The organism is Corynebacterium sp. UBA4397 (genome assembly GCF_002390965.1).
GTDB classification, from domain to species: Bacteria; Actinomycetota; Actinomycetes; order Mycobacteriales; family Mycobacteriaceae; genus Corynebacterium; species Corynebacterium flavescens.
In genome coordinates, this window is sequence record NZ_DGRD01000014.1 from 1 (window position 1) to 51,591 (window position 51,591).

General features: G+C 59.8%; 47 protein-coding genes, 1 tRNA gene and 2 pseudogenes. 22 read left to right on the forward strand and 28 right to left on the reverse strand.

What is annotated here, in order from left to right:
- A partial coding sequence (locus tag B2696_RS03065) for a hypothetical protein (protein WP_286953883.1) occupies window positions 1-202 on the forward strand: 202 nt, incomplete at its 5' end.
- A gap of 144 nt (window positions 203-346) precedes the next feature.
- Here B2696_RS03065 and rplT read toward each other — a convergent pair.
- From rplT to uvrA, 5 genes are all read right to left on the reverse strand, one after another.
- Window positions 347-730 (reverse strand): 50S ribosomal protein L20, encoded by a 384-nt coding sequence (rplT, locus tag B2696_RS03070; protein ID WP_075729742.1) that lies wholly within the window; start codon window positions 728-730, stop codon window positions 347-349.
- 59 nt (window positions 731-789) lie between these two features.
- Window positions 790-984, reverse strand: coding sequence for a 50S ribosomal protein L35 (rpmI, locus tag B2696_RS03075; RefSeq protein WP_075729741.1), 195 nt, complete (start codon window positions 982-984; stop codon window positions 790-792).
- Between the two features lie 38 nt (window positions 985-1,022).
- A complete protein-coding gene (gene infC / locus B2696_RS03080) occupies window positions 1,023-1,544 on the reverse strand; it encodes a translation initiation factor IF-3 (RefSeq protein WP_075729740.1) in 522 nt (173 codons plus the stop codon).
- A gap of 270 nt (window positions 1,545-1,814) precedes the next feature.
- On the reverse strand, window positions 1,815-2,780 hold the full coding sequence (locus B2696_RS03085) for an S-adenosylmethionine synthetase (RefSeq protein WP_286953836.1): 966 nt from the start codon (window positions 2,778-2,780) through the stop codon (window positions 1,815-1,817).
- 22 nt (window positions 2,781-2,802) lie between these two features.
- Window positions 2,803-5,640, reverse strand: a complete 2,838-nt coding sequence (uvrA, locus tag B2696_RS03090; RefSeq protein WP_075729738.1) for an excinuclease ABC subunit UvrA — start codon at window positions 5,638-5,640, stop codon at window positions 2,803-2,805.
- Between the two features lie 62 nt (window positions 5,641-5,702).
- Here uvrA and B2696_RS03095 point away from each other — a divergent pair, with 62 nt between their 5' ends.
- The 4 genes from B2696_RS03095 to B2696_RS03110 all read left to right on the forward strand — a co-directional run bounded on the left by B2696_RS03095 (window position 5,703) and on the right by B2696_RS03110 (window position 10,831).
- Window positions 5,703-6,305: an MBL fold metallo-hydrolase gene (locus B2696_RS03095; protein WP_286953838.1), complete on the forward strand. Its 603-nt coding sequence runs from the start codon at window positions 5,703-5,705 to the stop codon at window positions 6,303-6,305.
- Between the two features lie 94 nt (window positions 6,306-6,399).
- A complete protein-coding gene (locus B2696_RS03100; RefSeq protein ID WP_276622642.1) occupies window positions 6,400-7,314 on the forward strand; it encodes a DoxX family protein in 915 nt (304 codons plus the stop codon).
- A gap of 167 nt (window positions 7,315-7,481) precedes the next feature.
- Window positions 7,482-9,755, forward strand: a complete 2,274-nt coding sequence (locus B2696_RS03105) for a HelD family protein (RefSeq protein WP_286953840.1) — start codon at window positions 7,482-7,484, stop codon at window positions 9,753-9,755.
- A 14-nt stretch (window positions 9,756-9,769) separates the two neighbouring features.
- The gene (locus B2696_RS03110; protein ID WP_286953841.1) at window positions 9,770-10,831 is read left to right on the forward strand and encodes an App1 family protein; all 1,062 of its coding nucleotides are present in this window, start codon (window positions 9,770-9,772) and stop codon (window positions 10,829-10,831) included.
- 21 nt (window positions 10,832-10,852) lie between these two features.
- Here the strand turns inward: B2696_RS03110 and B2696_RS03115 are convergent, their stop codons facing one another.
- The 5 genes from B2696_RS03115 to rpsA all read right to left on the reverse strand — a co-directional run bounded on the left by B2696_RS03115 (window position 10,853) and on the right by rpsA (window position 16,396).
- Window positions 10,853-11,293: a universal stress protein gene (locus B2696_RS03115; RefSeq protein WP_286953842.1), complete on the reverse strand. Its 441-nt coding sequence runs from the start codon at window positions 11,291-11,293 to the stop codon at window positions 10,853-10,855.
- Between the two features lie 82 nt (window positions 11,294-11,375).
- Window positions 11,376-11,828 carry a universal stress protein gene (locus tag B2696_RS03120; RefSeq protein ID WP_286953844.1) on the reverse strand — a complete coding sequence of 151 codons (453 nt, stop codon included), beginning with the start codon at window positions 11,826-11,828 and terminating at the stop codon, window positions 11,376-11,378.
- A gap of 157 nt (window positions 11,829-11,985) precedes the next feature.
- Entirely contained in the window at window positions 11,986-14,079 is a 2,094-nt protein-coding gene (uvrB, locus tag B2696_RS03125) for an excinuclease ABC subunit UvrB (RefSeq protein WP_286953845.1), read from the reverse strand.
- Window positions 14,080-14,149: 70 nt separating this feature from the next.
- Window positions 14,150-14,752, reverse strand: coding sequence for a dephospho-CoA kinase (coaE, locus tag B2696_RS03130; protein WP_075729730.1), 603 nt, complete (start codon window positions 14,750-14,752; stop codon window positions 14,150-14,152).
- A gap of 183 nt (window positions 14,753-14,935) precedes the next feature.
- Window positions 14,936-16,396: a 30S ribosomal protein S1 gene (gene rpsA, locus B2696_RS03135; RefSeq protein ID WP_075729729.1), complete on the reverse strand. Its 1,461-nt coding sequence runs from the start codon at window positions 16,394-16,396 to the stop codon at window positions 14,936-14,938.
- A gap of 263 nt (window positions 16,397-16,659) precedes the next feature.
- On the opposite strand from rpsA, the gene B2696_RS03140 reads away from it, so the two are divergent.
- Window positions 16,660-17,406 (forward strand): class I SAM-dependent methyltransferase, encoded by a 747-nt coding sequence (locus B2696_RS03140; protein WP_075729728.1) that lies wholly within the window; start codon window positions 16,660-16,662, stop codon window positions 17,404-17,406.
- A 44-nt stretch (window positions 17,407-17,450) separates the two neighbouring features.
- Entirely contained in the window at window positions 17,451-17,903 is a 453-nt protein-coding gene (locus tag B2696_RS03145) for an RDD family protein (protein ID WP_276622649.1), read from the forward strand.
- Between the two features lie 11 nt (window positions 17,904-17,914).
- Here B2696_RS03145 and polA read toward each other — a convergent pair whose 3' ends face one another.
- Window positions 17,915-20,503: a DNA polymerase I gene (gene polA, locus B2696_RS03150; RefSeq protein WP_376778875.1), complete on the reverse strand. Its 2,589-nt coding sequence runs from the start codon at window positions 20,501-20,503 to the stop codon at window positions 17,915-17,917.
- Window positions 20,504-20,758: 255 nt separating this feature from the next.
- Here polA and B2696_RS03155 point away from each other — a divergent pair.
- Window positions 20,759-20,835, forward strand: a tRNA-Leu gene (locus B2696_RS03155).
- A gap of 124 nt (window positions 20,836-20,959) precedes the next feature.
- On the opposite strand, the pseudogene B2696_RS03160 reads toward B2696_RS03155, so the two are convergent.
- Window positions 20,960-21,640: pseudogene (locus tag B2696_RS03160) on the reverse strand (IS256 family transposase); the annotation flags it as partial.
- Between the two features lie 101 nt (window positions 21,641-21,741).
- On the opposite strand from B2696_RS03160, the gene B2696_RS03165 reads away from it, so the two are divergent.
- The 5 genes from B2696_RS03165 to B2696_RS03185 all read left to right on the forward strand — a co-directional run bounded on the left by B2696_RS03165 (window position 21,742) and on the right by B2696_RS03185 (window position 26,221).
- Complete coding sequence (locus B2696_RS03165) at window positions 21,742-22,500, forward strand: hypothetical protein (protein WP_286953848.1); 759 nt, start codon at window positions 21,742-21,744, stop codon at window positions 22,498-22,500.
- Window positions 22,501-22,754: 254 nt separating this feature from the next.
- Complete coding sequence (locus B2696_RS03170) at window positions 22,755-23,585, forward strand: DUF368 domain-containing protein (protein WP_075729724.1); 831 nt, start codon at window positions 22,755-22,757, stop codon at window positions 23,583-23,585.
- Window positions 23,586-23,589: 4 nt separating this feature from the next.
- A complete protein-coding gene (locus B2696_RS03175; protein ID WP_286953849.1) occupies window positions 23,590-24,486 on the forward strand; it encodes an ABC transporter substrate-binding protein in 897 nt (298 codons plus the stop codon).
- The gene (locus B2696_RS03180; RefSeq protein WP_286953850.1) at window positions 24,476-25,456 is read left to right on the forward strand and encodes an amino acid ABC transporter permease; all 981 of its coding nucleotides are present in this window, start codon (window positions 24,476-24,478) and stop codon (window positions 25,454-25,456) included. The genes B2696_RS03175 and B2696_RS03180 overlap by 11 nt, the downstream gene beginning before the upstream one ends.
- The gene (locus B2696_RS03185; protein ID WP_276622371.1) at window positions 25,457-26,221 is read left to right on the forward strand and encodes an amino acid ABC transporter ATP-binding protein; all 765 of its coding nucleotides are present in this window, start codon (window positions 25,457-25,459) and stop codon (window positions 26,219-26,221) included.
- Between the two features lie 63 nt (window positions 26,222-26,284).
- Here the strand turns inward: B2696_RS03185 and B2696_RS03190 are convergent, their stop codons facing one another.
- The 8 genes from B2696_RS03190 to B2696_RS03225 all read right to left on the reverse strand — a co-directional run bounded on the left by B2696_RS03190 (window position 26,285) and on the right by B2696_RS03225 (window position 33,622).
- A complete protein-coding gene (locus tag B2696_RS03190; RefSeq protein WP_075729720.1) occupies window positions 26,285-27,025 on the reverse strand; it encodes a sulfite exporter TauE/SafE family protein in 741 nt (246 codons plus the stop codon).
- Window positions 27,022-27,510: a pantetheine-phosphate adenylyltransferase gene (gene coaD / locus B2696_RS03195; protein ID WP_075729719.1), complete on the reverse strand. Its 489-nt coding sequence runs from the start codon at window positions 27,508-27,510 to the stop codon at window positions 27,022-27,024. The genes B2696_RS03190 and coaD overlap by 4 nt, the downstream gene beginning before the upstream one ends.
- Window positions 27,511-27,627: 117 nt before the next feature.
- Window positions 27,628-28,203, reverse strand: a complete 576-nt coding sequence (gene rsmD, locus B2696_RS03200; protein ID WP_286953851.1) for a 16S rRNA (guanine(966)-N(2))-methyltransferase RsmD — start codon at window positions 28,201-28,203, stop codon at window positions 27,628-27,630.
- Window positions 28,204-28,205: 2 nt separating this feature from the next.
- Complete coding sequence (locus B2696_RS03205) at window positions 28,206-28,418, reverse strand: acetyl-CoA carboxylase biotin carboxyl carrier protein subunit (protein WP_286953852.1); 213 nt, start codon at window positions 28,416-28,418, stop codon at window positions 28,206-28,208.
- Between the two features lie 97 nt (window positions 28,419-28,515).
- On the reverse strand, window positions 28,516-30,663 hold the full coding sequence (locus B2696_RS03210; protein ID WP_286953854.1) for an ATP-dependent DNA helicase RecG: 2,148 nt from the start codon (window positions 30,661-30,663) through the stop codon (window positions 28,516-28,518).
- Window positions 30,664-30,666: 3 nt separating this feature from the next.
- Entirely contained in the window at window positions 30,667-32,016 is a 1,350-nt protein-coding gene (locus B2696_RS03215; protein ID WP_286953855.1) for a DAK2 domain-containing protein, read from the reverse strand.
- Between the two features lie 10 nt (window positions 32,017-32,026).
- On the reverse strand, window positions 32,027-32,665 hold the full coding sequence (locus tag B2696_RS03220) for a uracil-DNA glycosylase (protein WP_075729714.1): 639 nt from the start codon (window positions 32,663-32,665) through the stop codon (window positions 32,027-32,029).
- Window positions 32,666-33,622 (reverse strand): thiamine-phosphate kinase, encoded by a 957-nt coding sequence (locus B2696_RS03225; RefSeq protein WP_286953857.1) that lies wholly within the window; start codon window positions 33,620-33,622, stop codon window positions 32,666-32,668.
- A 28-nt stretch (window positions 33,623-33,650) separates the two neighbouring features.
- Here B2696_RS03225 and B2696_RS03230 point away from each other — a divergent pair, with 28 nt between their 5' ends.
- Window positions 33,651-34,559: a DUF3515 domain-containing protein gene (locus tag B2696_RS03230; protein ID WP_286953858.1), complete on the forward strand. Its 909-nt coding sequence runs from the start codon at window positions 33,651-33,653 to the stop codon at window positions 34,557-34,559.
- Here B2696_RS03230 and B2696_RS03235 read toward each other — a convergent pair.
- Complete coding sequence (locus B2696_RS03235; RefSeq protein ID WP_075729712.1) at window positions 34,556-35,623, reverse strand: D-alanine--D-alanine ligase family protein; 1,068 nt, start codon at window positions 35,621-35,623, stop codon at window positions 34,556-34,558. The genes B2696_RS03230 and B2696_RS03235 overlap by 4 nt on opposite strands.
- 22 nt (window positions 35,624-35,645) lie before the next feature.
- Entirely contained in the window at window positions 35,646-36,644 is a 999-nt protein-coding gene (locus tag B2696_RS03240; protein WP_286953859.1) for an NAD(P)H-dependent glycerol-3-phosphate dehydrogenase, read from the reverse strand.
- A 200-nt stretch (window positions 36,645-36,844) separates the two neighbouring features.
- Between B2696_RS03240 and B2696_RS03245 the strand changes: the two genes are divergently transcribed.
- Window positions 36,845-37,852, forward strand: coding sequence for an NUDIX hydrolase (locus B2696_RS03245; protein WP_286953860.1), 1,008 nt, complete (start codon window positions 36,845-36,847; stop codon window positions 37,850-37,852).
- On the opposite strand, the gene leuD is transcribed toward B2696_RS03245, so the two are convergent.
- Complete coding sequence (leuD, locus tag B2696_RS03250; protein ID WP_286953863.1) at window positions 37,849-38,439, reverse strand: 3-isopropylmalate dehydratase small subunit; 591 nt, start codon at window positions 38,437-38,439, stop codon at window positions 37,849-37,851. The two genes, B2696_RS03245 and leuD, sit on opposite strands and share 4 nt — an antisense overlap.
- Window positions 38,440-38,465: 26 nt before the next feature.
- On the reverse strand, window positions 38,466-39,884 hold the full coding sequence (gene leuC / locus B2696_RS03255; RefSeq protein WP_286953865.1) for a 3-isopropylmalate dehydratase large subunit: 1,419 nt from the start codon (window positions 39,882-39,884) through the stop codon (window positions 38,466-38,468).
- A 51-nt stretch (window positions 39,885-39,935) separates the two neighbouring features.
- On the opposite strand from leuC, the gene B2696_RS03260 reads away from it, so the two are divergent.
- The gene (locus B2696_RS03260; protein ID WP_075729708.1) at window positions 39,936-40,625 is read left to right on the forward strand and encodes an IclR family transcriptional regulator; all 690 of its coding nucleotides are present in this window, start codon (window positions 39,936-39,938) and stop codon (window positions 40,623-40,625) included.
- Here B2696_RS03260 and B2696_RS03265 read toward each other — a convergent pair.
- Window positions 40,622-41,233: an HD domain-containing protein gene (locus tag B2696_RS03265; protein ID WP_286953868.1), complete on the reverse strand. Its 612-nt coding sequence runs from the start codon at window positions 41,231-41,233 to the stop codon at window positions 40,622-40,624. The two genes, B2696_RS03260 and B2696_RS03265, sit on opposite strands and share 4 nt — an antisense overlap.
- 3 nt (window positions 41,234-41,236) lie before the next feature.
- Window positions 41,237-42,079 (reverse strand): hypothetical protein, encoded by an 843-nt coding sequence (locus B2696_RS03270; protein ID WP_286953870.1) that lies wholly within the window; start codon window positions 42,077-42,079, stop codon window positions 41,237-41,239.
- 251 nt (window positions 42,080-42,330) lie between these two features.
- On the opposite strand from B2696_RS03270, the gene B2696_RS03275 reads away from it, so the two are divergent.
- The 4 genes from B2696_RS03275 (at window position 42,331) to B2696_RS03290 (ending at window position 48,314) form a co-directional block, all read left to right on the forward strand.
- A complete protein-coding gene (locus B2696_RS03275) occupies window positions 42,331-42,627 on the forward strand; it encodes a hypothetical protein (protein WP_286953872.1) in 297 nt (98 codons plus the stop codon).
- A gap of 48 nt (window positions 42,628-42,675) precedes the next feature.
- Window positions 42,676-43,404, forward strand: coding sequence for a hypothetical protein (locus tag B2696_RS03280; RefSeq protein ID WP_286953874.1), 729 nt, complete (start codon window positions 42,676-42,678; stop codon window positions 43,402-43,404).
- An 87-nt stretch (window positions 43,405-43,491) separates the two neighbouring features.
- Window positions 43,492-46,137 carry a YhgE/Pip domain-containing protein gene (locus B2696_RS03285; protein ID WP_286953875.1) on the forward strand — a complete coding sequence of 882 codons (2,646 nt, stop codon included), beginning with the start codon at window positions 43,492-43,494 and terminating at the stop codon, window positions 46,135-46,137.
- On the forward strand, window positions 46,134-48,314 hold the full coding sequence (locus B2696_RS03290; RefSeq protein WP_286953876.1) for a YhgE/Pip domain-containing protein: 2,181 nt from the start codon (window positions 46,134-46,136) through the stop codon (window positions 48,312-48,314). The genes B2696_RS03285 and B2696_RS03290 overlap by 4 nt, the downstream gene beginning before the upstream one ends.
- Before the next feature lie 32 nt (window positions 48,315-48,346).
- On the opposite strand, the gene B2696_RS03295 is transcribed toward B2696_RS03290, so the two are convergent.
- Window positions 48,347-49,120, reverse strand: a complete 774-nt coding sequence (locus B2696_RS03295; protein WP_286953877.1) for an SDR family NAD(P)-dependent oxidoreductase — start codon at window positions 49,118-49,120, stop codon at window positions 48,347-48,349.
- Window positions 49,121-49,325: 205 nt separating this feature from the next.
- Here B2696_RS03295 and B2696_RS03300 point away from each other — a divergent pair, with 205 nt between their 5' ends.
- Both B2696_RS03300 and B2696_RS03305 read left to right on the forward strand, forming a co-directional pair.
- Window positions 49,326-49,511: a hypothetical protein gene (locus B2696_RS03300; protein ID WP_286953878.1), complete on the forward strand. Its 186-nt coding sequence runs from the start codon at window positions 49,326-49,328 to the stop codon at window positions 49,509-49,511.
- 126 nt (window positions 49,512-49,637) lie between these two features.
- Window positions 49,638-50,852 carry an alpha/beta hydrolase gene (locus tag B2696_RS03305; protein WP_286953881.1) on the forward strand — a complete coding sequence of 405 codons (1,215 nt, stop codon included), beginning with the start codon at window positions 49,638-49,640 and terminating at the stop codon, window positions 50,850-50,852.
- 364 nt (window positions 50,853-51,216) lie between these two features.
- Here the strand turns inward: B2696_RS03305 and B2696_RS03310 are convergent.
- Window positions 51,217-51,384, reverse strand: a pseudogene (locus B2696_RS03310) (transposase); the annotation flags it as partial.
- Between the last annotated feature and the right edge of the window lie 207 nt (window positions 51,385-51,591).

Genomic DNA, 51,591 nt, shown 5'->3' on the forward strand with positions numbered 1-51,591 from the left:
GGCGACTTCCCGCACCCCAAAACAAACCCAGCCGAGCCCGCGTGCTCATGCGGTCGATAAAGATCCAGCGGGCAGGCCCGGTGGGGAAACCAACAATGAGCAGGACTATGACTGTGCGGTGGTCATGATCCCGGAAAACACCTACATCCTCGCAGTTAAGACACCGATCCGTGTAGGCTACGGCGTCAGCTTCGATACCTAAACCATTACCGATCAGATTTCTAGCTGCCACTCCCACCACGCACTCTAAACCTCGGAAGAGCCACAAAACCCCAAAACCGAACCCCCAAAAACGCCGAAACCCCGCCGAAGCGGGGTGTGGCTTACTCGTTGCGAGTAAGTGAGACTAGGCAGCTGCCGGAGCGTTAACGTCAGTAGGCAGTGCAGCCTTCGCGGCCTCACAGAGGGCGGAGAAGGTCTCGAAGTCATTGACGGCCAGCTCAGCGAGCATCTTACGGTCAACCTCAATCTCGGCCAGGCGCAGGCCGTGGATGAGGCGGTTGTAGGTGATGTCATTCATGCGAGCAGCGGCGTTGATGCGCTGGATCCACAGCTTACGGAACTCCGACTTACGGGCGCGACGATCGCGGTAAGCGTAAGTCATGGAGTGCAGCCACTGTTCCTTGGCCTTACGGTAGAGGCGGGAACGCTGTCCGCGGTAGCCCTTAGCGGACTTCAAAATCGCGCGGCGCTTCTTCTTTGCGTTAACTGAGCGCTTGACACGTGCCACAGTAATACTTCCTTAAAACTAGATACGGGGTATGGAGATGTGAATACGGCGCGGCGCTACTAGGCGCGACCGAGGAGGCGCTTGACGCGCTTGGTGTCAGCAGGAGCAACATCGGTAGTGCCCTTGAGACGACGGGTCTGCTTGGAGGGCTTGCCTTCCAGCAGGTGGCGGCGGCCGGCCTGCTCGCGGCGAAGCTTGCCGGAACCGGTTACCTTGATCCGCTTAGCGGTGCCCTTGTGGGTCTTCTGCTTCATGAGATTTAAGTCCTTAAAATACTAAAGTGGAACTTGGTCTACTTCTTGCCCTTGCGGACTGGTCCCAAAACCATGGTCATGTTGCGGCCATCCTGCTTGGGGCGAGCCTCAACGTTGCCGTACTCAGCAACATCGTTGGCCAGACGCTCCAACAGGCGGAAGCCCAGTTCCGGCCGAGATTGCTCGCGGCCGCGGAACATGATGGTGACCTTAACCTTGGAACCTTTCTCCAGGAAGCGAACTACGTTGCCCTTCTTGGTCTCATAATCATGATCATCAATCTTCGGACGGAACTTCTGTTCCTTCACCACAGTCTGTTGCTGGTTCTTACGGGACTCGCGGGCCTTCTGGGCCTGCTCGTACTTGAACTTTCCAAAGTCCATGATTTTGGCCACCGGCGGCTTGGCGTTCGGTGCAACCTCGACCAGATCTAGATCTGCTTCATAAGCAAGCTTGCGGGCGTCATCGGTACGAACGATGCCCACCTGTTCACCACCCGGGCCTACAAGACGGACCTCGGGTACTCGGATGCGCTCATTAATGCGAGCTTCAGCGCTGATTGTGGTTCTCCTCGATTATGGGTTAATAGTTCGCCTACCGAGACCACGCACGAAGAAAATCCCGGTCTGCATCAGCAGCCGGGAGCTCTCACAAAAGAAACTAGTACTAACTAGTGACCTTTTACCTTTAGCCAGCGAAGGCGGCATCAGGTGGGAGAAACTCCGCTTGTGTCCCGCAACCTCCTGAAGAAGGCGCTACGGGCGGTAGTGAGGACTACAGTAGCAGCTTTGCATTGACGTTCCAAATCACGCTCTGGATGATCCACTCATCTAGCACGATTCCACTGGATCAAGCTCGCCTGCCGCTACGGCCGAATCAACAAGGGCGGGTATCCGCGCCGCGGCCTTGTTCAAGACTTCTACCGCGCGCCCATAAGACGCTTCCTCGCAGGTGCCCTCTATACCAACGCCTCTGCTATCTTCTTCACCATCTTCACTACCGTTTTCATTCTGAGTAGTCACGATGGCAACACCAATACTTCCCTCCCCCAACTCAAGGCTCCCGATCTGTCGTTGGGTATAAATACCAGTGTCTTCGTCCAAGCCCCATCCGCCTTTGACATGGGTCCCTTGCAGCTCCGCGAGCCCATAGGACTGCCAGTCCACGAGGTTCGACATCGCGTCATAGACATTATGGGAACCGGCGATGCAGCGCAGGTGCGCGGCAAAAGGAGCTTGTTCCCGCAGCGGCCACGTGGCATAACCAAAGGAGACGTCCCCATAATCGTCGGGCGATTGCCACTGGACGCGCGAATCCCCCTCCGCCAAAACTTCGTCGATGGCAGCCGTGGCATTATCTTCACTCCACTTGACTTGGGACCACAGTGCATAAGCTGCGTCGTTATCAGATTGCTCGATGGCCAGATTTACTAGTTCCGGCGATGCCCCATCCCGCAAGGCCGCGATAGCAATCGGGACCTTGATGGTTGACCAGGCCGGCCCCTCGCCGGCTACTCCTGCGGAAGATGTTTGAGAAGCCCCGCTCACCGCGATTCCTACTTCCCCGGGGAAATCCTCCTCAAGTTCCGATACCAAAGCGCCGAGTTGGCCAGCAAGATCCGTGCGGGATTCGCTGCTTTCCGACGCCGCCCCCAGATCCCCGGCAGAACCTGCCGAGTCCTTGACGTCATCGTTGGCGGAGTCCCCACAACCCGCAGCAAGCGCGCCTGCAAGCACCAGGCCCAGGGCCAAACGGCCGTGGCGCTCCCAGTTCGACGTTGGTGACCTTTTCTGCATAAACCCTTCGTGCATTTTCCGCCTAGAGCAGTTCTTTGAGGAACTGGCCAGTATAAGAACCGGCAACGGCTGCGACATCCTCGGGAGTGCCCTTGGCCACGACCGTTCCGCCGCCAGAACCACCCTCAGGCCCCATATCTACTATCCAGTCCGCAGCCTTGATGACGTCGAGGTTGTGCTCGATCACGATGACGGAGTTGCCCTTGTCCACTAGGCCCTGGATGACGAGCATCAGCTTGCGGATGTCCTCAAAGTGCAGGCCGGTGGTCGGCTCATCCAGGATGTAGACCGTACGCCCATTGGTGCGTTTTTGTAGCTCCGCCGCGAGTTTTACGCGTTGCGCCTCACCGCCGGACAGCGTGGTTGCGGCCTGCCCTAGACGGACATATCCCAGGCCCACCTCGACCAGCGTGGCCAGGTAGCGGTGGATGGAGGTGATGGGCTCGAAGAAATCGGCCGCCTCGGAGATGGGCATCTCTAGAACCTCGGCGATGTTCTTCCCCTTGTACAAGACCTCCAGGGTCTCCCGGTTATAGCGTGCACCGTGGCAGACCTCGCAGGGGACGTAGACGTCAGGAAGGAAGTTCATCTCAATCTTGATCGTTCCATCTCCGTGACAGGCCTCGCAACGACCGCCCTTGACGTTGAAGGAGAACCTTCCGGGCTTGTAGCCGCGGACCTTCGCCTCCTGAGTCTCGGCGAAGAGGTTACGGATCTTGTCAAACACACCTGTATAAGTGGCCGGGTTGGAACGCGGAGTGCGGCCGATGGGACTCTGATCCACCTGGACAAGCTTGTCCAGGTGCTCGATTCCTTCGACCCGCTTAGCTCTGCCCGGAACCTGACGCGCCCGATTGAGCTTGTTAGCCAAAGTCTTAGCCAAGATCTGATTGACCACGGTGGACTTACCGGAACCAGAGACGCCTGTGACACACACGAGGACACCCAGCGGAATCTCCACGTCAATATTGTGCAGGTTGTTCTCACGCGCGCCTACGACTTTGAGGACGCGCGCCTTGTCAATCTTGCGCCGCTTGTCCGGAACGCCGAGGGACTTGCGCCCCGATAGATACTGCCCAGTCAGGGATTCAGGGACATCTTCCACGCCCTTGGGAGGACCTTGGTAGACAATTTCCCCGCCGTACTCCCCCGCGCGCGGGCCAACATCCACCAGCCAATCGGCCTGGCGGATAGTTTCCTCATCATGCTCGACCACAATGAGGGTATTGCCAATATCACGCAGCTTCTGCAGCGTAGTGATAAGGCGCTGGTTATCGCGCTGGTGTAGGCCGATGGAGGGCTCGTCCAATACGTAGAGCACCCCAGCCAGCCCGGAACCAATCTGGGTAGCGAGGCGGATGCGCTGGGCCTCGCCGCCGGACAGCGTGGAGGCACCACGGTTCAACGTGAGATAGCTCAGCCCCACATCAAGCAAGAAACGCAGGCGGGCCTGCACCTCCTTGAGTACCGCGCCAGCGATGATCTCCTCGCGGTGGCCTAGCTGCAGGGTCTGCAGGAACGCCGCGGCTTCATCGATGGAAAGGGCACACAGGCCGGCGATGGATTGCTCCCCATGCGAGGAAGACGCGAGGCGGACCGCTAGAATCTCCGGCTTGAGCCGCGTTCCCCCGCAGGTTGGGCAGGGCACGCGCCGCATGTATTGCAGCAGGCGGTCTTTCTGCGAATCTGAGTCTGCGGTCTCAATCTTGCGCTCCAAAAAGCCCACTGCTCCCTCGAAAGGAGCAGTCCAGTTGCGCTGCCTGCCGTAGCGATTCTTATAACGAACCTGTACTTCAGTATCCGTTCCATAAATGAGGGCATGGCGCTGTTCCTCATTGAGCTCGCTGACAGGCGCATGCGCATCGAAGCCCAACGTTGATGCCAGGCCCTCGACGAGCTTGACAAAGTAACGCGAGTTCGGGCTCGAGTGCCAGGGCTGGATGGCATCCACGGCCGGCGCATCCGGATCCGGGATCAATAGCTCTACGTCTACCTCGAGGCGCGTGCCCAGCCCGTCACAGGCCGGGCAGGAGCCGAAGGGCGAGTTGAAGGAGAAGGCGCGGGGCTCGTACTCCTCAATCGCCAGAGCGTGCCCATTGGGGCAGGCCGCCTTCTCCGAGTAAGTATGAGTCAGCTCCGGATTATCCACGAAGTCAATGGTCACTAGCCCATCTGCCAGGCGCAGCGCGGTCTCAACTGAATCCGTCAGGCGCTGCTTCTGTGAGGCTTTTACCTGCAGGCGGTCGACGATCACATCGATGTTGTGCTTAACCTGCTTCTTGAGCTTCGGCGGCTCCGCGAGTTGATACATCTCACCGTCCACCCGCACGCGGGAATAGCCCTGCGCGGATAGGTCGGAAAAGAGGTCCACGAACTCACCCTTGCGCTTGCGCACCACCGGGGCGAGAACCTGGAACTTGAGCTTCTCAGCCTGGCTCAAGACCGTGTCCACAATCTGTTGCGGGGTCTGGCGCTCGATAACCGCATCACACACCGGGCAATGGGGTGTTCCTGCACGCGAGAACAACAAGCGGAGATAGTCATAGATCTCCGTGATGGTTCCGACGGTGGAACGAGGATTGTGGTTGGTGGACTTTTGGTCGATGGACACCGCTGGGGAGAGTCCGTCGATGAACTCGACGTCGGGCTTGTCCATCTGCCCCAAGAACATGCGGGCATAGGAGCTCAAGGACTCCACATAGCGGCGCTGTCCCTCGGCGAAGATCGTGTCAAAGGCCAGCGATGATTTCCCTGAACCCGATAGCCCTGTAAACACGACCATTTTATCGCGGGGTAGGTCTACGTCCACGCCCTTGAGGTTGTGCTCACGCGCTCCGCGTACGACCAGACGGTCTGCCACTGTTTGTGCCTCCAACGATTAAGAAAATGTCTCGCTACGAATGTACCCGTAGGCTTAGACACATGACCAACGCACTTTCCTTGCACCACATTTCCGTCTCCGAGATGGACAATAACTGCTATCTCCTCAGCGATGGTTCCGAAGGCCTGCTTGTCGACGCCGCAGCTGACGCCCCAGCCATTCTTGCGCTCGCCGAAGAAGTCGGTGTGCCCATCACCAAGGTGGTCACGACGCATCGCCATTGGGACCACGTGCGCGCCCTGCCCGAGGTTCTCGCGGCAACGGGGGCACGCCACTATGCTTCCTTCCTTGACGCCCCGGCGCTTCCCTCGCCCGTCGACGTCGAATTGCACCATGGGGACCCCATCGAGTTCGGCGAGCACACCCTTCCGGTGACAATCCTGCGCGGCCACACTCCAGGAGGTGTGGCCCTCACCGCCGTCATTGATGAGGTGGACAACCTATTTGTGGGAGATAGCCTCTTCCCCGGAGGCCTGGGCAAGACATCTTCAGAAGGAGACTTCGTCCGCCTCTACAAAGACGTGACGGAACGCATCTTCGATGTTTATCCGGACTCGGCAGTGGTGTGGCCCGGACACGGCGCCTCGACCACCCTTGGTCAGGAAAGGCCCAAGCTCGGGCAGTGGTGGGACAGGCGCTGGTAAACCCTCCAGCCGGCATTCCGCGATACGCCCGCACGCTATTCTAAGATGCGTATACTGGTGTGTTGCGAATTACTTCCACTTCTAAGGAGCACTTATGATCCGCAAGATTGCCCGTCCGATGTTGGCATCGGTATTCGTCTATGACGGAGTGGACACGCTCCGCAATGCCAGTGAGCATGTCGAGGAAACGGAGACTGCACTCTCCCAAGTTCGCTCCGTGGTTCCCTCCCAGTACGCGAGCTACGTCCCTAACGATCCTGAGATCGTCACCCGTGCACTCGGTGGCGCCAAGGTTGGTGCCGGAAGCCTCCTCGCTCTTGGTAAGGCTCCGCGCATCTCAGCAGCCGTACTGGCGCTGAGCAGCCTACCCTCTCTCCTCGGACGCAACGCCTTCTGGGCAGACGGCTCCGCAGAGGAGAAGGCCAACCGGCGTAACGGCTTCCTTACCAACACCGCTTTGCTCGGCGCCCTGTTCATCGCCACCCAGGATCGTGGCGGTAAGCCTTCGCTTGCCTGGCGCGCCCGCAAGGCCGGTGAAAAAACCAACGCCAAGATCGCGCAGGCGCTGCCCACCAAGTCGGAGTCCCAGAAGCTTGCGGATAGTGTCTCCGACCGTGCCAGCGAGTTCTCCTCTAAGGCCAGCGATTGGCTGGGAGATACCACCGCGAAGGCTGAGGCCTATGTCGATGACAACAAGGATGATTGGCAAGAAACCGGCCGCAGCCTCATCGATACCGCTAAGTCCTACGTCGAAGACGCCGTTGAGTACTTCGACAACAACAAGGATGAATGGCTAGAGAAGGCGCAGGACAACGCCGCGGTGGCCCGCAAGGGCGCAGTCAAGGCTGCGGCCAAGGCCCAAGACCGTGCCGCTTCCGCGCTCGAATCTGTAGAGTCCATCGACGGCAAGCGCGCCGCGAAGAAAGCTTCCAAGCACGCTAAGAAGCTACAAAAGCAGGCCGCGAAGAAGATTGACAAGGCCTATAAGAAGTATGGAGACCGCTTTTAATTAACGCTCGAAAAGCTTCCTCTAAGTGAGCCTCTAGAAAACACTGCGCACACGCGCTTATTCACCTTTCAACGGCCCAGCTAGTATGCTGGGCCGTTGTTCTTTTCCCGATCCTTTAAGGCTGCCAGCTGGCAAGCTCTCCGCCCCAAAAGTACTTAAGGAGACTAATGAGCCATACCAAAGATGAGACTGCTCCTGAGGCCACACCAGTAATCGGCGCAGACCCACGAAACGAAATCGCCGCAGAACAAGCCTACGTCGATGGCCTTTTTCTTCGCCTCGATGAGGAGGTCGCCACCGCACACGAGCGCCTTGATGCCGTACAGGCAGAGGTAGACCCGAGCACTCCAGATGCTGATGCACTGGTGCGCCGCGAGACGGAGTATCACGGGCTCCAGGCCAAACTTGACCGCTTAAACCTCGCACAGTTGGGCTTGGTCTTCGGCCGCATCGACATCGATGCACCGGGAGATAATCCCACTCCTGATGGTCTTGACCGCCGCTACATCGGCCGCATGGGCCTTGACGCGCGTGAGGATAACTACCGCACCCTGCTTTTGGACTGGCGCGCACCGATGGCTCGGCCTTTCTACCTTGCCACGACTGCCCATCCGGAAGGCGTCGTCGTCCGGCGTCACCTGCGTACCCACGGTCGCACGGTCACAGACGTCATCGACGAGGTTCTCTCAGGGGCCGCCACTGGGATTGAGCGCGCGGGCGTCGCCAGCGAGTCTGCGCTACATCACGCCATGCAACAGGCCCGCACAGGGCACATGGGCTCCATCGTGGAGACCATTCAACGCGAACAAGACGAAATCATCCGTGACAACAACCGTGGCGTCATGGTCGTCGAGGGTGGGCCGGGAACCGGCAAGACTGCCGTCGCCCTCCACCGCGTGGCTTACTTGCTCTATACCCACCGTGATTATCTCTCCACGGCCGGCGTACTCATCCTAGGTCCCAACTCGACCTTCTTGGACTACATCTCCCGCGTCCTGCCCGAACTCGGTGAGACTGGAGTCGTGCTTTCCACCTTGGGAAACCTCTTCCCTGGCGTGACTCCCACCTCCACAGAAACCATCGATGCACGTGAAATCAAGGGCTCTGAGGCAATGGTGGATATCCTGCGCAACGCTGTTCGTGCCTACCAGGTACTCCCCGGCACCGAACTGACGCTGAGCATCGAGCAGCTCGAGCTCACCGTGACCCCCACTATGGTCAAGGCTGCTCGGACTCGTGCACGGCGCTCGCGCAGGCCGCACAACGACGCCAGGCTTGTTTTCTCCGAGCACCTAGTGGAATCGCTCGCGCAGGCTCTCGCGGACAAAATTGGCGCCGATCCTCTTGGGGGAAGCAACCTCTTATCCCGGGCCGACGTCGACCAGCTCCACGACGACCTCGCGGAGGATGCCTCGGTGCGCGCAGCCATAGATAGCTGGTGGCCGGAGCTCGACCCCCAGGAAGTGTTGGCGGAGTTGCTGGGCTCGCGAGAGCGCATAGCTGTGGCAGCGCAGGACTATGATGATGAGACTCAGCAGGGCCTATATCGCGATGTCGGAGAAGCGTGGAGCGACTCCGATGCCGCACTGCTCGACGAGCTGGCGGAGATCATTGGTATGCCCGACCCCGATTCCGTAGCCGCCTCGGAGAAGGCTTCCTGGCGCGAGCAAATCGTGGAAGCCGAAAACGCCCTCGACATCCTCGCCTCATCAGACTCAACCGACAACGATGATGACATGTTCGAGGCCGAGATCCTCTCCGCGCACGATGTGATCGACGCCGAAACCCTCGCCCGCCGTCAAGAGGTCGGCGATAGGCGGAGCACGGCGCAGCGCGCCCGTGCGGACCACACATGGGCCTACGGCCACGTCATCGTCGATGAGGCCCAGGAGCTCACGCCCATGGAGTGGCGCATGCTCTTCCGGCGTAGTCCATCTCGGTGGATGACCTTGGTGGGCGATCCCGCGCAGACTGGCTCGCCTGCGGGGGGGGATGACTGGGCTCAAAGCTTGGAGCCTTTCGTTGGCCAGCGCTTCCGCCACCATCACCTCAGCGTAAACTACCGCACGCCGCGTCCGATAGCCCAGCTTGCCGAGGCTGTGCTGAAGGAAATCAATCCTGAAGCCGAGGCGGCAGCCGCCATCCGTGATGGCGAAGCGGTCACCCGGCTCAGTCATGCGCAGGCGCAAGCGGATGACTTCGACCTCACTCCGGGAACCACGCACACCGCCGATGGCCGCTTGCGCGCAGTCGTCACCAGCGAAAATGTGGAGGAGATCAAGGGCCTCGAGTTCGACCATGTCGTGGTGATAGATCCGGAACAGATCGTCGCCGCATCTCCCCAGGGATTGCAGAATCTCTACGTTGCTCTTACCCGCGCTACCCAGACCCTGACTCTAATAGGTGCACTCCCCGGCTTTCTTCGAGCCGCGTTGGGCTGACGTAGTCTGGGCGCATGGGTATCGCAGACATAGCGCGCAAGGCAGAGAAAGCACTCAACACCACAGTCCTGCGCCGCAGTGCACGGCGGGGATGGGTGCCGCAGGTCCTGGGCTACATGGGCTATGGCAATGGCGAGTCCGTGCACGTGCTGGCGCGCGTGCTCATGCACAATCCGCACGATGATTCCGAAGAAGGCAAAGACACTGGCTGGGCGCAGCGCGGTTACAGGCAGTTTCTCACCATTCAGGTGCCGAACTTACCAGTAGAGGTCACCGTCGGCGCCTGCACTGTGCGGGGTCGCACCGATGCCAATGGATACATCGACATTATGGCCCGCCACCACGGCCTGGAGTCAGGATGGCACAAGGCCCGGATAGAGGTCCGTGGCGCCCAGCCGATAGAAACGCAGGTTCTTATCGTCGATCCGGCGACGCCGGTGGGAATAGTCAGCGATGTTGATGACACGGTGTTGGTAACGTGGCTTCCGCGCGCGCTGACTGCGGCGTGGAACTCGTGGGTGAAAAAGACCGATACTCGCCAGCCCGTGCGGGAGATGGCAGTTTTTTATGCACACTTACGCCGTACCTATCCCGAGGCGCCGTTCTTCTATTTGTCCACCGGCGCATGGAATACCTACGATGCCTTGGTGCGCTTTCTGCGCCACCACGGTTTTCCCCTCGGCCCCATGCTCCTCACGGACTGGGGTCCTACTCCCACCGGGCTCTTTCGCAACGGCCAAGAGCATAAGCGGGTGCAGCTGCGTAATCTCTTTATTAGCTACCCAAATACTCGTTGGATTCTCATCGGCGATGACGGCCAGCATGATCCCCTGACCTATGCCGATGCTGCCACGGAGCATCCGGATCGTGTGCTGTGCGTGGCCATTCGCAACCTGAGCGCGCAAGAACAGATTCTCTCACACGGCTCCCCCACCCCACTGGCGCATGTCGGTCCAGAGCGCTACTTCGACATACCTCTCATTCAAGGCGCCGATGGATCAGAATTAGCGGCGGCCTTTCGGTCACGTATAGAGGGAGAATACCCAAACAATACTGCCGGAAAAGGCCGCCGCTAATACAGAAGGCGCGCTACGCGTTTAGTTCACGGTGTGAACGATCATGACGTCACAGTCAGACTGACGGGCAACATCGGCCGGAACTGAGCCAAGGAGGCGTCCGGTAAGGGAGTTGATTCCGCGGTTACCAACTACGAGCAGGTCTGCATCGTTGTCATTGACGATGGACATGAGAGCCTGGACGGGGGTTCCGGGGCGCACGGCGGTCTCAATCTTGGAGACACCGAACTTCTCCGCATGTGCCCTGCCGGCCTCGAGGTTGGCCTCTGCCTTATCATCACCCAAGATCGTCACGGAATCCTGGCGCAAGGTCTTCGAAGCCTGCTCCTGATTCTCGTAGTAGGCACAACCAATGATCAAGGTGGCATCGAAGGCGGCCGCAATCTTCGCGGCGTGCTCGACCGCCAAAAGGGAGGACTTCGATCCGTCGGTACCGACAACGATCTTATTGTAATCGCTCATGATGACCTTTCTGTAGGGCTTATACCCAGAATAGAGTTGAAGCTAAAACTGTCGCAGGTACTAGTCTAACAACCTCCCAGGCTCAGCGGGCCTGCGAAGTGTTGACTACCACCACATCCACTTTAGATTTATGTGTTAGTTCTGTGGGAACAGAACCAAATACTCGCCCACGCATGGAATTAAGACCCTTATTGCCCACCACGAGGAGGTCGACATCGTGGGCCTTTGCCACCTCAAGCAAAGCGTGGGCGGGGTCGCCGGACTTGCCGATGATCTCGATGCTCTCCGCGCCTTCTTCCTTGGCCACCGTGGCAGCCTTGTCCAAGTAGGACTCCGCCATTTCCTCGCTAACAACAGGCAGGCGGGCCCCCTGGGAGTTCGGGGCACCTAACAAGGAGCCGGCGTGATCGTAGAAAGCCGAAACGATAAGCATCTTAGCCCCGTAGACGCGAGCCAGCGAGGCCGCAGCCTGGACTGCCTTCATCGAGGTCTCTGAACCGTCTGTACCGACGGCAATGACGCTATAGTTAAGCATTCTTCTCCTCACCAGCTAGCCACTTATTCCACCACAACGAGGTGGTGGCCACGCTTGCCTGTTACTCGGGTTTCTTCTTCACTGCGCATCCCCTTGAGGGGGTGGGACTTTCACCATTATAGGCAAGACCGCCCTTCCGAGCCGAGACCGCGCCAGGCTAAATCCCTGCCTCCCGTAGACCGCGCAATTCCTTCTTCAGATCCATGACCTCATCGCGCAGACGCCCGGCTAGTTCGAACTTGAGATCGCGGGCGGCCTCACCCATCTGGGCCGTGAGGTCGTCGATAAGCGCCTGTACCTCATCCGCCGCCATCGTGGACACGTCCGGGCGGTCGAGCAACGCAGCCGGATCCCCAGGGGCAGCCTCCTCGGAGCTGTTTTCCTGTACTTGATCTAGGATATCGGCGATCTTCTTCCGTAGTGGCTGTGGGTCGATGCCATGTTCCTTGTTGTAGGCGATTTGCTTCTCGCGGCGCCTCTCAGTTTCATCGATGGCCTGTTCCATCGAGTCCGTAATCTTATCGGCGTACATGATGACCTCGCCGGAGACGTTACGGGCAGCACGTCCAATGGTCTGGATGAGGGACTTCGTCGATCTCAAGAATCCCTCCTTGTCTGCATCGAGGATGGTCACGAGGGAGACTTCCGGCAGGTCTAGCCCCTCGCGCAAGAGGTTGATACCGACGAGAACATCGAACTCACCTAGCCGCAGCTGCCGCAACAGCTCCACACGCTGCAGAGTGTCGATGTCCGAATGCAGGTAACGCACCTTGATGCCATGCTCAAGCAGATAGTCTGTTAAATCCTCTGCCATGCGCTTTGTCAGTGTGGTCACGAGTGTGCGCTCATGCTTGGCGACGCGCTCTTTTACCTCACCGATCAAATCATCTATTTGGCCCTTGGTGGGTTTGACGGTCACCTTCGGATCCACCAGACCCGTCGGACGGATGACCTGCTCAACAAACTCTCCGCCCGAAGCACTGAGCTCGAAATCACCGGGGGTGGCGGACATATAAACCGTCTGTCCCACCCTTTCCTCGAACTCGTCGAAGGTCAGCGGCCGGTTATCCACTGCCGAGGGGAGCCGGAAGCCAAACTCGACGAGGTTACGCTTACGGGACATATCCCCCTCGAACATGCCGCCAATCTGCGGGACCGTGACGTGAGACTCGTCGATGATGGTGAGGAAGTCCTCTGGGAAATAATCCAGCAGCGTGGCCGGCGCGGACCCAGCCGGGCGCCCATCAATGTGCCGCGAGTAATTCTCAATGCCGGAGCAGAAGCCGACCTGTTCTATCATCTCGAGATCGTACTCGGTACGCATGCGCAGGCGCTGGGCCTCCAGCAGCTTGCCACGGTTTTCCAGATCACTCAGGCGCTCAGCCAGCTCCGCCTTAATGTCAGCGACCGCCTTTTCCATCCTCTCTGGGCCAGCCACGTAGTGCGTGGCCGGGAAGATCCGCACTTCGCTGACGCGCTCAAGAACATCCCCGGTTAAGGGATGGATGTAATAGAGCTCATCCACCTCGTCACCGAAGAACTCGATGCGCACCGCCCGCTCCTCATAGGCGGGAATGATGTCTACGGTGTCCCCCTTCACGCGGAAGGTACCGCGAGTAAAGCCCACGTCATTGCGCTCATATTGGATATCCACCAGAAGCCGCAGGAAACGATCGCGGTCTATCTCCTCGCCCTCCTCCAACACGACAGAGCGGTCGAGGTAGGACTGTGGGGTACCCAGGCCATAGATGCACGAAACGGAAGAAACAACCACCACGTCGCGCCGTGAGAGCAACGAAGATGTTGCGGAGTGACGCAGCCGCTCGACGTCTTCGTTGATGGAAGAGTCTTTCTCGATGTAGGTATCCGTCTGCGCGATATAGGCCTCAGGCTGGTAGTAGTCGTAATAAGAGACGAAGTACTCGACGGCGTTGTGCGGCAGCAGCTGGCGCAACTCGTTTGCCAGCTGGGCAGCCAAGGTCTTGTTGGGGGCCATCACCAGAGTCGGTCGCTGCTGTTTTTCAATCAGCCAGGCGGCCGTGGCCGACTTACCGGTACCCGTGGCACCCATGAGAACCACGTCCGACTCCCCGCGATTCAAACGCTCATCCAGTTCAGCGATTGCCTGCGGCTGGTCACCGGCCGGTTGATAGTCGGACTCGACCTTAAACTCCGCGGTGCTGCGCTCGATGGCGCCCACAGGACGGTGCTCGGACTGGGGCAAGATGGGGTGTTCAGCTGCAAAAGCCATAGCCGCCAGTCTAGAACTTTTTGTACTATCGCGACATCAGGGGGTGAGCGCGGCAAGTCCTTCTATGGGTTTAGGCCCAGCGCTTTTCGATGGCGCCTGCTACCTCGGCGACCTGCGGTGCAAGCTGGCTTAAGGTCCCGTTGTTATCGATCACGTAGTCTGCGGCGCCAAGACGCACCTCGTCCGACACCTGGGCTGCTATCCGCGCCCTAGCATCGGCCTCATCCAAACCGCGTGAATCCACCAGACGCGCAATGCGGGTGTCCTTATCTACGTCGACAACGATGACGGCATCCATACCGGTGTGCAGACCCTTGTCCACCAACAGGGGCATATCGTAGACAACGTAGGGCTCGCCCGCTGCGCGAGCGGCCGCGAAGCGCCACTGTGTTTCTTCCTCGATTGCCGGATGAGTGATGGAGTTCAGCACCTGCGTGTGCTCCGCGTCAGCAAAGGCCCGCTGTGCCAGCAAGGAACGCCGCAACGTTCCATCTTCGGCGAGAATATCCTCGCCGAAAGCCTCCACCAGCCTGGCTAGGGCCGGCTGCCCCGGCTTCACGATCTCGCGCGCGATGGCATCCGCGTCCACCACCTGCCATCCGTGCTGTGCCAAGAGTGCAGCCACGGTGGATTTCCCGCTGCCAATACCTCCAGTAAGGCCTATCAATCTCATGCCCCACAGAGTACGTCATCGCACACTCGAGAATAATAAATTGCCTCTAAACAAGCAGAAGGAGAAAACAACAAAATACCCCCTGTAGGTACCTTCCCAAGTAAAGGAGAGCACCCACGGGGGGCAATAAAGCACACTGCGCTAAATAGGCAGGGACTGCCTATCTATGACGCATAGTGATTCCTAGTTGCCGGCGAGCTTGTCACGCAATGCGGCGAGCTGCTCGTCAGAAGCCAGGGAGCCGCCAACCTCAGCCGGGGCCTCGGATGCCGGAGCAGCATCGGAGGACTCGGAGGAGTACTTGGAGGACTCTGCGGCCTCAGCAGCCTCAGCTGCTGCGGCACGGTTGCGCTCGATCTGAGCGGTGTGCAGGTTGAAGCGACGCTCGGACTCGGCGTAGCGAGCCTCCCAAGCCTGACGCTGCTCGTCGAAGCCCTCGAGCCACTCGTTGGTCTCTGCGTCGAAGCCCTCGGGGAAGACGTAGTTGCCCTGCTCATCGTAGGAGTCAGCCATGCCGTACTTGGAAGGATCGAACTCATCCGAGTAATCCTCATCAGCCTGCTTGACGGACAGCGAGATGCGGCGACGCTCGAGATCGATGTCGATGACCTTGACCATAACTTCTTGGCCAACGGAAACAACCTGATCCGGAACCTCGACGTGGCGCTGAGCCAGCTCGGAGATGTGGACGAGACCCTCGATGCCCTCTTCGACGCGAACGAAGGCGCCGAAAGGAACGAGCTTGGTGACCTTGCCCGGGACGATCTGGCCCACAGCGTGGGTGCGGGCGAATACGCGCCACGGATCTTCCTGGGTGGCCTTCAGCGACAGCGAAACGCGCTCGCGGTCGAGATCGACGTCGAGCACCTCAACGGTGACCTCGTCACCGACGGTGACAACCTCAGAGGGGTGATCGATGTGCTTCCAGGACAGCTCGGAAACGTGAACCAAGCCGTCGACGCCGCCGAGGTCCACGAAGGCACCGAAGTTGACGATGGAGGACACGACGCCCTTGCGGACCTGGCCCTTCTGCAGCTGGTGCAGGAACTCGGAGCGAACCTCAGACTGGGTCTGCTCGAGGAAGGCACGGCGGGAAAGAACAACGTTGTTGCGCTGCTTGTCGAGCTCGATGATCTTTGCTTCCAGCTCCTGGCCGATGTACGGCTCCAGGTCGCGGACGCGACGCATCTCAACGAGGGAAGCAGGCAGGAATCCACGCAGGCCGATGTCCAGGATGAGACCACCCTTGACGACCTCGATGACGGTACCGGTAACGGGCTCGTCCTTGGCCTGCAGCTCCTCGATGGCGCCCCAGGCACGCTCGTACTGAGCGCGCTTCTTCGACAGGATCAGGCGACCTTCCTTGTCCTCCTTGGTGAGGACAAGTGCGTCAATCTGGTCGCCGACCTCGACGACCTCATCCGGGTCGACGTCATGCTTGATGGAAAGCTCGCGAGACGGGATGACGCCTTCGGTCTTGTAACCGATGTCGAGCAAAACCTCGTCGTGGTCAACCTTGACCACGGTGCCCTCGACGATGTCACCATCGTTGAAGTACTTGATGGTGGCGTCAACGGCTGCGAGGAAGTCCTCTGCGGTTCCGATATCGTTGATCGCAACCTGAGGGGTGTTAGAAGTTGGCATATGAAAAAATGCTCCGAATGTGATGTAGGAGATCGTATGTGGACAGTTACGCGTCTCTCGATCATTCCCAGTTCACGGGCACAAAAAGGCCGCCAGAACCGCGGGAACTCGATCCCGCCCCGTGCACGATAAAGACTCTCCTACAAAAGCCTAGTACCGACCGAAGCACAGACACGCTTGCATTACACTACATTAACCCAGCTTAAAGGGCAAATATTCCCCTGCGTCTTTGGAGCCCCATTGAGAGAGGTAGGTTAATTCTCATGCCCACCCCATCACAGGCCAACGAGCGCTTCTGGGACGCGGACTCCGCCTCCTATCACTTGAGCCACCCAGACTACCTCGCTGACTTCTATTGGTGTCCGGAGATGCTGCACGAGAAGGATGCGCATCTGCTCGGTGATACCACAGGCAAACGCATCCTTGAGGTGGGATGCGGCTCAGCCGCCTGCACTCGCTGGCTACACGGTCGCTCAGCTTTGGCACTGGGATTCGATATCTCTCGGTCCATGCTCGGCCATGCCGCAACGCGGAAGCAAAGCCCTGATCTCCCCCTCGTGCAGGCCGATGTGCTCAATATTCCCCTCGCCAGCAACTCCTTCGATATTGCATTCTCCGCCTTTGGAGCCCTGCCCTTCGTCCAAGACATAGACCACGCTCTGGCCGAGATTTCCCGGGTGACGCGGCCAGGTGGAAGGTTTGTATTCTCGGTCAACCACCCCATGCGGTGGATCTTTCCTGATGATCCCGGCGAGCTCACCGCCTCGGTGAGCTACTTCGAGCGTTCATATCTCGAGCATGACGACGCAGGGGAGCTAACCTACGCCGAGTTCCATCGCACCCTCGGTGACTGGTTCCGCGCGCTACAGATGCGAGGTTCTTTCCTCATCGAGGACGTTATCGAGCCGGAATGGCCCCCGGAGCTGAGCACCGAATGGGGCCAATGGTCACCGCTGCGCGGGGGCATCTTTCCCGGCACCATCATCTTCTCCTGTACCAACATGAAATAACGTCGTTTCGAGTTCACTCACGTCAAAAGGTTAAGGTGAGTTCCATGTTCTGGGAGAGATTCAAGCTGAGCCTGCGCCGCGCCGTGGCCTGGTGGATAGATGCCTTCTTGGCGGCCGCCGTCATCGTAGTTTTACGTTGGTTGCTACACCTAGCAGGCGTGGAGCTTAACGGCCGAAGCGGTGCGATCTACGATATCGTCTCCTTCGCGCTCGTTTTCTACATCTATCGCGTGGGCTTCGAGGCAACGAAGCACACCACACTCGGCAAATGGTCCCTGCGCCTGGAGATCATTGGGCCCCACGGTTGGCGCCCAGCCGCTATTCGCAACAGCTGGGTGCTCCTCACCCTCATCTCGGTGACTGGGCTTCGCTTCGTGGAACCCGTCATCGTCGCCATCCTGGGGGTATCCACGCTCTTGGTTGGAAGGCACCCCTTCGATATGGCCGCCGGAGACCTCGTACTAGAAAAGCTGCCGCCCGAACTGAAGGAAGAATAACACTGGACCGCCTAGTGCGCGGCGGCATCCCAGTTGTCTCCCATGCCCGTCGAAACCTCGAGGGGGACGTCGAGGGTGATGGCCGAGTCCATCTCGCGCTCGAGAATTGCCTTGACTTCCTCGCGCTCACCTGGGGAGACTTCCACCACCAGTTCATCGTGCACCTGCAGCAAGACGCGGGACTTCATCCCTGCGAGAGCCTTGTCCACCCGAATCATGGCAATCTTGATGATATCGGCGGCTGTGCCCTGAATGGGCGCATTAAGCGCGGCCCGCTCAGCGTTCTCTCGCGCCACTCGGTTGTCTGAGTTGAGCTCGGGTAGATAACGGCGACGCCCAAATACGGTCGAGGTATATCCGTCCTTTCGGGCCTGAACCACAACCTCATCGAGGTACTTCTTCACCCCACCGAAGCGCTCGAAGTAGTTTTCCATGATCTGTTTGGCCTCGCGAGCCGGGATGCCAAGCTGCTGCGAAAGCCCAAAGGCTGAAAGCCCATAGACCAACCCATAGGACATGGCCTTAACACGGCGGCGTAGTTCCGGGGTGACCTCCGTGACCGGGACGTCAAAAACCTTCGATCCGACGTAGTTGTGAAGATCCTCTCCCTCCCGATAGGCCTCAATGAGCCCTGGATCCTTCGAGAGATGGGCCATGACGCGCATCTCGATCTGCGAATAGTCGGCGGTGAGCAGAGTTTCAAAGCCCTTGCCCACCACGAAAGCAGAGCGGATCTGGCGTCCAGCCGCCGTGCGCACGGGAATGTTCTGCAGGTTCGGATCGGTAGAGGATAGACGTCCGGTGGACGCCACCGTCTGATTAAAGGTGGTGTGGATGCGCCCGTCCGGCTGCACCGTTTTAATAAGACCCTCCAGCGTGGTCTTCATCTTCTGAAACTCACGATGAGCCAGTAGGTGGTCCAAGAAAGGATGCGGGTGCTCGGCGGCGAGCTGCTCTATCTCCTTAGCGGCCGTAGAATATCCCGTCTTTGTCTTCTTAGTCTTGGGCAAGTCCAAGGTTTCGAAGAGCACCGTTTGCAGCTGCTTCGGCGAATTCAGGTTGAGCGAGTCATCGCCGGCAAGCTCGCGGGCTGCTGCTTCTTGCTCGGCGACCTGCTCGATGAAGGCATCCCGCTGAGTCTCCAAAATCTCAACGTCAACGGCGATACCCGTGGCCTCCATGCGCGCAAGGATGGAGACTAGGGGAAGCTCCAGATCGGTGTAGAGCTCGAAGGAATCTATCTCCTGCAGCTCCTGCGTTAGCGCTCCCGCAAGCTCCATGATCGCCGCAGCCTGCTCTAACAGCCCAGTCTCATCAAGCAAGGAGAGCTGATTACCGGCAGTCGGCAGAGTCTTCTGCAGGTGGCGCTGATAGACATCTGCCAGGGCGTAGGTGCGCTGGCCGGGACGCAGCAGGTAGGCGGCGATGGCGGTATCGTGTGCGATGCCGCGCAGGTGCACACCGCGACCAGCAAGCATGTGGAAGGCCGACTTTGCCCCGTGGAAGTACTTCGGCGCGTCAGATTCCAGCCACTGCGCCAGGACCTTGTCATCCTCTGCGGAAAGCTCGCCGAGCTCTAACTGGAGCCCTCTAAAACCGCCGTCGACAAGCGCGAGTGCGGAGGCATCCCCCCGCGCGGGCCGGCCGTCACCCTGTACGAATACCGCCACGTTGGCACGGCCAGGCAGCCATTGCGCCAAAGGCTCATCCACTACGGTGATCTCCGAGGACAACGCCGCAGGCTGCGGCTCCGTATCCCCGTCGTGGGGAATGGCATTGAGGATGCGCTCGCGCAGATTCCCGCCGAACTCCAACCTGTCAAACTCCGCGGATACCTCGCTCACACGCGCGCCCTTGAAAGCGAGATCGTCCGGGCCCGCCTCCAGGTCCATATCTGTAATCATCTGTGTGAGCTTGCGATTCATCTTCACCTGCTCTATGCGATCCCGGAAGTTTTGACCGGCGACGCCCTTGATGTCCTCCGCGTGCTCGATGAGACCATCGAGGCTCCCGTACTCGAGGATCCACTTGGTGGCGGTCTTCTCCCCCACCTTGGGAACGGAGGGAAGGTTATCTGAAGGGTCTCCGCGCAGCGCGGCGAAGTCCGGATACTGCGCGGGACTAAGTCCGTACTTTTCCTCCACTGCCTGCGGCGTGAAACGGTGCAGAGTGGAGACCCCGCGCATGGGGTAGAGAACAGTCGTGGAATCGTTGACCAGCTGAAGGTAATCCCGGTCGCCGGTGACGATATAGGTATCGTATGCATCCGCCTCGGTGGCAAGCGTTGCCACGATGTCATCAGCCTCGAAGTTTTCCCGGGACATGGTTGTAATGCCCAGGGTCTCAAGGATCTCCTGGATCACGTCCACCTGGCCCTTGAACTCCTCCGGCGCCGCCTCACGCTGCGCCTTGTACTCCGGGAACATCTCAGTGCGGAAAGTCTTTCTTCCCACATCGAATGCCACGGCGATGGAGTCTGGCTTTTCCTCTGCCACGATATTGGCCAGCATGGAAAGGAAGCCATAGACCGCGTTGGTATATTGCCCACCTGAGGTCGAGAAGTTTTCCGCAGGCAAGGCATAAAAGGCGCGGAAAGCCATGGAGTGTCCGTCAATAAGGAGAAGGCGAGGCTGAGTAGAAGTCACTTAAGCCATCTTAGGTAACTCCCCCATGCCGCGTTAGACCGCCCACTCCGCCGAGCGAGGAAACTGCTTCCCACAGGGAGAAACATGCCCGCATGTGACCCCAATTAGGAAGCGCAACAATTGTTGCGCTAAACTTCATTCCAGTCGCGGCACCGCTACGACACCGACTTGATTTGAGGTCTGCTTTTAGGCCTTTGCAGTCCAAGTCGCGCCCCTGTAGCCCAATTGGCAGAGGCAATGGATTCAAAACCCATTCAGTGTGAGTTCGAGTCTCACCAGGGGCACCACACACCCGGTTATCTCTTTTGAGTTAGCCGGGTTTTTCCGTCAATCCCCTCAACTACGGGCTAATGCTCAGAATGTGTTGTTTTGCGGCGTGTCGTAGTAATGGTCATTTTGTGTTGGTGAGGGCTAGCGCATTGTGCCTTTTCTGATTCCCATATTGTGGTTGTAGGCAGCGTCTATGGCGTTGTCGAGGGTTGCTGGTCGGCTGTCGTCATGGCCGTTGGTGGCTTGTTTCTCCTGGTTGGCAAGGATTGTTGCTTTGGCGAGTGCGTCTTTGCCCCAGTTTTGCTGCCTGGCGATTTCTACAGGGTCGTCAGGCAGTTGTGTGTGGAGGTAGAGCCACCAGTCGCAGGCGATGCGTTGGTGTTCATCTCGTAGCCCGCGGTGGTCGTACATGAGCTTTTTGATCGGCGAGTTGATTCCGCCTTCAAGACTGTTGGTGGTGCTTTTGAGTTTTGTGGCGTCTGTCTTTTCAGTCAGAAATGTAAACAGGTGCTTGTCTTTGGCTAGGTTTTGTAGCTGTGTGTATGCCCCACGGTGGATGTAGTGGGTGTACCACCAGCGTTTGTTGCGTCTTTTTGACGTAGGGATCTGCTCGTATGGAGTGTCTTTGATGTAGGTCTTTTCGTTGAGCAGATGGTGGAAAGTGTGCCCGAATTTATGCAGCTTGACAGTCCATTGTGCAGCTTGTTCTAGGTTTTCTACTGCGAGCAACTCTAGTGAGAGTCGTCGTAGTGCTTTGCCCATCGTTGATTTTGGATACAGGCCGGTAGCGCGTTGGACGTTGCGTTTGATGTGGACGAGGCAGGGACCTGACCCCCGCCGTTCGCTTAGGTACTGCACGCATCGCACAGATAGCCGGCGCAGTCTTCCTCTTAGGTCCGCTGATACCAGCGCTCCTGCCGGGCTTGAATGAAAGGATCTCACTTTTCGGCGGAGCCTTTCCCCTGTGGTCGTGGGTGGGATATGGCTGCGTGGGAATCATCGCACATAGAATGCTCCTAGACTCAGGCCGCAGGCAGGCAATAGCCGCCGCAGTGGGACTTGTTCTCACCACAGACGGGTTATTCCTGCGCGGAGTCCTCGATATCTTCTTTTCCGGCGGCTACGGAACGACGGGAAGGCTCTTTCTTCTGCTTGATTCTTTGCCAGAGTTCTTCATCAGCGGCTTAAGTGTCTGCTTGGCCGCGGACGGGCACTCCGGTGGGCTCATTGACCAGGCCACCAGCGTGGGTTTTTCACTGTTGGTTCTCGCCCTGTGCCTGCTGCTCGGCGCGGTACGAGGTCTTTCCTTCGTACTCACCTCTTTCAAGGCTTTCGGTTCCATGGCGCTGACGCTCTATGTCGCGCACGTCCTCTCAGCGGCGTGGGTCTATGGGGCTTTCGTCCCCTTTGATCCCTCGGAAACTGCAGCGCAAAGCTCTGCCTCCGTCTCCGCCTCCACCTCCGCCTCGGCTTCCTTGCAAGGCGAGGGGAGCCCGAGCGCCTTGGGCTGGAGCGTGGTGGTTGGCTCGGCGGGGGCGACGGCGTGGAAAGCACGCTATCGCCGCGGGCCTCTAGAAGCAGCTATGCACCGCATCGTCGTTGCTCAAAGCTCGCTGAGTACCCCTCCTACCGGCGCCAGCGTGCCAGAAAGCGCGGAGGAACAGGTGCAGGTTTCCGCATAACCCGCACGTCGATGCATATTTGCAGTCTCGGACGTTGGGTGAAACAATAAAGGACTATCGGGTGCGCACGCTGCATAGTTCCCTCAGTCTCTCCCCCCGTCTCATTCCGTGTTTGGGCAAGGGCGAGGTCGGCATTATTCATAGCGCTACCGCTGGTTGGCGGGTGTCCCCCTCAGCACGGTGTTCCTATATCTGAGAGGAAAGCTCGGCACGGCACCCCGTTTAGACCCCATTTACCTATTAGTTTCGGAAATATGCATTATATTCTCAACGCCCTTCGCGGCGCGATCATCGGCATGGCCGAGCTAGTCCCCGGCATCTCTGGAGGCACCGTCGCACTCATCATCGGCATCTACGAACGCGCCCTAAGAAACGCGAACTGGCTCATCTCGGGGCGTTTCAAGCAGGTTGAGTGGGGGTTTCTGGCCTCAGTCGCCGTAGGAATTTTCGCCGCTGTCTTCGGATTTTCTTCCATCCTCTCCGCCTTTGTGGAAAACCAGGTGTCGGTCTCCAATGCACTTTTCTTTGGCATGGTGGCGGTATCCATCTTCGTTCCGTTCTCGATGCTCAGCGCTGCTGACCGCACCTCCCGCCAGGCCATCATCGCTTTCATCCTCGCCGCAATAAGCTTCTTCCTGCTCACAGGCTATATCTCCGAACCCAAAGAAAACCCGAGCTTCATCGTCATCTTCTTCGCTGCCGCCATTGCGGTCTGTGCGCTCATCATGCCGGGAGTCTCCGGTTCCCTTATCCTGCTGACGCTGGGGCTATATGCCCCCATTATTACTGCTGTCTCCGAGCGTAATTTCGCCATTATCGGCGTATTCTTCCTCGGCGCCATCTGCGGACTCGCCGCGTTTGTCAAGGTCTTGAACTATCTGCTGGAGCACAAGCGGACGCCTACTTTGGCGGCAATGGCCGGCTTCATGCTGGGATCCCTTCGTCCTCTGTGGCCCTTCGGTAGTGACCAGGATGCCAGCACGGGACTTGTATTCGCGATCATGGCCTTGGGCGCGCTGGTCGTGGCCTTGCTCATCTTCGCCGACGCCCGCGCAGCAAAAACCATTGAAAAGAAGGCTAGTTAAGCTTATGAATGTTCGTTCTCGGCCCTTGAGGTTAGGCGTGTTAGCCGCGTGCTTGGTGCCTTCTTTGGCGCTCACCGGCTGCGTCACCAACGAGGAATCTGCGTTACCTGAGGGCTGGAAGCAACCCCACACCGACATGGTCCCAGGAATCGCAGCGCTCTATCACGATGACGACGGGGTGCTCACCGTGGGCACGAACCCGCCTTTTGCACCTTTCGAGTTCAAGGATTCCGCCGGCAATATCGTGGGAGTAGAGATGGACTTGGCGCGCGCCGTCGCAGACGTTCTTGGCTTGGACTTCCGGCCTGTAGAACAGGACTTCGCCATGATTCTGCCGGCCGTGCAGCAGGGCCAGATCGACATGGGCGGCTCGGGCTTTACCGACAATGCGGAACGCCGTGAAAGCTTCGACTTTGTCGATCACCTCTACGCGGGAATCCAGTGGGCCAAATACTCCAAGAGCACCAAAGATATTGACCCCGACAATCCCTGCGGTCTGACCATTGCGGTGCAGCGCAGTACCGTCTCCGAGACCGATGACGTCCGCCCCAAGCGAGAAGCCTGCGGCGGGGATCTCACTGTCTTATCCTATGACTCCTCGGATAACGCTGCCCTCGCCGTGATGATGGGCCGTGCAGATGCGTTCTCCGCCGATTCCCCGGTGACTGCGTGGGCAGTCGACCGCTCCGAGGACAGACTGGAGACCGTCGGGGAAATAAGCCATGCCGCGCCCTATGGTTTCGCGGTTCCAAAGAACTCGGAGCTTGGGCCCGCTGTTGCGGCGGCTCTCCAACATCTCATCGAAACCGGCCAATATCAAGAAATCCTCGCCCAGTGGGGCATAGACCAAGGACTAGTCGAGCAGGCAATGATCAACGAAAGGCCCATCAATGGCTCATAACTCACCGTCTAATAGCGCTTCGGCTAGAAGCACTGCGCGAGCACAGCAGCCAGTCTCTCCGGAGAGCGGCGCGGACATTCACGCACGCCCACTTCGCCACCCCTGGCGCCTAGTCTTTGCTGCAGTACTGCTCCTGCTCGGCGCGTGGTTTATCATCGGCGCAGCCCGCAATGAGGCCTTTGGTTGGCAGACCTACTTCCAATATCTCTTCGACACCCGTATCGCGATGGCCTCGCTACACACCATCGCCATCACTTTCCTCGCGATGATCATCGGCGTCGTCGGCGGCGTCGCTCTTGCGGTGATGCGTATGTCCCCCAATCCCGTCCTAGGCGGCGTCGCTTGGCTCTTCCTCTGGGTATTCCGCGGTACCCCGGTGTACGTCCAGCTTGTGTTCTGGGGCCTGCTTTCGGCTCTTTACCAGTCCATCAACTTGGGATTCGCGGAGATCTCCCTCGAGGGAATCCTCACCAACGCCTTCTTCCTAGCCGTAATCGGTCTCGGTCTCAACGAGGCCGCATACATGGCTGAAATTGTGCGTTCCGGCATCTCCTCGGTTCCGGAAGGCCAGAAGGAAGCTTCCAAGGCTTTGGGAATGAGCTGGTGGATGACCATGCGGCGCACCGTTTTGCCCCAGGCCATGCGCATCATCATTCCTCCCACTGGCAACGAGTTCATCTCCTTACTCAAGACCTCTTCATTGGTCGTGGCTATCCCCTACACCATGGAAATCTTCGGGCGCGCGACCGATATTGCCGCCGCCTTGTTCCAGCCGATTCCGCTGCTCATGGTCGCTGCCACCTGGTACCTCGTCATCACGTCGATCTTCATGGTGGGTCAGCACTTCCTTGAGCGCTATTATGAGCGCGGCTCCTCACGGGAGCTCACGGGCCGCCAGCTCGCTGCGCTTGCCGACGCCGAGGGGTCCATCCCCGGCAACGTTTCCGTCATCCCGGAGGTTAAGAAGTAGATGTCCACACCCATGATTTCCGCACAGAACGTGCACAAGTCCTTTGGAGACCTCGAGGTGCTCAAGGGCATCAACATCGAGGTAGAACGCGGCGAGGTGGCCTGCTTGCTCGGGCCTTCCGGCTCCGGCAAATCCACCTTCCTGCGCTGCGTCAACCACCTCGACAAGGTAACGGGTGGCCGCCTCTACGTCGACGGGCAGCTCATCGGCTACCGCGAGAAAGATGGCGTTCTCTACGAGGTTAGTGAAAAGGAAGCCGCAGCGCAGCGCGCCGACATCGGCATGGTTTTCCAGAGCTTTAACCTCTTTCCCCACCGCACGGTCCTCGACAACATCATCGAGGCCCCAGTTCACGTCAAGAAGGTTCCCGTGGCCAAGGCTAAGGCTCACGCCATGGAATTGCTGGAACGCGTGGGTCTAGCCCACAAGAAGGATGCGTACCCAATTCAACTTTCGGGAGGGCAGCAACAGCGCGTGGCTATCGCCCGCGCCGTCGCGATGGATCCCAAGCTCATGCTTTTCGACGAGCCTACCTCCGCCCTCGATCCCGAACTCGTGGGCGAAGTTCTGCGCGTGATGCGGGATCTTGCTGCAGACGGCATGACCATGCTCGTGGTCACCCACGAGATGGGCTTTGCCCGCGAAGTCGCCGACAAGGTGTTCTTCATGGACTCCGGCGTAGTTGTCGAGCAGGGCACTCCCCAGCAGGTCTTGGATAACCCGCGCCATGAGCGCACGAAGGCATTCCTCTCCTCGCTGCTCTAAGCTAGGCTCGCTGCTGAAGGCGTCATCCCCGTGCCACTCAGTCCCCGCCTCAGCCCCCGAGGGCTAGAGGGTGATGATGCCGCGGATCAAGGCGCTCAGCGCGCCTAGGCCAGCGACGCTCAATGAGAGAATGCGCGCCTTTTCTCGGGGGACACGGTGCGCAATCTTAGATCCTAAGAAGAGACCGATAAACATGCCGAGGATGCCCGCCGGCCAGATGAGCCAGGTGACGTGTTCGAAGCCGCCGGCGCCGACGGAGAGTTTGGCCACCACGGAGACCAAACCGCCCACCAGGAAGATGGGCTGTAGAGTCGCGACATAGACGTGCTGTGGCCACTTCGCTGCTTGCGCGTAGACCGTGACCACTGGACCGGCTACGCCGGCCAAAGTATTGGTGAATCCGCCAATGATGCCCGCCGAGATCGCCGGCCCTTTTCCGTTGAGGGGTGGTACGAACTTTCTCCCGAAGCTGACCACCCCCAGGGCGATGAGCAGGGCGCCGCCCACAATGATGAGCAGCGTCGCCGTATCGATTTTAGTAATGAGCAACGCCGCGGGAACCGATCCCAGCACCATGACGGGAGCGATGAGGGAAAACTTTTTCCAATCAACGTCTTGACGCGCCGTATAGGTGGTCAGAATCGCGTTGATAAACGCCAAGACGTTGACGACCATAATTCCCTCGACTGGGCCGAGCAACAAGGTTGCCAGCGGCCCGCCGACGAGTCCCAGCCCCATCCCCGAGACGCGCTGCAGGCAAGAACCCATCACCACGATGGCGAGGATGGCCAAGGCGAGCATCATGCGTAGGTTCCTTTGGCGCGATACTTTTCTTGGACCGCCGCGGCGACTACATCTGGGAACATGCCGGTGACATCACCACCGTATTGGGCCACCTGCTTGCATAGGGAAGAGCTGATGTAGCCATACTTCTCATCAGTGAGCAAGAAGGCCGTATCGACCCCAGACAGGCGCCTATTCATCTGTGCCATGGGCAGCTCGTACTCATAGTCCAGGGAGGAGCGCAGGCCCTTGACCAGTGTGTCCACGCCATGCTTGGTGGTGTAATCAACCAGCAGCCCCGCCCACCAATCAACCTTAATGTCGGCGGGAACAACCTGCCGGATGAGCTCGACCCTCTCCTCGACGCTAAAGAGCCCGGAAGGCTTCTCTGGGTTTCCGGTCACCACCACGGTTACCTCATCAAACATGGCGTTGGCACGGTTAAAAATATCTACGTGCCCGAGCGTTATCGGATCGAAGGACCCAGGACACACGGCTTTAGTCATTGCTTTCCTATCTTCAGCCCCGCTTGAGCTGACACGTGGCGGGAATAACAGTTTTAGTGCATTGTGCTCCTAAATCACTGTGCATTCAAAACGTGCAGCTTTCAATGCACGCTGCCCCTACTCCGGCGAGCCAATGCTGCGATGATAAATCGCCATATCCATGCGGGCTATGCCAAAGGTGCGTTTCTTGAGCTTCTGGCCGGTTTCTTCAAAACCCGCCGGCCACTGCGTCGCGGGGGAATCGCTGGGACGCTCAATAACCACCATGGCGCTATCAGCCAGCACCGGCTCGAGCGCCGCGATGAGCTCTGCGACTTGTGCAAAAGCATAGGGAGGATCAGCAAGGACAAGGTCAAAATGGCGCTGCGGGGCATGGGCCAAGTAATCGAATACGCTGTGGCGCTCTACCGAGACGCCAGGGTGGCCAACCACGCGCATATTGCCCAGGATGATGTCGACGGCTGCGGCATTGTCATCGACCAAAACGACCTCGATCGCACCGCGGCTGGCTGCCTCGAGCCCCAGCGCGCCGGAGCCGGCAAAGAGATCAAGGACGCGGGAATCATTAAAACCCCAGCGCGCTTCGAGGGAGGAAAATAGTCCTTCGCGCGCGCGATCAGAGGTGGGGCGGGTGCCTTTCTGCGGCACCTGCAAGCGCCGTCCGCGGGCTGCACCGGAAATAATCCTCGTCATCTTTAGACCTCCCCGATTGTGGCGAGTTCATCTCCACCCACGACATCGCTGAAAGGCTCCATGCGTAGCTGCGTAACCACCCCGGGGCCGGGGGTATGAACTGGGGCCTCGAGCTTGGTGGCCTCTACAGTCGCGATGATGTCTCCGGCGGAGACTTTTTCTCCCTCCTTGACGTGGTAGCGAACGATGCCCGCAAAAGGCGCGAAAATCTTCATGCTCTCTAGAATATCGCCGACTCCCCTGACTCTTATGCACCGGTTCCCCGACTTGCCCCCGCAGGTGCCCCTGTATCACGCGGCTGGCAGCTGGCAGTTAGTTCTTCTCGAGGAACTCCTGCTCGCTATCGCTGAGGTTCTTCGTCAGCTCCCGTGCAAGGCCTGGATTGCGGGCGACAAGGGCTGCGGCATCTTTGTGGGTGCGCTCAATGATGTCTCTGTCCTCCGCTAGGTTGAGCAGGCGCAAGGTGCGGTGCGTTCCGGATTGCATCGTGCCCAAGATATCGCCCTCATGACGCTGACGCAGATCCAATTCCGCCAGGTCAAAACCCGAAGTGGTCTGGGAAATCTCATACAGGCGCCGAAAGGCGGCAGACTCTTGGGAAGCATTTGTATGAAACAGGCACACTGAGGCGTTTCCGCCACGCCCGACCCGTCCACGCAACTGATGCAGCTGCGAGACCCCGAAGCTCTCCGCCTCTCGAATCAACATCACTGTGGCATTAGGAACGTCCACGCCCACCTCGATGACGGTGGTCGAGACCAAAACATCGATCTCCCCGCGCGCGAAGCGGTTCATCACGGCATCCTTGTCCTTCATTCTTCCGTGCAGCACGCCAACTTCCAGGCCCCGCAACGGGCCGTGGGAGAGCGCTTCAGCTACCTCAAGGACCCCACCCTCGCCTTCAATGCGAGGGCAGACAATGTAGGCCTGGTGGCCGTGTTCGACTTCCTCCCGGATCCTCGTGAGCGCGCGGATAACCCAGGCCGGCCGCCATTCTGGCACCACCGAGGATTGAATCGGGTGCCTGCCCCCTGGCAGCTCGCGCAGGGTGGAGACCTCAAGGTCACCGAATACCGTCATGGCGATGGTGCGCGGGATCGGGGTCGCCGTCATGACCAACACGTGGGGGCTCAAGCCTTCACGTGTCTTCGCGCGCAGGGTGTCGCGCTGTTCCACGCCGAAACGGTGCTGTTCATCAACGACTACCAGGCCCAGGTCGAAGAACTCCACGCTGTCCTGGATTAGCGCATGGGTGCCAACAACAATATCGGCTTCACCAGAGACGATATCGAGCAAAGCCTGCCGCTTCTCCGCCACGCGCATCGCCCCAGTCAGCAATACCACCTTGACTCCGGCTGGTACCGCAGCGCTTATCGACGCCGCGTGCTGCCCCGCCAACACCTCAGTCGGGGCCAGCAGGGCTGACTGCTTTCCGGCGTCACAGGCTTGGAGCATAGCGATGACGGCAACCATGGTCTTTCCAGAACCGACTTCTCCTTGCAAAAGGCGCATCATCGGCACCGTGCGGGACAGGTCTGCGTCTATTTCCTCGATGACTCGCCGCTGCCCCGCAGTAAGTTCGAAGGGCAAGTGTGCCACAAGCTCGGCACGCGCTCCCTCTTCCCTGGCGGGCAGGGCGACGGCCTGCCGCGACTGTGCATCGCGGTGGCGCAGAGCCATGACCAGCCCAATGGAAAGCGCCTCGTTGTACTTCAGGCGCGCTATGGCGCGCTGCGGCCCAGCCGCTGGAGGCTCATGTACCTCGCGCAAGGCCTGATCCATTCCGACCATCATGTCTATATCGAGCGGCTCCTCGATGGACGGGGTCTTGGACAATACGAGGTGGATTGCCCCCATGAGATACCAAGAGCTGACGGTAGAGGTTGCCGGGTATATGGGAATCCACTCGCGCTCGAGCAAAAGCTTATCGAGCCTTCCGAACTGCGATAGCTTGCGCAAAGAGCCTGTTGCCTGCTGTTTCTTTGAGCGCTTTCCACTGGGCTGGCGCGAATCCGGCTCCGGTACGAGATAGGGCTCCAGCTCACCCGAGGGCCGGCCAAAGGCATCGATGACGACGAAGTCCGGCTGTTGCAGCTGGGCTATGCCGCGAAAGAACTTCAGCTTACCGCTGAGCATGACGCGCATCCCGCGCTTGAGCATGCCCAGCACATAGAGCGCATTGAAGAAGGTGGCCGAGATGTTTCCATCCAATTGGACGTTGATGATGGTGGTCCGGCCGGTATCACGCTTGGAAATAGCGCTGACTATGCCGGTAACCGTGACGATATCGCCTTCGGCGGCATCCCCCAGGCCTACGTCCTTGTTGTGGCGGATGTAGTCACGCGGGTAGTGCCCGAGCAATTCGCCGCAGGTGCGATAGCCCAGCGCCTTGGTGATGTTGTGGGCGTCCTTGGCCGGCAGCACATCTTCCAAGGGGCGTTCGTCTCGCCACCCGAGCATAACTTATTCCACCCCGATCTCTGTGGCAGCCCCCGGCACGCTCACCACCATGACATGCACCCCTAAAGTCTGGGTAAGAGAGGAGGAATCCAGGGGCAAGGAGGTCAGGATGGTTATCTGTTCTCCGCCGCCCTCGAGCAGGCGCCGGCAGGTAGAGATTACCTCATCTTCGTTCTCCTCAGCCGGATGGCCTACGCGCATGGAGTGTGCAGCATCCGTCATCGATTCCACCACCGCAGCAGTATCGGGGTTATCCGGCTCATAGACCGAGATGGCGGCCAAGCCTGCGACGAGGGAATCGGTGGGGACTACCGTGGCGCCGGGGCACCGCGCATCACTGCCATTGGGCAAGAAGATGTCTTGCACTGCGCTGGCCTCGAGCGTCTCCCCGGGCTCAAGAGGAATCGCACCAATGGACTTGAAAAGCTCCGCTATCGGTCCCGGCGCCGCCGCGACGAAGATCTTTCGACGAGGCGCAACCGTGGCGGCGACCTCGGGCACCTCTGGCAATACTTCAAGGTGTAGCCCGGAAACCTTACCCAAGCCAAAAGCCGTCTCGATGAGGAACCCGGCGCGCCGGGTGTGGATGTGTACGCTGGCTGAATCCTCGGTGGCACGCGCTATAACCAAGCTATTTCCCAACGAAGCAATCTGCCGTTCGAGTTCCTTGAGGTCGCCTTCTTCGAAGAAGAAGACCACTTCAAGCTCCGGGGATTTCTCCAGCTCGGTTTCTCCCTCGCGCACCTGTGCCCCTTCGAGCTCGGCAATGAGGCACTCGAGGAAGATGACAAGCCCCGTTCCGCCGGCGTCTACCACTCCGGCTTCGCGCAGGATGGGCAGCTGAGAGGGCGTTTTCTCGAGGGCGTCACGGGCGGCCTCGAGAGCCGCTGCGGCGATATCGTACAGGCGCGCTCCGGGAATCTCCGTTGCCCGTGTGGCGGCGTCGGCAGCAGCGCGCAGAACGGTGATGACGGTGCCCTCGACCGGTTGCGCGATGGCACGATCAACCAGCGATACTGCCAGGGTTAGTGCTTGCGCCAAGACGGGACCGTCCACAACAGAGTCCACGGTGGCATCCGCCACCCCACGCAACACCTGGGAGAGCACCATGCCAGAGTTACCCCGGGCGCCGCGTACCGATCCTACTGCCAAGGCCTCGGCTACGTCGCCGCCCTTGTCTGCCTCTGCAACCGCGGCCTCCATGGTGTGAGCCATATTCGAACCGGTATCGGCGTCGGGGACGGGGAATACATTGAGTGCATTGATCTCGGCGCGGCGCAGGGAGAGCTCTCCAACCGTGCGATTGGCCCAATTGTGCAGGCCGCGAGCATCTAATGCTGGGGGAAAAGACATGAGAACTACCTTACAAGCGCCAGTCCACTGGGCGCGCACCTTGGTCAACCAAGAGCGCATTGGCGCGGGAGAAAGGTCGGGAGCCAAAGAAGCCACGGCTGGCGGACAGGGGCGAGGGATGCGGGGACTCAATGCAGGGCACATCTGGCAAGAACTTTGCACAGGCTTGGGCGTCCCTTCCCCATAGGATTGCCACCATCGGGCGGCGGTTGAGGGAGCGAATGGCGGCCTCTGTTACAGGCTGCCAGCCCAGTCCGCGGTGGGAACCGGGTTTACCCGGGGCTACGGTGAGCACCCTGTTGAGCAACATGACTCCCTGTTTTTGCCAAGCGCTGAGGTCTCCGTCCTCGCGGCTGGGAACCTTGATGTCTTCGTAGAGCTCGCGGTAGATGTTAACCAAGGAACGCGGAGGGCGCACGCCGGGTTGGGTGGAGAAGGCCATGCCCATGGGGTGTCCCGGGGTGGGATAGGGATCTTGGCCAACGATGAGTACCCGAACCTCGTCACGTGGCAGGGTGAAGGCCCGAAAGACGTCTGCCGGTGCCGGAAGGAAGTCGCCGGCAGCCAGTTCTTTCTCAATATGCGGCCAGTGCTGCTCTAGCACCGGTCCGAGTATGGGTTCCCAGGAGGGGTGGTAGCTCGGTTTCATTTAAAAGCCCACCCAACCGTGCCAATAGGCGGGTTGGTGCTCGTCGACGGTGATTCCCCCACCGCGTTGAACACTTCCGATGACGCGAAAGCCCGCCGGTGCCTCCTTGTGGGTGGTGCCCACCAGGGTATGGTCCTCGCCGCCGCTTAGAACCCATTCCCAGGGGTCGACCTCAAGCAGCGCTGCCGCGGCATTAAGGAGCGGGTCTGGGGCTATTGCCGCAGAGTCCAGGTCGATGTGTACTCCTGAACGCCGCGCTATCGTGCCCACGTCAGGAACAAGCCCATCGGAGTTATCGGTCATGGCGGTCGCGCCGGCCGCGCGGGCGATAACGCCCCGGCCGGGTTTGAGCCAGGGTGCACAGTGGGCGTCGATAAGCGGCCACAGGTCCTCATGTTCGGACGGAAGGGCGCGACCGAAGCGCTGAAGGAGGGCCAGGCCTGCGGCGGAGTAGCCGATCTTGCCGTGTGCGACGACTTTCTGGCCCACGCGAGCGCCGTCGAGAACGAGCGGCGGGCGGCTCCCTCCGAGAGAGCCAATGGCCATGACGTTGACGATAAGCTCATCCGCGCGGGTGAGGTCCCCGCCCACGAGCTCCGCGTTGTAGCTAGCGCAGCGCTCGGCGATGCCCTGGGCGATTCCGCGCACGAAAGACACCGGGGTGTCATCCGGGGCGGCAATCGCTAGCAGTGCCGCGGTGGGACGGGCCCCCATCGCCTCAATATCAGCGAAATTACGAAGGATGGCCTTTTGACCTACCTCGTTGGCGGTGGACCATTCGCGCCGGAAGTGCCGACCCTCAATCATCATGTCCGTGGCCGCCACGGTGCGCGAATTGGGTGGCGCCGGGTACATGACCGCGGCATCGTCGCCGTTGAGGGCGCTGGGAGCGGCGGCGATGATCTCTCCGATGACTTCGTGTTCCCCCGCTTCCGCGAGAGTTCGAGTTAAGTGCACGGGTGACCTTTCGATATTATTAGCGCTTATGACTACCCAATTTAATCGCACCGCAATCTATATCTCACTTGGGCTCTCGATTGCGTTAGTCTTTGGGGTAATTTTCGGCGCTAAGTTCGTCTTTGAAAACACGGCCAAGGCACCTGTCGCCATCTCCCCCATCAAGTCAGACTTCGCCGATTCTCCCCAGTGCTCCGGCGCCGTCGATGCACTTCCCAGCGATTTCATGGGACACCCCCGGGCCGAGGTGGCTGAGCCTGTGCCAGCCGGCGTGGCAGCCTGGGCATCGACGTCTACGGATGAGGTCACTTTGCGGTGCGGGGTGGATTTGCCCCTGCAATATACTTCCTACTCCCAGCCGCAGGACATTGACGGGAGCCGCTGGCTGGAGGTCAGCGATGTGACGCCGGGATCTACCCTGACAACCTGGTACAACACCGATCACTTCCCTACCCTCGCGGTCACCACCTTTGATGATGCACGCCCCTCTGGCCTCGATTCGGCGCTAGACAAGCTTGACTCGCGCAGCCCGAGCCCAGCGCCCGCCCCTCTGTCGCAGCTTGCAGCGGGCCCAGATGCGATGTGCAGCGAACTGGAAGATAATCTGCCGGATTCTGTGGCCGATGGCTATCAACGGCGCACGGACATCAACGAGAAGAATACCTTCGTGTGGTCGGCGCCTGGGCGTGAAGAGATCGTCGTGCGCTGCGGCATTGCCTCTCCGGAGAACTACCGCGCTGGTGTACAGCTACAGCAGGTCAATGACGTTCCCTGGTTCGAGGATACGACCTTGGGTGAGGGCACCACTGCAGGAACTTGGTTCGCCCTCGGGCGCGCAGACGATCTAGCGCTCCATGCGCCGCAGGATGCAGCTGGGTCTGCGCTCGTGCGCCTGAGCGACGTGCTCTCTGCGCATACCCCGGCCCAGGAGGCTTAAGCTGCGGAGCCCAGCGCCTGCTCGATGAGGCAATCCAGCAGGCGGGTGTACTCCACTCCGGAATGCGCCAGCACCTGTGGGTACATCGAAATCGGGGTGAATCCTGGGAAGGTGTTGACTTCGTTGACTATGGCGCCGGACTCGGTGACAAAGAAGTCGACGCGCGAAAGACCCGCGCAATCGAGCGCGCGGAATGCCTCTAGCGCCATCTCTTTGATCTCGAGTGTCACCGCAGGCTCCAGCGGAGCTGGGATCTGCGCCGTGACTACATCATCCAAGTACTTGGTGTCGAAGCTGTAGAAACCGTCTTCCGAGTCTGCGATGCCAGCCAGCAGGGCCGGCTCCGAGGCCAGCAAGGAACCATCAGCGTACTGGAGCACCCCGATCTCTACCTCTTGTCCCACAATCTCTGGCTCGATGAGGACCTTGCTATCGGTGGCAAAGGCCACGTCAAGGGCAGCGGCAAGTTCGCTCCAGTCACTCACCCGCGAGACACCAATGGAGGAGCCACCACGGGCCGGCTTAACAAAAACCGGCAGCCCTAGGCTGTGCTTTTCTTCCTCTTGCAGTTCGCGCGCACCAGTGAGCACGACCTGGGCAGCCACCGGAATGCCTTCAGCTGCGAGCAGCTTCTTGGTGTACTCCTTGTCCATGGAGGCGGCGGAGGCGAGAACGCCCGCGCCCGCGTAGGGCACGCCGGAGAGCTCAAAAAGACCCTGGATGGTGCCATCCTCCCCGAATGGCCCGTGCAACACCGGCAGGATAACGTCTACTTGCGCGTGCACGCCACCTTTGCTGAGGTTATAGAACGTGCCTTTAGTCGCAGGGTTGAGGGAGAGGGTGAGCTCATCGCCCATTGCTACCTCAGGCAGCATGCGGTTGTGGATCTCAAGTCCACTGGTGACGCCCTGCGTCCAAGCGCCGTCCTTGGTGATCCCGATCGGGATGATCTCGTATTTGGCGGGGTCAAGGTTGGCCATGATGGCCCCCGCCGACACGCAGGATACGGAATGCTCGGTGCTTCGGCCACCGTAGATGACGGCCACGCGGATCTTTGAGTTCATGGCCTTCAACTCTACCCCGGCGCTACTCCGCCTTCTTGGTGCGACCCATCAAAGCAACCACCATATCGTCGACCTTGACCCCGCGATGGCACACGCCAAAGACCGCCTCGGTAATCGGCATCTCCACCCCAGCGGTGCGCGCCAGCCTGAACACGGACTCCGAGGAAATGACTCCCTCGGCAACCTGTCCATGCGTCGCCGCGGTGGCCTCTTCTAGGGTGCCGCCTTGACCGAGACGGTAGCCGAAGGTGCGATTGCGTGAGAGCGTGGAATTGCACGTTGCCACCAGGTCCCCTAGACCCGCCAACCCGGAAAAGGTAAAAGGCTCGGCGCCAAGGGCCACTCCCAAACGGGTAATCTCCGCCAGCCCGCGAGTGATGACCGTGGCCAGAGTGTTGTTGCCCAACCCCTTGCCCGCGGCCATGCCGCAGGCCAGTGCAATGACATTCTTGCACGCTCCGCCGATCTCAGCGCCAACCACATCGACGTTGGTATAGGGCCGCAGATACGCGGTAGCCACGGCCGTTTGGACCTGGCGTGCGCGCCTTTCGTCGGGGCAGGCGATGACTGTTGCCGCGGGCTGCTCCTCGATGATTTCCTTCGCGAGGTTGGGGCCAGACAACACGGCGATGCGCGAGGCTTCTGCGCCCGTCACATCCGCGATAACCTCACTCATACGCTGCAGAGTCGAAGTCTCAATACCCTTCGAAATAGAGACCAAGGTGGCATCGGGTGGGAGCATTCCCGCCCACTGTTCGAGGTTGGAACGCAGCGTCTGTGAAGGCACGCCGAAGATCACAATCTCTGCACTCTCCAAAGCTGCGCCCGGATCCGTGGTTGCTGAAATGGTGCTAGGAAGCTGAAAATCCGGCAGGTAGTCCACGTTGCAATGTGTGTCATTGATGGCAGCAGCCAGCTCGGGACGCCGAGCCCACAAGGTGACATTGTTTCCGGCATCTGCAAAGACCTTAGCCAGGGTCGTTCCCCATGAACCTGCACCCATCACTGCCACTTTTAACATCTAGTGCTCACGCCCTCACGTTTTGATTCTCACAATGTCGATTCTCACAATGTCCGTCCCCCATTAAAGCATGCAGGCTTATTGGGGCAGCGAAACTAGCTATTGTCGAGCATGTGCCCACACTTCGGCGCGTGCAGATGCAATATGCCGCGATTCGGAGAAAAATGGGGCGGCGAGAACAAACACCGACAAGGAGCGCCATGGCCAAGGGCCCGAACCCAAAGAACATGCACGAAACTGACAAGGATGCCCGCCCCGAGGTCTTCATCTCAGGGCGCCATCAAGAGGTCCCGCCGGATCCGGCTCACGAGTTCACCCGCACCACGCTGGCTGCCGGTGCCGTGCTGTGGCGCGGGGACCCCCATGACCCCGAGGTCGCACTCATTCACCGCCCGCACTATGACGATTGGTCCTTGCCCAAGGGCAAAGTAGATCCTGGAGAATCTCTGCCTGCCACAGCAGCGCGCGAGATCTTCGAGGAAACCGGTTACTCGGTCCGTCTAGGCAAGCTCATTGGGAAGATTACTTATCCCGTCCAAGGCCGAACCAAGGTGGTTTACTACTGGATGGCGCGCGTGCTAGAGGGTTCCTTTGCCCAAAACAGCGAGACGGACGAGCTGCGCTGGGTTGGCATCGACGAAGCCCCGCAACTTTTGTCTTATGAGGTTGACACTGAGGTCTTGGCCAAGGCTAAGAAGCGCCTGCGCCTAGCTCCCACGACGCGGGTGCTCTATGTCCGCCATGCGCGTGCCCATGATCGGAAGAAGTGGGAAGGTTCCGATGATCTGCGCCCCCTAGATAAGAAGGGACGCCGTCAGGCCGAGATGCTCGTGCCCTTGTTGGCCCCGTTCCACCCGACTGTAATTTATTCCGCGCAGCCGCAGCGTTGCCAGCAAACCGCAGCCCCCTTGGCTGATGAGCTGGGCATGGATATCGCGGTCAATATCAACTTTGGCGATGAAGCCTGGGCCAATAACAGGCAGGGAGCAATTGCAGCTTTTGACCGAGTGGCCAGCGGCGGCGGTGTGCCCGTCATTGTCAGCCAAGGCGAGACCATTCCGGGGATAATAGCTGAGCTCAACCCGCCCTTCCTTAAGGTCGATCTGGAAGAACTCAAGTTCAAGAAAGCATCCGTGTGGGTGCTTTCTTTCAACGGCGGGGAGCTCACCGGGGCTGACTATCTAGCCAGCCCCCTGCCAGTGCGTTAAACGCGCGGCACAGCGGGCTTAAAGGAGGGCCGCTTGGCCTCGTAGGCCTCGATGGCGTCCTCGTTGCGCAGGGTCAGGCCGATATCATCCAGCCCCTCCATGAGGCGCCAGCGGGTGTAGTCATCGATGTCGAAGCTATAGGTGCTGTTGCCAACGCTGACGGTGCGGGCATCGAGATCCACCGTGGTCTCGGTCTCCCCGGCCTCGAGCTGCTTCCAAATGAGCTCGATGTCTTCCTGTTCCATCAGTCCGGTCAATAGCCCGGCCTTGCCGGAGTTACCGCGGAAGATATCAGCGAAGCGCGAGGAGAACACGGCCTTGAAGCCATATTCACTCAACGCCCACACCGCGTGCTCACGCGAGGAGCCGGTACCAAAGTCCCGCCCGGCAAAGAGCACGGAACCTTCCTTGAAGGGCTCTCGGTTGAGAATGAAATGCGGATCGGAGCGCCAGTTGGAAAATAGGCCCTCTGCAAAGCCTGTGCGCTTGACGGACTTGAGGTAGCGGGCCGGAATGATCTGGTCGGTATCCACGTTGGAGGCGCGCAGCGGAACTCCGACGCCGGTGTGGGTGACGAATTTCTCCATTGTCTTCTTCTCTCCTTCTGCTTTCCTTATAGATCCATCGGGGCGGCCAAGTGCCCGGTAACCGCAGTAGCTGCGGCGACCTCAGGCGAAACCAAGTGGGTACGCCCGCCCGGCCCCTGTCGTCCCTCAAAGTTACGGTTAGACGTCGATGCGGAGCGCTCTCCCGGCTTAAGCTGATCCGGGTTCATGCCCAGGCACATCGAGCACCCGGCAGTACGCCACTCGGCGCCGAAGGCGCGGAAGATCTCATCCAAGCCTTCTTCCTCAGCTTCTTCCTTAACCACGGCGGAAGAAGGCACGACGATCATGCGGGTGTTCTCTGCGATGGCGCGGCCCTTGACTACCTCGGCAGCGGCGCGCAGATCCTCGATGCGGGCATTGGTGCACGAACCGAGGAATACGGTATCGATGGCAATGTCACGCAACGGTGTGCCGGGCTTGAGATCCATGTACTCAAGCGCCTTGCGCGTGGCTTCCTTGGCGTTATCGTCCGCAAAGTCCTCTGGATCAGGCACGTTCGCTCCCAGCGGCAAGCCCTGACCCGGGTTGGTACCCCAGGTCACAAAAGGCGTCAGCGCGGAGCCGTCAATCTCTACCACGGTGTCAAAGACCGCACCTTCGTCGGTGGGCAGGGTCTTCCAATAATCCACCGCCGCGCCCCAGTCCGCGCCCTTCGGCGCAAACTCGCGGCCCTCCACGTAGTCAAAGGTGGTCTGGTCTGGGGCGACCATGCCGGCGCGAGCGCCTGCCTCGATGGACATGTTGCAGATGGTCATGCGGGCTTCCATCGACATCTTGCGGATGGCCTCGCCTCGATATTCGATGATGTGGCCCTGGCCGCCGCCGGTGCCAATCTTGGCGATGATGGCCAGGATGAGGTCCTTGGCGGAGACCCCTGGGCCCAGTTCGCCGGTGACCTCTATGGCCATGGTCTTGAAAGGCTTAAGGGACAGCGTCTGCGTGGCCATGACGTGCTCGACCTCGGAGGTGCCAATGCCCATGGCAATGGAGCCAAAGGCCCCGTGCGTCGAGGTATGGGAATCACCGCAGACAATGGTCATGCCGGGCTGGGTGATACCCAGCTGCGGTCCGACGGTGTGGACGATGCCCTGCTGGGCATCCCCCATAGAGTGCAGGCGCACGCCAAACTCCGCGCAATTCTTGCGCAGGGTAGAGACCTGCGTGCGCGAAATCTCGTCTTTGATTTCCAGCAGGTTTCCGGTCTTAATGCCCAGGGTGGGGACATTGTGATCCTCGGTGGCCAGGTGCAGTTCGGGGTGGCGCATGCTGCGCCCGGTCATGCGCAGGCCGTCGAAAGCCTGCGGGCTGGTAACTTCGTGCAGAAGTTGAAAGTCGATGTAGAGGAGATCGGGTGCACCGTTCTCCCCTTTCTTCACGATATGATCGCGCCAGACTTTCTCGGCTAGGGTTAGGTTTTCGCTCATAGTTATTCACTCCACTTGAAATCTCATAAATTGGGACGTAGATTTCACTGTATGGGAGAGTATAGCGCAGTTTCCGGAATCAAGGTACTTGACCGAGCCGTGGCGATCATGATGACCGCCGCGAACCGGCCGTCCAGCCTCAACGAGCTCTGCGAGGCCACCGGGCTGCCACGCGCCACCGCCCACCGCCTTGCCACCGCGCTTGAGGCCCACCGCATCCTCACCCGCACCCCCGAGGGCAAATGGGGCGCTGGCCCGGCACTACCCGGCAACCGCAGCCACCTCCTCGAGGCCGCCGGCCCCGTCATGGATAGAATGCTGGCCACCACGGGCGAGTCCATCCAGCTGTACCAACAATCTGGCAAGTTCCGCACCTGCATTGCCTCCCGCGAGCCGGAGTCCGGCCTCCACAACGTGGTTCCGGTCGGCCGCCAACTCCCGCTTACCTCCGGCTCAGCGTCGCGAATCTTCGCGGCCTTCGGCGGAGTCGACACCACGGGCGCTGCCTTTAGCGCCCAAGATGTCTCGGCCGCGCGGACCAAGGGTTATTCCGAATCCATGGAGGAACGCGAGTCGGGGCTCGCTTCAGTGTCCGCGCCCGTATTCGATCCGGGCGGAAACCTCCTGGCTGTGCTTTCCATCTCCGGTTCCGTGGAGCGCTTCCGCCCCTCTCCCTCGGCAAAATACGCCAAGCTGGTCACCGATGCCGCCCAGGAACTCGGCAACAAGTTGCGCGTCTAGAGCGATCGCAATATCTCCAACTTCCGCCGGTACTCATCAAGCAATTCCAGTTGCGGGCAGCGCTTGGCGACGACGTTGAGAACCTCGCCATACCACCACTGCTGGGATGCTTTCCCGCGCTTGAAGCGCCCCCAAATCTCCGGGCCCACTAGGCCGTGATCCTCGATAATCTCCGAAAGATTATGCAGCTTGTCGCAGGCGGCAACGATAACGGAACCGAGTTCAGCCCCCTCCAAGCGGGCAAGATAGTGCTCAGCTCGATCCTGCCAGCTGGGCAGCGAATCATCCTTCGTCACCTCGCTGACAAAACGCCACACGCGCTCGCCAAACTCGGCGCGCAGGCGATCTGCGGGAAGTACCTCTGGGGCGTCCTCCACGACGTCGTGAAGCAGGCAGGCTATAAGGACATCCTCGCGGATCTCTTCAGGCAGACTCTGCCTACTGGCTACATACATCACGGCACAAGGGTGCTCTATATAAGGAATGTCCGTTCCCTTACGCAGCTGGCCTGCATGTGCGCGGGCAGCCGCGCGAAAAGCCCGCACCAGACGCGGGCTGAAAACCTCACGGCTGGTCACAGCGCCAGCGCCATCAGCGGGCGAGCGCATTGTTTAGAGGACTACACCGTAGTTGAGCGCAATTCCGCGCACGCTATCCCAGCCCGGGCCCTCACTACTCGTGGTGACGAGTCCCTCGGCCTGCTCCTGCAGCTCTCGCACCTGCAGACCCGGCAACTCGATGGGGGTCACGGTGCGGGGCAGGTTAGCTTTACGCGGCACGTAGCCCTGGTGGCGCAAGCTGGCCAGTTCTCCTGCATCTGGCATGCGGGCGTAGTTAGAAAGCTCCCGGTGGGCCTGGCCACTGCTCAGGTAGGTCGCGCCTTGGTAGATGCCAACCACCCCGGACTGACCAGGAACCTTTACCCCGGAGCCGCTATCGCCATTGAGCTTGGGCAGCGGGTCCGCAAAGTTCATACCTGGGTCCGCGCCCCGCAGCCTATCAACGGTCGTGGCACAATCATTGCCCGTACGGCGCCCGTCAACGCAGATTTGTGCCCCCGTCGGCGGCACGGGGTTGATGCCATCCCCTGTCTTGGGATTGCCGCCGCTAACCGTTCCGGCAGCGAATTGAATGTAGGCAATGTCCTGCCCGGCGGCGCCCGAAGGCTTCAGCCAGCGCAGTGTGCCGAGGTGAGTGCCATCTTCTGCATACATCTGCTGGCCGGAAAGTCCGCAGTGTGCAGCGGTCCATGCGCGGTCTGCCTCGACGTAGCCGACGGTACAGGTAGAGCCCTCAGCGGTCATGATCATTTGACCTTGAGTCACCGTAGCAGCAGGGGCCGCCTGGGCGACGGCCTGACCTGCAAGAGTGCCGGCCACGGCCAGCGCGGCCCCAGCAAACACAGAAGCGGCGGCGCGCAGGCGGCGCGAGAAAGAAAGCGGTTTAGAAGTCATCACCCCTTCAACATATCCCGAAATGCCCCTAGAGATCATTAACGACAACCACTTGCGCCACAAAGGTCACAGATTTTTCACACCACCACCAGCGTTTGCCCATTCTCATAAAGAAAAATTGCCTCCCTTGTTGAAACTCAATTGAAGACGGAGCTTAATGAAAGTGTTTTGAAAATGTGCAGCGCTGTGTAGAACTATGCAGCACTGTGCAGCACTGTGCAGCAGCCCCTCCACCAAGAAAGAGTTCACCCATGACAACCCATACCATCCACCCCCACCACGAGCACGTCCACGGCGCAGGTTGCGGCCACGTTGCCTTCCAGCACGGCGATCACACCGGCTACGTGCATGACGGCCACATCCACCGCGAGCACGAGGGCCACTGGGACGAGTGCGAGACCTCCGCGCACACCCTCGCAGAGGATCACGGTGACCACGTGCACGGACTGGGGTGCGGACACGTAGCTGTTCCCCACGGCGACCACGTGGACTACATCCACCACGGCCACCGCCACGCCGCAGACCACGGCCACTACGACGAGCACTAATCCCCCATTAAGGTTCCTCTATCTCCACTAGACCTATAGGGTGGAGGCATGGAACTCTATAACAGTCACTTCACCGACGTCCCTGCCCACGTGCGGCCCCACCGCCGCGGGACGGGGACGTCCACGGCGCTGTTATTGCTGGGAGCCGTTTCCCTATTGGCTCTGGGAGCCTGCTCTTCGACCTCCCAGAACGCCTCCGGCCCCACTTCAGCCACCAGCGCCCTTAGCGCAGAAAACAGCACGCCCGCTGCGGAAACGCCTGGCGAGCAGCAAGCCATCAACGGCTTCGATGCACTGCGCCAACAAGGTAGCGAGTCCTTGGCACACGCCCCACAACCCACGCTGGGAGAGCAAGCGCCTGATACAGGTGCAGAAAATCCCGTGCTTGAGCAAAGCCTCGGCGCGCCCGCCGCTGCCGATGATGGCACGGGCCTGCGCGAAGAGATCATGTCCGCCGTCCCCGGCGACCAGGCTGCAGGATTCCCCGTCAGCGTCGAAGGTCGCGCGGCAACCATGTGCACCATGGGCAATGGCTATGGCATTGGCTTCATCATGTCTGGCAACGGACAAACCAGCTGCGGGTTCGCCAACGCGGTCGGAGCGGCACTCATCGCGCAGGCTGGTCAGCCCAGCGCCTCACTGCGTTCAATGCTGCCCATGACGGTCACGGCTACGAGTCCCGCAACCAACGAGGCCTACGATATGTCTTGTACAACGCAGGCTCGCGGACTCATCGTATGCAGCGGCGGTAACTCCGCCGAAGTGCTCATCGCCTAAAGCTCTGCCTCTTAATCTCGCCCATAATCCCGAGGGAAGTTTCGTGGCAAACACATCTGCCTCAACTACAGTGTTACGGTCTTTAAAATGTTAACAAGCTGGAAAGTTTTCCTCCGGGATTTTTCCCGCCTAGTGCGAACTCCCACGTTGTGGATCCTCGCCATCGGCGTGATGGTCACCCCTGCGCTTTATTCCTGGGTGAACGTCGCTGCCTTCTGGGATCCTTATAAGAACACGCAGAATATCGGCGTCGCGGTAGTCAACGAGGACACCGGCGCAGCTTCTGATCTGACCGGCCCCTTGAACGTAGGCGAGCAGTTGGTCGACCAGCTGCGCGACAATGACAAGCTGGGCTGGCGCTTCTTATCCCAAGACGAGGCGGATGAGGCGGTTCGCCGCGGAGATGTATTCGCCGCCATCACCGTGCCGGAGAACTTCTCCGCCAGCTTCATCAGCCTCTTCGAAGGCCCCTATAACCAGCCCACGCTGCGCTACCAGGTCAACGAGAAAATCAGCGCCATCGGGCCCAAGATCACGGACAAAGGCGCGAATACCCTCGAGCAGACCATCGGAGCCACTTTCAACGAGCAGGTGGCCAGCGCCGCCACACAGCAGCTCAAGAACTCCGGCGGCAAGCTCAGCGACCGGCTGCAAGACGCCTCTACTAACTCTGCGGATTCCTTTGGCCAGACCGCTGACACAGTGGCAGGATCTCGGGGCGAGCTCGACCAAGTCTCCGAACGTCTCGCCGGCGCTCGCCCCACCGTAGCCGCGGCTAAGGACACACTGGACTCGGTATCACAGACTCTGAGTGATGCCGAGAAAGCACTGGACAATGTCCAATCCATCAGCAGCGACGTCCAAGGCCAAGTGACCTCCTTTAGTGATAGTGCCCTCGACGCTTATCTCCAGGGCACCTCTGCGCTTGCCGAAGGCTCTGCATCCGCCAACGCCGCAGTCGGCAACGTCAGCGGCGAGTTAGAAGGCGCGCTCGGTCGCGTTGGTGCTGCTACGCGCGGCGCGGAAGCGGCCACGCAGCAGGCCGACCAAGCGCTTGAGCAGCTTCAGTCCCTGGCCAGTAATCCAGGGTTGCCACCCCAAACGGCCGCGGATCTGCGCCAGGCTTTATCCGGTCTGCAGGAGCGCAACGCTAGCAACTCTCAGGTGCTCCAAGACCTGGGAGGAGTCCAAGACTCGGCCTCGACCACGCTAGACTCGCTGCGCGACGCCTCGCAGGCCCTCAAGGATGCCACCGCCCAGACGCAGCAAGATTCGCGGGGACTGGCGGATTCCGCATCGACTGCTCTGCCCGCCCTCAATTCGGCGATCTCCCGGGTCGGAGCAACCGCCGGCCGGCTTTCTGGCTCGCTTGCCTCGCAGCAAACCCTGGTGGAGCAGGCCAAGGGCCTTCTAGACGGCGTCGACAAGCAGCTGGGTCAGGCCCAGGGCGTGCTCACTGACTTCTCCGGGGACCTCGGCAATATTGAAGATAGCCTGCGCACCGCGCGTACAGACGTCCTTGGCCTCGGGCGTGCGGTGGCCGGGGACTCGATACTCAACACCGTAGAGGGGCTCAACACCGACGAGGTCGCGCGCTTTATGTCTTCGCCGGCGCAGATGGAAAGCCATGCCGTATTCCCCGTACAGCACTATGGCTCCGGCATGTCCTCGCTCTTTACCAGCCTCACCCTGTGGATCGGGGCCTTCATGCTCTTGGTCATCTTCCGCACGGAGGTCGACCCCAAGGGTATAAAGAACATCACCGTGGCCAAGGCCTACTTTGCGCGTTTCTTGCTGCTGGTGGTCTTTGCCATTGGACAGGCGCTCATCGTGAGCATAGGCAACCTCGCCATCGGAGTGGAGCATGTCAGCGCTCTGGCTTACGTGGCCACAACGGTGGCCATCGGACTGTGCTATCTCAGTATTGTCTATGCGCTGGTCTCAACTTTCGGGCACGTGGGGCGCGGCATAGCCGTCGTCTTCGCTTTCATTCAAATCCCCGGGGCTTCAGGTCTCTATCCCATTGAGATGACCCCCGATTTCTTCCGCGTTATCCACCCGCTTCTGCCCTTTACCTATGGCATCGCCGCCATGCGTGAAACCGTCGGCGGCTTTTACGACGGACATTATGTGCGCTACATGGCCACCCTCATCGGCATGGCTGCCGTGGCCTATCTCGCGGGCAGTTTCCTGCGCCGCGCGCTCTCGAGCGTCAACCTCGTCATCAACGATGAGCTGGCCAAGGGCGGCCTCATCGTCGATGAAAAGGTCCACCTTGTCAGCGGCCGCTACCGCATCAATGATCTCCTGGTGGCGCTCCAAGACCGCAGCACCTTTGAGAAGAATAACCAGTCGCGCTGGCGCTCCCTGCGGGAAAACTCGCGCATCGCCATGCTCATCACCATCGCGGTCGCGGCGCTGCTCCTGCTCATTCTCGGGGCTGCCTCCTACTTCAACGAGGAGGAGAAGGCCATCTTCTTCGGCCTCGCCTGCCTGGTGACGCTGCTGGCTGTAGGCATCATCTGTTTCATCGAGTACATTAATCAGAGCCTCGCGCGCACCGGCCACCTGGCAGAGCTTTCTGAAAATCAGCTGCGCGAGCATCTGCGCGAGCAAAGCGCCCATCCCCACGCCTACCGCCTCGAAGAACGTGACGAGGACGCAGGTCCCCCACGCGAGAATCAAGAACAAACAGGAGAAATGGAACAGTCAGGGCAGGGAGACAAGGCATGAAGAACATTCTGACCATCCTGCGCGACGATCTCGCCGCCATCCGCTCCAACGTCATGACAGCTGTGATCGTCTTCGGCGTGCTCATCATCCCACTGCTTTTTACCACCTTTAACGTGCTCGCCAGCTGGAATCCCTTTGGCAACACCCAGCGCCTGCAAATCGCGGTGGCCAGTAAGGACGCCGGCTATGAGAGCGATCTCGCGCCTATCAAGCTCAACTTGGGCGACGAGGTACTCTCCCAACTCAGTCGCAATCACGATATTGATTGGATCATCACCGATAGCAACGATGCGGTCGAGGGTACCAAGTCCGGGCAGTACTACGCCGGCATTGTCTTGCCCGAGGACTTTAGCAAGGACCTGCTCACCTTCTACGTGGCTGGGACCGAGCCCACCAAGCTCGAGCTCTACACCAACGAGAAGAAGAACGCCCTCTCCACGACCATTACCACCCAGGGTGCCGATGGCGTCGTGGAGAAGATCGACGAGTCCTTTACTCAGGTGGTTTCCTCCATCGGTCTCGGCGTCGTCTCCGAACTAGACCAATACCTCGACCGCGACCAGACCCAGAGCGCCTTCGACACCGTCGAGGAGCGCATGCGCACAGTCAGCGCGCGGCTGGATTCAGCCTCCACCACAGTGCGCTCGCTATCGAGCCTTCTCGATTCCACCGTCCCCTTGGCAGACGGCGCCAGCAATATCCTGGCGGCTGCGGGCGAACAATCCTCCGCGCTTGATGATGCAAACGGGCAGTCTCCCCTGGATTCCCTCGATTCCATCCTCGGCGGGTCAACCTCCTCCCTCGATTCCGCTTTGGATTCGACGGCCGCCAGCTACGGTGCAGTCCGCGACCGCCTCGATGGCCTGCTTGGCGATGCCGACTCCCTCACCTCCGGCACCGCCACCACCTACCGCTCCATGGCGCAGCGCGTACAGGAACAAAGCGATGCTTTCTCGCAGCTACGCTCAACGCTGCAAGCACAAGCCGATGCTGCTCCTGCAGGTCTGGCAACCACCGCCTATGCCAGCGTGCTGGCACAAATCGACTCCACCATCGCGCAGACGAATGCCCTGCACGACTCCCTGCAGCAAACGGCCACTGATATCGAATCCGGGCGCGGCAACGCCACCGATTCGCGCCAGCGCAGCAAGGACGCAGTGGACTCCGCCATAAGCGCCGTGGAATCCGCGCGCAGTGCCTACCGCAACGACCTGAAACCGCAGCTCGACGCACTGGGCACTAACGTGCGCGCCGTCGCAGGCGGGATCGACTCCGTCAAGCAAGACCTCGCGGGAGTGCGCGCAACCATGGGTTCCGAAGGCAACGCCGGCAGCGCCCTTACCCAAGCCCGCGATAGCACCGCGCGCTTGGCAGACCGCCTCAGCGAACAATCAAAGCGCTTCGCCGATCTCGAGCGCCAGCTTGCTGATGCCCGCGATTCCGGGGACTTCAAGAAGCTTTCGGAGATCCTCAGCAACGATCCCACCACCCTGGCCTCCCGCCTGACCTCCCCCGTGGCTATCGACCGCGAGGCGATCTTCCCCGTTGCCACCTTCGGCGTGGGCATGGCGCCCTTCTACATGACACTGTCCCTGTGGGTGGGCGCGCTCATCGCCTGCGTGCTAGTACGTACCAACGCGGAGAAGCGCTACCTCGGACCCGCTAGCTCCTTTACCCGCAACGAGGCTTACCTAGGGCGCTTCGCCACCTTCGCACTTATCGCATTGGGACAGTCCACCTTCGTCGTGCTCAGCCTTTTGCTCTTTGTACAGATCGGCGCCGCGCACCCCTTCCTGCTCTTGCTCAGCGGATGGATTATCTCGCTCGTATTCATGCTGATGATCTATACGCTTGTCATCTCTTTCGACAGCGCCGGCAAGGCCTTGTCTATCCTGCTCCTCGTGCTACAGATCTCCGGCGCGAGCGGTGCCTATCCCCTGCCACTGCTGCCGGACTGGTTCCACACCATCAGCCCCTGGCTACCCGCCACCTACGCGGTCGATGCACTGCGCTCAGCTATAGCGGGCGTTTACCATGGCGATATCTGGCGCAGCCTCGGCATGCTGCTGCTCTTCACCATCCCAACGCTCATCTTGGGCCTGTGGCTGCGACGCTTCATGGACGGTTATCATCGCCGTCTGCAGCGCGCCATCGAATCAACCAAGGTCATGGCCTGAGCATGTCCCAAGCATGACCTAGGCCACGTTCATCAAACGTGCGCCTGGCCATTGGAGGCATTCGTGCCGCCATCAACGTTGAGCACGTGCCCCGTGATGTATCCGGCGTCTTGGGAAGCTAAGAAGAGCACCGCTGGTGCAATATCCTCCGGCTGGCCCAGACGCCCGAGAGCCACGCGGTTGACATAGGGCGCGGCGTCCTCGAGCGTGTCTGCCGATCCTTCGTTGAGGCGAGTATGCGTAAACGCCGGTGCCACCGCATTAACGCGCACCCCTTTTTCGCCATAGTCCAGGGCAAGCGAACGCACGAAGCCACTCACCGCGTGCTTGGTGGCCGCGTATCCAGCCTGCCCCCAATCCCCGCCGAGCCCCGATACGGAAGATACCGCCACTAGGTTGCCGCCCGTATTGACCAGCTCCGGCATGACGGCGCGCGCCAAGTACACAAAACCATCGACGTTGATGGCGCGCATCTGGTGCCACTTGTCGACGTCCATGTCTACTAAGTCCCCTGCCTCCACAATGCCGGCATTGCTCACGACGACGTCAATGCGGCCAAACTCCTCCTTGACCGCAGCCACAAGCTCTTCCCCCGCAGCGGGCTCAGAAATATCGTTGACAAGAGTCAGAGTTCGCTCACCCGGATACCCCGCAACAGACTCCTCTAGCGGCTTGAGGTTTCTCCCCGTAACCACCACGCTTGCGCCATTATCAAGAAAAGCACGAGCTATAGCCCGGCCAATTCCGTGGCTGCCACCAGTTACGACGACGACCTGATCTTGAAACGAATAAGTATTGACAGTCATGTAAATTCAGACTCCCTAATTGAGGTTGGTGTTTTCCGGTACTTTCCCCGTTATACGCATCTCCGCCTCAGCCGTCGAGGCTCGCATCCCAATTCTTTCCAATCCGGCGGTAGTTGCTTATCATCGCCACCTGTTCTCCAGGTGTCAGAGCTCTTAACTGCTAAAATTGGGCCTCAGTTCAATGCAAAGAGGAGGCGCAAGCACCATGAAGAAATCGCCCGCCGCTAAACTCACGCGACAGCGCCAGAAAGAATTTTCAGCGAAAACCCAGTTCAAGGACACTGACGATTCGCTTACTATGCTTGCCAAACTTGCCTACAAAACGGACCGCCACGGTAAACTCGATCCGCGCATCATCGAGTTCATCGAGACCGGAAAGCGCCCCGCCTAAATTTCCGTTTTCCTAAGGACAACCGGAATTCTTGAAGAACCCACCTCTCGGACTAGCATTATTAAGGTTCAACATCACGAGGCCGTGAAACGGCTCGTGCCCTTAACTTCATCCTCGGAGGACTTTGTGACCCGTCGACTTTGGCGTCCCCTATCAGTTGGAATACTCGCAGCGAGTTTCCTCATCACCATCCCTGTGTCCGCTAATGCGGAGGACAACGGCGCATCCAGCTCAGAGCTTGCAGGCTCGGTCAACGACGGACTCCTTGACTTGGTTGCAGGATCCTCGCAGTGGGAAGGATCTTCCGATCTCACACTGCAGGGGCTTCTCAGCAGCGCCAATCTCCTGGACTCAAGCAGTACCTCTGGCTCCGGCTCCACGCTTCCTGATTCACTGCTCAGCAGCGAGAGCGGCTACCCGCTCCCCACCGTTGACAACATCGACGAAGTCAAGATCGTGGACAAGAAGGACGAGAACCGCGCGGATCGCCTCGAGAAATGGTCCATTGCTTCCCCTTCGATGAAGCGCGTGGTCGACGTCCAGATCGTCCGCCCGGCTGATCCGAACGCACCTGCGCCCATGCTGTACCTCCTGGACGGAATTGGCGGCAACAAGAACTCCTCGGGGTGGGTCAACACCGGTGCGGTGAAGAATGTCTTCGCCAACGAGAACGCCACCGTCGTGATGCCTTTGGGCGCAGCGGCTTCTTTGTACACCGATTGGGATAAGGACGACCCGGCTCTGGGAACCATCAAATGGGAAACTTTCATCACCAAAGAACTCGCACCGCTTCTCGAGTCCGACCCCTCCCTGCACTTCAACGACAAACGAGGGATCGGCGGGCTGTCCATGGGCGCCAGCGGAGCTGTCCGCATGGCCAATAACAATCCTGACTTCTTCAATGCTGCGATCGGCATCTCGGGTTGCTACTCCACCATGGACGCCATAGGTAAGCAGACGGTCAACCTGATCGTCGGGTCCCGTGGCGGCAACGTGGAAAACATGTGGGGTCCGGTAGGCTCCGAGAAGTGGAATGCCCAGGACGTTAACCAGAATCCGCAGGGCATCAAGGACATGGCCGTGTACCTCTCTGCCGCGAGCGGGGCAGCCGGCGACGTCGACATCAAGGACTACGAAGGGGAGCCCTTCTACAACATGGTCGCTGGCCTCTACCTTGAGCGCGGCGCCCACGAGTGCACGAAGAACCTCGAAGAATCCCTCTCCGAGGCCGGCGCCGCCGATACCACCGTCTCCTACCTCGATACCGGAATGCACAACTGGCGCAACTATGAGGCGCAGCTCCAACCGGCCTGGGACGACGTCAAGCAGGCTCTGTATTAATTTCTCTACAATCGCCTCGCGAACACGCGAGACACCGCGTTAAGAAGATCGGCACCTAAAACTTCGACCGCCCCTCAGCAGACGATTGCTGAAGGGCGGTCGTTTCAGAAACAGGCTAATGTACAAAGAGCTTGTGAATCCAAGAGCGAGATTGGCGTTCTTTCATCTCCTATCTCCTTTCTCAGTACAAAAGGCATAGGTCAAAACCAATACTGCTGGGTCGAGTCCATGGGAGTGGTGTTTCTGTCTTTCGATTACACAGGCTGGGCAACGGCTTCAGGGGCCGGCGCGTGGTTGGTTTTCTTGCCGGTTCATGCGGACTGCTCAGGGGGATCGCCAGCGTCGATGATGTTGGATGTGATCATCGGTTTTGTTGAATCCAGTCATCGTGTTGCTCCGCTAGCACCGCTCCAACCACACGGACGATAGCATCCCGGTTCGGGAAGATGCCGACGATACCGGTACGCCGACGGATTTCCCGATTGAGTCTTTCAGTGGGATTGTTTGACCATACTTTGACCCACACTGTTTTCAGAGCGTTCACGTGATCCATGGGGCTCTTACTGACAGTTACAGATACACCACACTAGCGGGCTCAACCCGAGATCGGCTTTTTCTCCGTGTTTCTGCATGGGACCGATCATTCAGGATAGGCCGGATGGCCTTGCTACCGCACTACCTAACTCTGGCTAGGCGGCCCGCCTGTGGATAACCGCACCGGGCCTGGTGGGTTATCCAC

What these genes read in the sequence shown, in the direction of transcription:
- rpmI (WP_075729741.1), bottom strand. Translation starts at nt 984, where the DNA reads ATGAAGCAGAAGACCCACAAGGGCACCGCTAAGCGGATCAAGGTAACC.
- B2696_RS03085 (WP_286953836.1), bottom strand. Translation starts at nt 2,780, where the DNA reads ATGCAGAAAAGGTCACCAACGTCGAACTGGGAGCGCCACGGCCGTTTG.
- B2696_RS03095 (WP_286953838.1), top strand. Translation starts at nt 5,703, where the DNA reads ATGACCAACGCACTTTCCTTGCACCACATTTCCGTCTCCGAGATGGAC.
- B2696_RS03100 (WP_276622642.1), top strand. Translation starts at nt 6,400, where the DNA reads ATGATCCGCAAGATTGCCCGTCCGATGTTGGCATCGGTATTCGTCTAT.
- B2696_RS03105 (WP_286953840.1), top strand. Translation starts at nt 7,482, where the DNA reads ATGAGCCATACCAAAGATGAGACTGCTCCTGAGGCCACACCAGTAATC.
- B2696_RS03110 (WP_286953841.1), top strand. Translation starts at nt 9,770, where the DNA reads ATGGGTATCGCAGACATAGCGCGCAAGGCAGAGAAAGCACTCAACACC.
- B2696_RS03115 (WP_286953842.1), bottom strand. Translation starts at nt 11,293, where the DNA reads ATGAGCGATTACAATAAGATCGTTGTCGGTACCGACGGATCGAAGTCC.
- B2696_RS03120 (WP_286953844.1), bottom strand. Translation starts at nt 11,828, where the DNA reads ATGCTTAACTATAGCGTCATTGCCGTCGGTACAGACGGTTCAGAGACC.
- uvrB (WP_286953845.1), bottom strand. Translation starts at nt 14,079, where the DNA reads ATGGCTTTTGCAGCTGAACACCCCATCTTGCCCCAGTCCGAGCACCGT.
- coaE (WP_075729730.1), bottom strand. Translation starts at nt 14,752, where the DNA reads ATGAGATTGATAGGCCTTACTGGAGGTATTGGCAGCGGGAAATCCACC.
- rpsA (WP_075729729.1), bottom strand. Translation starts at nt 16,396, where the DNA reads ATGCCAACTTCTAACACCCCTCAGGTTGCGATCAACGATATCGGAACC.
- B2696_RS03140 (WP_075729728.1), top strand. Translation starts at nt 16,660, where the DNA reads ATGCCCACCCCATCACAGGCCAACGAGCGCTTCTGGGACGCGGACTCC.
- B2696_RS03145 (WP_276622649.1), top strand. Translation starts at nt 17,451, where the DNA reads ATGTTCTGGGAGAGATTCAAGCTGAGCCTGCGCCGCGCCGTGGCCTGG.
- polA (WP_376778875.1), bottom strand. Translation starts at nt 20,503, where the DNA reads ATGGCTTTCCGCGCCTTTTATGCCTTGCCTGCGGAAAACTTCTCGACC.
- B2696_RS03170 (WP_075729724.1), top strand. Translation starts at nt 22,755, where the DNA reads ATGCATTATATTCTCAACGCCCTTCGCGGCGCGATCATCGGCATGGCC.
- B2696_RS03175 (WP_286953849.1), top strand. Translation starts at nt 23,590, where the DNA reads ATGAATGTTCGTTCTCGGCCCTTGAGGTTAGGCGTGTTAGCCGCGTGC.
- B2696_RS03180 (WP_286953850.1), top strand. Translation starts at nt 24,476, where the DNA reads ATGGCTCATAACTCACCGTCTAATAGCGCTTCGGCTAGAAGCACTGCG.
- B2696_RS03185 (WP_276622371.1), top strand. Translation starts at nt 25,457, where the DNA reads ATGTCCACACCCATGATTTCCGCACAGAACGTGCACAAGTCCTTTGGA.
- B2696_RS03190 (WP_075729720.1), bottom strand. Translation starts at nt 27,025, where the DNA reads ATGATGCTCGCCTTGGCCATCCTCGCCATCGTGGTGATGGGTTCTTGC.
- coaD (WP_075729719.1), bottom strand. Translation starts at nt 27,510, where the DNA reads ATGACTAAAGCCGTGTGTCCTGGGTCCTTCGATCCGATAACGCTCGGG.
- rsmD (WP_286953851.1), bottom strand. Translation starts at nt 28,203, where the DNA reads ATGACGAGGATTATTTCCGGTGCAGCCCGCGGACGGCGCTTGCAGGTG.
- B2696_RS03205 (WP_286953852.1), bottom strand. Translation starts at nt 28,418, where the DNA reads ATGAAGATTTTCGCGCCTTTTGCGGGCATCGTTCGCTACCACGTCAAG.
- B2696_RS03210 (WP_286953854.1), bottom strand. Translation starts at nt 30,663, where the DNA reads ATGCTCGGGTGGCGAGACGAACGCCCCTTGGAAGATGTGCTGCCGGCC.
- B2696_RS03215 (WP_286953855.1), bottom strand. Translation starts at nt 32,016, where the DNA reads ATGTCTTTTCCCCCAGCATTAGATGCTCGCGGCCTGCACAATTGGGCC.
- B2696_RS03220 (WP_075729714.1), bottom strand. Translation starts at nt 32,665, where the DNA reads ATGAAACCGAGCTACCACCCCTCCTGGGAACCCATACTCGGACCGGTG.
- B2696_RS03230 (WP_286953858.1), top strand. Translation starts at nt 33,651, where the DNA reads ATGACTACCCAATTTAATCGCACCGCAATCTATATCTCACTTGGGCTC.
- B2696_RS03235 (WP_075729712.1), bottom strand. Translation starts at nt 35,623, where the DNA reads ATGAACTCAAAGATCCGCGTGGCCGTCATCTACGGTGGCCGAAGCACC.
- B2696_RS03240 (WP_286953859.1), bottom strand. Translation starts at nt 36,644, where the DNA reads ATGTTAAAAGTGGCAGTGATGGGTGCAGGTTCATGGGGAACGACCCTG.
- B2696_RS03245 (WP_286953860.1), top strand. Translation starts at nt 36,845, where the DNA reads ATGGCCAAGGGCCCGAACCCAAAGAACATGCACGAAACTGACAAGGAT.
- leuD (WP_286953863.1), bottom strand. Translation starts at nt 38,439, where the DNA reads ATGGAGAAATTCGTCACCCACACCGGCGTCGGAGTTCCGCTGCGCGCC.
- leuC (WP_286953865.1), bottom strand. Translation starts at nt 39,884, where the DNA reads ATGAGCGAAAACCTAACCCTAGCCGAGAAAGTCTGGCGCGATCATATC.
- B2696_RS03260 (WP_075729708.1), top strand. Translation starts at nt 39,936, where the DNA reads ATGGGAGAGTATAGCGCAGTTTCCGGAATCAAGGTACTTGACCGAGCC.
- B2696_RS03265 (WP_286953868.1), bottom strand. Translation starts at nt 41,233, where the DNA reads ATGCGCTCGCCCGCTGATGGCGCTGGCGCTGTGACCAGCCGTGAGGTT.
- B2696_RS03270 (WP_286953870.1), bottom strand. Translation starts at nt 42,079, where the DNA reads ATGACTTCTAAACCGCTTTCTTTCTCGCGCCGCCTGCGCGCCGCCGCT.
- B2696_RS03275 (WP_286953872.1), top strand. Translation starts at nt 42,331, where the DNA reads ATGACAACCCATACCATCCACCCCCACCACGAGCACGTCCACGGCGCA.
- B2696_RS03280 (WP_286953874.1), top strand. Translation starts at nt 42,676, where the DNA reads ATGGAACTCTATAACAGTCACTTCACCGACGTCCCTGCCCACGTGCGG.
- B2696_RS03285 (WP_286953875.1), top strand. Translation starts at nt 43,492, where the DNA reads ATGTTAACAAGCTGGAAAGTTTTCCTCCGGGATTTTTCCCGCCTAGTG.
- B2696_RS03290 (WP_286953876.1), top strand. Translation starts at nt 46,134, where the DNA reads ATGAAGAACATTCTGACCATCCTGCGCGACGATCTCGCCGCCATCCGC.
- B2696_RS03295 (WP_286953877.1), bottom strand. Translation starts at nt 49,120, where the DNA reads ATGACTGTCAATACTTATTCGTTTCAAGATCAGGTCGTCGTCGTAACT.
- B2696_RS03300 (WP_286953878.1), top strand. Translation starts at nt 49,326, where the DNA reads ATGAAGAAATCGCCCGCCGCTAAACTCACGCGACAGCGCCAGAAAGAA.